General features: G+C 67.7%; 55 protein-coding genes and 3 pseudogenes (1 of these 58 cut by a window edge). 44 read left to right on the top strand and 14 right to left on the bottom strand.

Annotated elements, in window-relative coordinates; translation table 11 throughout:
• Nucleotides 1–1099: the 5' portion of a class I adenylate-forming enzyme family protein gene (locus ACIQ7D_RS30025; protein WP_403942905.1), read on the bottom strand. It extends 569 nt beyond the left edge of the window; only the first 1099 of its 1668 coding nucleotides appear in the window; its start codon is at nt 1097–1099; the stop codon falls past the left edge of the window.
• Between ACIQ7D_RS30025 and ACIQ7D_RS30020 the strand changes: the two genes are divergently transcribed.
• The 4 genes from ACIQ7D_RS30020 (at nt 1098) to ACIQ7D_RS30005 (ending at nt 4179) form a co-directional block, all read left to right on the top strand.
• Nucleotides 1098–1979 (top strand): enoyl-CoA hydratase/isomerase family protein, encoded by an 882-nt coding sequence (locus ACIQ7D_RS30020; RefSeq protein WP_403942903.1) that lies wholly within the window; start codon nt 1098–1100, stop codon nt 1977–1979. The genes ACIQ7D_RS30025 and ACIQ7D_RS30020 overlap by 2 nt on opposite strands.
• A 103-nt stretch (nt 1980–2082) precedes the next feature.
• A complete protein-coding gene (locus ACIQ7D_RS30015) occupies nt 2083–2412 on the top strand; it encodes a 2Fe-2S iron-sulfur cluster-binding protein (protein WP_403942899.1) in 330 nt (109 codons plus the stop codon).
• Between the two features lie 67 nt (nt 2413–2479).
• Complete coding sequence (locus ACIQ7D_RS30010) at nt 2480–2680, top strand: hypothetical protein (protein WP_403942897.1); 201 nt, start codon at nt 2480–2482, stop codon at nt 2678–2680.
• A gap of 44 nt (nt 2681–2724) precedes the next feature.
• Nucleotides 2725–4179, top strand: coding sequence for an SRPBCC family protein (locus tag ACIQ7D_RS30005; protein ID WP_403942894.1), 1455 nt, complete (start codon nt 2725–2727; stop codon nt 4177–4179).
• 167 nt (nt 4180–4346) lie between these two features.
• Here ACIQ7D_RS30005 and ACIQ7D_RS30000 read toward each other — a convergent pair whose 3' ends face one another.
• On the bottom strand, nt 4347–4640 hold the full coding sequence (locus ACIQ7D_RS30000; RefSeq protein ID WP_403943002.1) for a hypothetical protein: 294 nt from the start codon (nt 4638–4640) through the stop codon (nt 4347–4349).
• Nucleotides 4641–4874: 234 nt separating this feature from the next.
• On the opposite strand from ACIQ7D_RS30000, the pseudogene ACIQ7D_RS29995 reads away from it, so the two are divergent.
• From ACIQ7D_RS29995 to ACIQ7D_RS29960, 8 genes and pseudogenes are all read left to right on the top strand, one after another.
• Nucleotides 4875–5921: pseudogene (locus tag ACIQ7D_RS29995) on the top strand (MFS transporter); the annotation flags it as partial.
• A gap of 52 nt (nt 5922–5973) precedes the next feature.
• Nucleotides 5974–6387 carry a hypothetical protein gene (locus ACIQ7D_RS29990; protein WP_403942891.1) on the top strand — a complete coding sequence of 138 codons (414 nt, stop codon included), beginning with the start codon at nt 5974–5976 and terminating at the stop codon, nt 6385–6387.
• Between the two features lie 339 nt (nt 6388–6726).
• Nucleotides 6727–8154, top strand: a complete 1428-nt coding sequence (locus tag ACIQ7D_RS29985; protein WP_403942889.1) for an FAD-dependent oxidoreductase — start codon at nt 6727–6729, stop codon at nt 8152–8154.
• A gap of 88 nt (nt 8155–8242) precedes the next feature.
• Nucleotides 8243–8659, top strand: a complete 417-nt coding sequence (locus tag ACIQ7D_RS29980; RefSeq protein ID WP_403942887.1) for a nuclear transport factor 2 family protein — start codon at nt 8243–8245, stop codon at nt 8657–8659.
• A gap of 70 nt (nt 8660–8729) precedes the next feature.
• Nucleotides 8730–9719 carry an LLM class F420-dependent oxidoreductase gene (locus tag ACIQ7D_RS29975; RefSeq protein ID WP_403942885.1) on the top strand — a complete coding sequence of 330 codons (990 nt, stop codon included), beginning with the start codon at nt 8730–8732 and terminating at the stop codon, nt 9717–9719.
• 155 nt (nt 9720–9874) lie between these two features.
• Nucleotides 9875–10828, top strand: coding sequence for an SDR family oxidoreductase (locus ACIQ7D_RS29970; protein ID WP_403942882.1), 954 nt, complete (start codon nt 9875–9877; stop codon nt 10826–10828).
• 172 nt (nt 10829–11000) lie between these two features.
• Nucleotides 11001–11519: a cobalamin-dependent protein gene (locus ACIQ7D_RS29965; RefSeq protein ID WP_403942880.1), complete on the top strand. Its 519-nt coding sequence runs from the start codon at nt 11001–11003 to the stop codon at nt 11517–11519.
• 83 nt (nt 11520–11602) lie between these two features.
• Nucleotides 11603–13255 carry a methylmalonyl-CoA mutase family protein gene (locus ACIQ7D_RS29960; RefSeq protein ID WP_403942878.1) on the top strand — a complete coding sequence of 551 codons (1653 nt, stop codon included), beginning with the start codon at nt 11603–11605 and terminating at the stop codon, nt 13253–13255.
• A gap of 118 nt (nt 13256–13373) precedes the next feature.
• Here ACIQ7D_RS29960 and ACIQ7D_RS29955 read toward each other — a convergent pair whose 3' ends face one another.
• Both ACIQ7D_RS29955 and ACIQ7D_RS29950 read right to left on the bottom strand, forming a co-directional pair.
• The gene (locus tag ACIQ7D_RS29955) at nt 13374–14534 is read right to left on the bottom strand and encodes a Gfo/Idh/MocA family protein (RefSeq protein ID WP_403942875.1); all 1161 of its coding nucleotides are present in this window, start codon (nt 14532–14534) and stop codon (nt 13374–13376) included.
• A gap of 36 nt (nt 14535–14570) precedes the next feature.
• Nucleotides 14571–15275: a nitroreductase gene (locus ACIQ7D_RS29950; RefSeq protein ID WP_403942872.1), complete on the bottom strand. Its 705-nt coding sequence runs from the start codon at nt 15273–15275 to the stop codon at nt 14571–14573.
• A 352-nt stretch (nt 15276–15627) separates the two neighbouring features.
• Here ACIQ7D_RS29950 and ACIQ7D_RS29945 point away from each other — a divergent pair, with 352 nt between their 5' ends.
• From ACIQ7D_RS29945 to ACIQ7D_RS29905, 9 genes are all read left to right on the top strand, one after another.
• Complete coding sequence (locus ACIQ7D_RS29945) at nt 15628–17937, top strand: CoA transferase (RefSeq protein WP_403942870.1); 2310 nt, start codon at nt 15628–15630, stop codon at nt 17935–17937.
• A 7-nt stretch (nt 17938–17944) separates the two neighbouring features.
• Nucleotides 17945–18754 carry an enoyl-CoA hydratase/isomerase family protein gene (locus tag ACIQ7D_RS29940; RefSeq protein ID WP_403942867.1) on the top strand — a complete coding sequence of 270 codons (810 nt, stop codon included), beginning with the start codon at nt 17945–17947 and terminating at the stop codon, nt 18752–18754.
• Nucleotides 18754–19608, top strand: coding sequence for a MaoC/PaaZ C-terminal domain-containing protein (locus ACIQ7D_RS29935; protein ID WP_403942865.1), 855 nt, complete (start codon nt 18754–18756; stop codon nt 19606–19608). The genes ACIQ7D_RS29940 and ACIQ7D_RS29935 overlap by 1 nt, the downstream gene beginning before the upstream one ends.
• Nucleotides 19609–19654: 46 nt before the next feature.
• The gene (locus ACIQ7D_RS29930) at nt 19655–20416 is read left to right on the top strand and encodes an SDR family oxidoreductase (RefSeq protein WP_403942863.1); all 762 of its coding nucleotides are present in this window, start codon (nt 19655–19657) and stop codon (nt 20414–20416) included.
• Between the two features lie 61 nt (nt 20417–20477).
• On the top strand, nt 20478–21632 hold the full coding sequence (locus ACIQ7D_RS29925) for a thiolase domain-containing protein (RefSeq protein ID WP_403942861.1): 1155 nt from the start codon (nt 20478–20480) through the stop codon (nt 21630–21632).
• Nucleotides 21629–22060 (top strand): Zn-ribbon domain-containing OB-fold protein, encoded by a 432-nt coding sequence (locus ACIQ7D_RS29920; protein WP_403942859.1) that lies wholly within the window; start codon nt 21629–21631, stop codon nt 22058–22060. Before ACIQ7D_RS29925 ends, ACIQ7D_RS29920 begins: the two co-directional genes overlap by 4 nt.
• A 19-nt stretch (nt 22061–22079) precedes the next feature.
• On the top strand, nt 22080–23969 hold the full coding sequence (locus tag ACIQ7D_RS29915) for an AMP-binding protein (RefSeq protein WP_403942856.1): 1890 nt from the start codon (nt 22080–22082) through the stop codon (nt 23967–23969).
• 44 nt (nt 23970–24013) lie between these two features.
• Nucleotides 24014–25183, top strand: coding sequence for an acyl-CoA dehydrogenase family protein (locus ACIQ7D_RS29910; protein ID WP_403942854.1), 1170 nt, complete (start codon nt 24014–24016; stop codon nt 25181–25183).
• Complete coding sequence (locus ACIQ7D_RS29905; protein ID WP_403942852.1) at nt 25180–26019, top strand: LLM class F420-dependent oxidoreductase; 840 nt, start codon at nt 25180–25182, stop codon at nt 26017–26019. The genes ACIQ7D_RS29910 and ACIQ7D_RS29905 overlap by 4 nt, the downstream gene beginning before the upstream one ends.
• A 137-nt stretch (nt 26020–26156) precedes the next feature.
• Here the strand turns inward: ACIQ7D_RS29905 and ACIQ7D_RS29900 are convergent, their stop codons facing one another.
• From ACIQ7D_RS29900 to ACIQ7D_RS29880, 5 genes and pseudogenes are all read right to left on the bottom strand, one after another.
• The gene (locus ACIQ7D_RS29900; protein ID WP_403942850.1) at nt 26157–27488 is read right to left on the bottom strand and encodes an NtaA/DmoA family FMN-dependent monooxygenase; all 1332 of its coding nucleotides are present in this window, start codon (nt 27486–27488) and stop codon (nt 26157–26159) included.
• Nucleotides 27489–27523: 35 nt separating this feature from the next.
• Nucleotides 27524–28003 carry a flavin reductase family protein gene (locus ACIQ7D_RS29895; RefSeq protein ID WP_403942847.1) on the bottom strand — a complete coding sequence of 160 codons (480 nt, stop codon included), beginning with the start codon at nt 28001–28003 and terminating at the stop codon, nt 27524–27526.
• A gap of 442 nt (nt 28004–28445) precedes the next feature.
• Nucleotides 28446–28607, bottom strand: a pseudogene (locus ACIQ7D_RS29890) (transposase); the annotation flags it as partial.
• Between the two features lie 286 nt (nt 28608–28893).
• The gene (locus tag ACIQ7D_RS29885) at nt 28894–29505 is read right to left on the bottom strand and encodes a nuclear transport factor 2 family protein (RefSeq protein ID WP_403942845.1); all 612 of its coding nucleotides are present in this window, start codon (nt 29503–29505) and stop codon (nt 28894–28896) included.
• 115 nt (nt 29506–29620) lie between these two features.
• A complete protein-coding gene (locus tag ACIQ7D_RS29880) occupies nt 29621–30325 on the bottom strand; it encodes a GntR family transcriptional regulator (RefSeq protein ID WP_403942843.1) in 705 nt (234 codons plus the stop codon).
• A 259-nt stretch (nt 30326–30584) separates the two neighbouring features.
• Between ACIQ7D_RS29880 and ACIQ7D_RS29875 the strand changes: the two genes are divergently transcribed.
• The 3 genes from ACIQ7D_RS29875 (at nt 30585) to ACIQ7D_RS29865 (ending at nt 33075) form a co-directional block, all read left to right on the top strand.
• Nucleotides 30585–31712 (top strand): thiamine pyrophosphate-dependent dehydrogenase E1 component subunit alpha, encoded by a 1128-nt coding sequence (locus ACIQ7D_RS29875; protein WP_403942840.1) that lies wholly within the window; start codon nt 30585–30587, stop codon nt 31710–31712.
• A 29-nt stretch (nt 31713–31741) separates the two neighbouring features.
• A complete protein-coding gene (locus ACIQ7D_RS29870) occupies nt 31742–32707 on the top strand; it encodes an alpha-ketoacid dehydrogenase subunit beta (protein WP_403942838.1) in 966 nt (321 codons plus the stop codon).
• A 128-nt stretch (nt 32708–32835) separates the two neighbouring features.
• Complete coding sequence (locus tag ACIQ7D_RS29865; protein WP_403942835.1) at nt 32836–33075, top strand: hypothetical protein; 240 nt, start codon at nt 32836–32838, stop codon at nt 33073–33075.
• A gap of 10 nt (nt 33076–33085) precedes the next feature.
• On the opposite strand, the gene ACIQ7D_RS29860 is transcribed toward ACIQ7D_RS29865, so the two are convergent.
• A complete protein-coding gene (locus ACIQ7D_RS29860) occupies nt 33086–33679 on the bottom strand; it encodes a TetR/AcrR family transcriptional regulator (RefSeq protein ID WP_403942833.1) in 594 nt (197 codons plus the stop codon).
• Nucleotides 33680–34272: 593 nt separating this feature from the next.
• Nucleotides 34273–35199 carry a LysR family transcriptional regulator gene (locus tag ACIQ7D_RS29855; protein WP_403942830.1) on the bottom strand — a complete coding sequence of 309 codons (927 nt, stop codon included), beginning with the start codon at nt 35197–35199 and terminating at the stop codon, nt 34273–34275.
• A gap of 255 nt (nt 35200–35454) precedes the next feature.
• Here ACIQ7D_RS29855 and ACIQ7D_RS29850 point away from each other — a divergent pair, with 255 nt between their 5' ends.
• From ACIQ7D_RS29850 to ACIQ7D_RS29795, 12 genes are all read left to right on the top strand, one after another.
• Nucleotides 35455–36222, top strand: coding sequence for an HpcH/HpaI aldolase/citrate lyase family protein (locus ACIQ7D_RS29850; protein WP_403942828.1), 768 nt, complete (start codon nt 35455–35457; stop codon nt 36220–36222).
• Between the two features lie 173 nt (nt 36223–36395).
• The gene (locus ACIQ7D_RS29845) at nt 36396–37364 is read left to right on the top strand and encodes a cyclase family protein (RefSeq protein ID WP_403942825.1); all 969 of its coding nucleotides are present in this window, start codon (nt 36396–36398) and stop codon (nt 37362–37364) included.
• Between the two features lie 28 nt (nt 37365–37392).
• Nucleotides 37393–37956, top strand: coding sequence for a nuclear transport factor 2 family protein (locus ACIQ7D_RS29840; protein WP_403942822.1), 564 nt, complete (start codon nt 37393–37395; stop codon nt 37954–37956).
• 33 nt (nt 37957–37989) lie between these two features.
• Nucleotides 37990–39135 carry a zinc-binding dehydrogenase gene (locus ACIQ7D_RS29835; protein ID WP_403942819.1) on the top strand — a complete coding sequence of 382 codons (1146 nt, stop codon included), beginning with the start codon at nt 37990–37992 and terminating at the stop codon, nt 39133–39135.
• Between the two features lie 52 nt (nt 39136–39187).
• Nucleotides 39188–40468: a cytochrome P450 gene (locus ACIQ7D_RS29830; RefSeq protein WP_403942817.1), complete on the top strand. Its 1281-nt coding sequence runs from the start codon at nt 39188–39190 to the stop codon at nt 40466–40468.
• 17 nt (nt 40469–40485) lie between these two features.
• Nucleotides 40486–40800, top strand: a complete 315-nt coding sequence (locus ACIQ7D_RS29825; RefSeq protein ID WP_403942814.1) for a 2Fe-2S iron-sulfur cluster-binding protein — start codon at nt 40486–40488, stop codon at nt 40798–40800.
• 19 nt (nt 40801–40819) lie between these two features.
• Nucleotides 40820–42070 (top strand): NAD(P)/FAD-dependent oxidoreductase, encoded by a 1251-nt coding sequence (locus ACIQ7D_RS29820; protein ID WP_403942812.1) that lies wholly within the window; start codon nt 40820–40822, stop codon nt 42068–42070.
• Nucleotides 42060–42656, top strand: a complete 597-nt coding sequence (locus tag ACIQ7D_RS29815; protein WP_403942809.1) for an HtaA domain-containing protein — start codon at nt 42060–42062, stop codon at nt 42654–42656. The genes ACIQ7D_RS29820 and ACIQ7D_RS29815 overlap by 11 nt, the downstream gene beginning before the upstream one ends.
• 285 nt (nt 42657–42941) lie before the next feature.
• A complete protein-coding gene (locus ACIQ7D_RS29810) occupies nt 42942–43652 on the top strand; it encodes an NADPH-dependent F420 reductase (RefSeq protein ID WP_403942807.1) in 711 nt (236 codons plus the stop codon).
• Nucleotides 43653–43838: 186 nt separating this feature from the next.
• A complete protein-coding gene (locus ACIQ7D_RS29805; RefSeq protein WP_403942804.1) occupies nt 43839–44096 on the top strand; it encodes an alcohol dehydrogenase catalytic domain-containing protein in 258 nt (85 codons plus the stop codon).
• Nucleotides 44097–44513: 417 nt separating this feature from the next.
• On the top strand, nt 44514–44930 hold the full coding sequence (locus tag ACIQ7D_RS29800; RefSeq protein ID WP_403942802.1) for a zinc-binding dehydrogenase: 417 nt from the start codon (nt 44514–44516) through the stop codon (nt 44928–44930).
• A 131-nt stretch (nt 44931–45061) separates the two neighbouring features.
• Entirely contained in the window at nt 45062–46462 is a 1401-nt protein-coding gene (locus ACIQ7D_RS29795; RefSeq protein ID WP_403942799.1) for an aldehyde dehydrogenase family protein, read from the top strand.
• A gap of 291 nt (nt 46463–46753) precedes the next feature.
• Here ACIQ7D_RS29795 and ACIQ7D_RS29790 read toward each other — a convergent pair whose 3' ends face one another.
• Nucleotides 46754–47461: an AMP-binding protein gene (locus tag ACIQ7D_RS29790; protein ID WP_403942797.1), complete on the bottom strand. Its 708-nt coding sequence runs from the start codon at nt 47459–47461 to the stop codon at nt 46754–46756.
• Between the two features lie 32 nt (nt 47462–47493).
• Nucleotides 47494–47751, bottom strand: a pseudogene (locus tag ACIQ7D_RS29785) (AMP-binding protein); the annotation flags it as partial.
• A gap of 842 nt (nt 47752–48593) precedes the next feature.
• Here ACIQ7D_RS29785 and ACIQ7D_RS29780 point away from each other — a divergent pair.
• From ACIQ7D_RS29780 to ACIQ7D_RS29765, 4 genes are all read left to right on the top strand, one after another.
• A complete protein-coding gene (locus ACIQ7D_RS29780) occupies nt 48594–49340 on the top strand; it encodes an NADPH-dependent F420 reductase (protein WP_403942794.1) in 747 nt (248 codons plus the stop codon).
• A gap of 242 nt (nt 49341–49582) precedes the next feature.
• A complete protein-coding gene (locus ACIQ7D_RS29775) occupies nt 49583–50179 on the top strand; it encodes a TetR/AcrR family transcriptional regulator (RefSeq protein ID WP_403942792.1) in 597 nt (198 codons plus the stop codon).
• 124 nt (nt 50180–50303) lie between these two features.
• The gene (locus tag ACIQ7D_RS29770; RefSeq protein WP_403942790.1) at nt 50304–51038 is read left to right on the top strand and encodes an NADPH-dependent F420 reductase; all 735 of its coding nucleotides are present in this window, start codon (nt 50304–50306) and stop codon (nt 51036–51038) included.
• 50 nt (nt 51039–51088) lie between these two features.
• Nucleotides 51089–52162, top strand: coding sequence for a zinc-binding dehydrogenase (locus ACIQ7D_RS29765; RefSeq protein ID WP_403942788.1), 1074 nt, complete (start codon nt 51089–51091; stop codon nt 52160–52162).
• A gap of 73 nt (nt 52163–52235) precedes the next feature.
• On the opposite strand, the gene ACIQ7D_RS29760 is transcribed toward ACIQ7D_RS29765, so the two are convergent.
• Nucleotides 52236–52793, bottom strand: a complete 558-nt coding sequence (locus ACIQ7D_RS29760; RefSeq protein ID WP_403942785.1) for a TetR/AcrR family transcriptional regulator — start codon at nt 52791–52793, stop codon at nt 52236–52238.
• Nucleotides 52794–52898: 105 nt separating this feature from the next.
• Between ACIQ7D_RS29760 and ACIQ7D_RS29755 the strand changes: the two genes are divergently transcribed.
• The 4 genes from ACIQ7D_RS29755 (at nt 52899) to ACIQ7D_RS29740 (ending at nt 55966) form a co-directional block, all read left to right on the top strand.
• Nucleotides 52899–53804, top strand: coding sequence for an NmrA family NAD(P)-binding protein (locus tag ACIQ7D_RS29755; RefSeq protein ID WP_403942783.1), 906 nt, complete (start codon nt 52899–52901; stop codon nt 53802–53804).
• 171 nt (nt 53805–53975) lie between these two features.
• Nucleotides 53976–54695 (top strand): nitroreductase, encoded by a 720-nt coding sequence (locus tag ACIQ7D_RS29750; RefSeq protein WP_403942780.1) that lies wholly within the window; start codon nt 53976–53978, stop codon nt 54693–54695.
• Between the two features lie 36 nt (nt 54696–54731).
• The gene (locus ACIQ7D_RS29745; RefSeq protein WP_403942778.1) at nt 54732–55697 is read left to right on the top strand and encodes an NAD(P)-dependent alcohol dehydrogenase; all 966 of its coding nucleotides are present in this window, start codon (nt 54732–54734) and stop codon (nt 55695–55697) included.
• Nucleotides 55694–55966 carry a tyrosine-type recombinase/integrase gene (locus ACIQ7D_RS29740; protein ID WP_403943000.1) on the top strand — a complete coding sequence of 91 codons (273 nt, stop codon included), beginning with the start codon at nt 55694–55696 and terminating at the stop codon, nt 55964–55966. The genes ACIQ7D_RS29745 and ACIQ7D_RS29740 overlap by 4 nt, the downstream gene beginning before the upstream one ends.
• The last annotated feature ends 384 nt before the right edge of the window (nt 55967–56350 follow it).

Raw genomic sequence — 56350 nt, 5'->3', positions numbered from 1 at the left:
TGCGGACCGTGACGCCGGGGAGGGGGTAGCCGTTGCTCATCCGACCGCGCTCGGATCCCAGGGCCGGTTCGGTCAGGGTGACCATGTTGGCGGCCTCGCTCATCGCGTACATCATCACGACCGTGGCGCCCGCGTCCTCGAGCCGGTCGTGGACGGCCGTCCCCGGAGCGGCTCCGACTTTCCGGAAAGCGCAGGGCCAGTCGTGCTCGGCGAACTCGTCCAGCAGTCGGGACAGGACAAGGTCAAAGCCTGTGGTGGCGGTGATCGCCTGCTCATGGGCGGCGCGAGCCATCTCGGTGGGCCGGAACCCGTCGTACAGGTGGTGTGCAGCCCCGTACAAGGCGGGTCCGAGGAGCTGAACGAGTCCGCCGGCATGGAAGTACTGGCCGAGCCCGAGGAAGCGGTCGTCGGCGGTGAGCCCGAGGCGGCCCATGAAGTAGTGCGCCGATCCCAGTAGCGACTCCTGGCGGACGATCACGCCCTTGGGGCGTGAGGTCGAGCCCGAGGTGAACACGATGACCGAGTCCTGGACGGCGGCGGGTTCCGGGGGCACGCCCAGGTCCGTGTCCAGCCACCCCTGTACGTGCCAGTCGCTGTCAGCTGCGCCGCGGTCTTCGAGGATCACCGCCCGCAGCGCGGGGTAACGGGGCTCTGCGACAGCGCCGTGCTCCGGCAACCCGAGAGATGTGAGGCGGTGCGCCACCGGCTTGCCCGCCACGGCCGCGCTGGTGAAAAGGAATTCGGTGTCGGTGAACCTCAGCGCGTAGTCCAACTCGTCGGCCTCCCACGCGGTATTGAGGGTGATCACCACCGCGCCTGACCGCCAGAGCGCGTGCAGAAGGACGACGTGTTCCCAGCAGCGGCGCATATGCAGGGCGACGTGTGTGCCCTGAACGATGCCTCGCTCGGCGAGGACCGCGCTCAGCGCGTCGCGTCGCGCCGTGAGTTCGGTGAAGGTCATGGTCGTGTCGCCGTCGACCACTGCCGGGCGGTCGGGCCAGCGGGCAGCCGCGGTGTCGATGGCCTCGCCGATGAATCTGCCCTGCCACGGGTTACCGGCCCCGTTCTCAAGCGTGAGGTTGCTGTCGGGACCTGGCATGAACGCACCTCTTCCGGTTTCTCGCGCGATGCCGGGCAAGACGTCGGGCCTTGCCCGGGATCAATATGGCATGCAAGATTATCGACCAAGACGTCTGGCGTCCATGCTGCGCCAGAAGGGACTGGCCATGCCTCAGATCCAGACCCAGACACGTGGCACGGTCCACGTTCTGACCCTGAACCGTCCGGAGCGGCTGAATGCCGTGACCCCCGAGCTGTTCGATGAGCTCTCCGACGCACTCGTCCACGCCCGTGAGGAGGCGCGGGCGGTGGTCCTCACCGGTGCGGGTAAGGGCTTCTGTGCCGGGGGTGACATTCGTGCCCCGAAGTCGGACTACGCACCGGCGTCGCGTCGCATGCGGCGTTTCTATCACTCGGTGATGGCGCAGCTCGACGAGCTCGACATCCCGGTCATTGCGGCGGTCAACGGGCCGGCGCTCGGTGCCGGGCTCTCGCTCGCGGCTGCCGCGGACCTGCGCCTGGCGTCCGAACGTGCCTCGTTCGCCGCCGGGTTCGCGCCTGTCGGCCTCTCTCCCGACAACGGCGCCACGTACCACCTGGTGAGGGTGCTCGGTTACACGCGAGCCTTCGAGCTCCTTCTCGCCGGAGTGCGCCTCGATGCGGCTGCGGCCCGGGAGTGGGGCCTGGTCAACGACGTCGTACCGCACGCCGAGTTGTTGGACCGTGCCGTCGAACTCGCCGGGCGGCTCGCGGCCATGCCGGGCAGCAGCGTGCCGGTGACCAAGAGGCTGCTCAAAGAGGCGCATCGGCGCCACTTGGTCGAGCAGCTGGAGTCGGAGGCGCGCGCCTTCGACGAGACCTCGCAGGACCCCGCCCGCCGTGGGGCGCGGGAGGCCATGCGGCAGCGCATCACGTCCTGAGCTGCACGGTTCATTCCGAAGCGTCTTGACTCTGGACCAGTGGCGATTATTTTGCATACCATGACGTCTACCAAGATGGACGCCCTGGGGAGTAGGGAGCCCGATGCAGCAGCGTGACGCAGGCTCTGTGACGGTCACGGTCGAGCCCAAGGGCGTGGTGGTCGAAGTCCCCCCGGGGCTGAGCGTGTTCGAGGCCGCCGTCCGACATGGCGTGCGCTGGCCGACGACGTGCGAGGGCATGGGGACGTGCCACCTGTGCTTCATGTCGGTGGTCGACGGCGCGGAACACCTCGACGCGGCCGACGAGATGGAGAGCGAGGGCCTGGCCGGAATCGTCGACACGGCGAACAAGGGGCCCCTGCGCCTTGCTTGCCAGGTGCGCCCGGCTGGAGACCTCGTCGTCTTCAAACGCGGGGTACGCAAAGTGGCCTGACGCAGGACCCGGGCGGGCCGCACCCGTGACCGCCGCACAGCCCGGTCGAGAACACCAAGGAGCAGAGATGGTCAAGAAGCTGGTGCAACGGGAAACGAACATGCTCTTCAGCCTGCTTCCCGACGGCACGGTGGAGGTCGAGAAGCCGGACACCGGCCAGCGTGGTGTGTTCCGCCGGGACGGTACGTGGGTGTCGGGCGACCTGACCTATGCGGATCAGGTGATGCTCGACTACGTCGCCGGGGCCCACACCGCGTCCCAGGGCTGAGTTCCCACAGCGAAGTTCTCACAGCGAAAGGAGCAGCGACGAAGATGACGCAGCTTTCACAGCAGCCCGCAGAGCAGTCCGATGCCGAGGCCTTGATCGAGAAGAAGGTCGAGGGACGTTCCGGGAAGACATACCAGCAAGTCATCCGTGACGACGGCGACGAGATACCGGAGTTCATGCGCCCGTCGTGGACGGACCTGGGGGACGAGGACATCCCGGCCGAGCGGTACACCTCGCGGGAATTCCTGCAGCTCGAGGTCGAGCATGTGTGGCGCAAGACGTGGCAGATGGCCTGTCGGGAAGAGGAGATCCCGGAGCCCGGTGACCACATCGTCTACGAGATCGTGGACGACTCGTTCATCGTCGCCCGCATGCGGGACGGGCAGGTCAAGGCCTATCAGAACGCCTGCCTGCACCGAGGCCGCCGGCTGCGGACGACGGACGGAAGGGTGCCCGAGTTCCGCTGCCCGTTCCACGGCTGGACCTGGGACCTGGACGGAGGCATCAAGAAACTCCCTTGCGGAGACTGGGACTTCAAGCATGTGGACCAGGAGAAGTTCGCGCTCCCCGAGGTGAAGGTAGGCACCTGGGGCGGATTCGTGTTCATCAACATGGATCCCGGCTGCGAGCCTCTCGACGACTTCCTGGCGCCCGTTCCAGACCACTTCAAGCACGCGGGCTACCAGGACCGGTTCAAGTCGGTCCATGTGGCGCAGGTCGTGTCGGCCAACTGGAAGGTGGCGCTGGAAGCGTTCATCGAGGCCTACCACCTTCCGGCGACGCACCCGCAGACCGCGCCCAGCGTCCAGGACTACATGAGCCAGGTCGACCTCTTCGGCAAGAACGTCAACCGCGTCCTCTCGGCCCGTGGCGTGAGCAGCAGCACCCTGGGTGAGCTGGAAGAAGAGGACATCTACGAGAGCTATCTCGACGCGCGCACCTTCTACGAGGAGCGACTCGGTGGCGCCAGCTCACGGGACGTACCGCGCGAGATGCTCGAAGGCCTGCCCGAGGGAATGACCGCGCGCCAGCGCATCGTCAACACCATTCGCGAAGACCTCGCGCCCCGGCTCGGACTGGACCTGACCGACACCCCGGCCTACCAACTGATGGACGCCGTCCAGTACTTCGTGTTCCCGAACTTCTTCCCGTGGGACTCCGGGATGACGAACATCTACTACCGGTTCCGGCCCAACGGCGCCGACCCCGATTCATGCATCCTCGAGATCTTCTATCTCACCCCGGTACCGGAGGGACAGCCCCGCCCCAAACCGGCCAAGGTGCACTGGCTCGAGCGCGACGGCGACTGGCTCGACGCTCCGGAACTCGGCGGCCTGGGCGCGATCGTGAACCAGGACCGCATCAACATGCCGGAGGTTCAGCGCGGCCTGAAAACCCTGCAACGGACCAAACCGGGCATCACCCTGGCGTCCTACCAGGAGAGCCGGGTCCGGCACTTCCACACCCGGCTCATGGACTACATCAACGGCCGCATCTGACCACACGGAACTCCCCACCGGCATCGGCGACCTGACCGCCCAGTACCTGACCGCCGGCCGGGATGCCGCGCTCCAGGACCTGCCCGCCGCTTCCGGCACGGGCCGGGTTTCGATGTCGGATGCGATCCAGACCGATCCGCCTCCGGTGACCCGACTCCTGCGCCTGATCACCAACCACGACACCGCAGGGTTATGACTGGCGTCGCGCCGCCCGTTGACGGCGAGCCGTGCTCGCCTGAGAACGGCGGTGAGAGCTGAGCGCTCCAGAGCGACCAGGGCTCCCTCCTTGACCCGGCGGGCGACGATGCGCCGGTATTCGGGCGGCGAGGTAGGTGTCCTTGGTGCGCGCGGCAGAAACGGCGGGCCGACCAAGGGCCGTCTTGAGCCAGGGGTCGCCGTGCTGGGTCCTGCCGGTCGCCGGACTGGTGGTCGCCGGGGCAGACACCGGCCCACGAGGCCAGGTCGGCCGCACTGGGGCCAGGGCCATCCCGTCACCAATCTGCTCGACACCTGACAGGTCACTACCGAGGAACTCGCGCAGCCCCGCCGGGGCCGGCCCGAACTCCTCGTTCGGCAACACTCGTGCCCGTCTCATTCCCCGGCTTGCGCGGACGGCCGACGGAGGTCCGCAGCGCGTTGTCGGCCGCCGCAACCATGGCAGCTGAACAGCTACCTACTCCGGGAGGGTTCACACCATGACTACGCATTCCACCGTACCAACAAACGATTCGTCACCCCCAGGCAGCGGTGATGGATCGCCAGGAGAATCACTGGGTTTTCGAGGGGTCGCGGGGCTCCTGACCGTGGTTCTGATCAGTGAGCTGGCTGCCGCTTCATACGTACTGGTAGCGACTGCGCTTCCCGGGATCGCCTCGCATTACCGGGCAAGCCAGGCCGGATGGGTGATGACACTCCCCAGTCTCGCCGCCGTGGTGTTGCTCAGTCTGGCCGGAAAGCTGGCCGACATGCGAGGCAAGCGGCTGCTCCTGGTGGTTGCGGTGACGCTGGCTACGGTCGGCGCTGTCATGTCGGCGACGGCACCGAACTTCGGGGTGTTCCTCGCCGGTCGAGCCCTGCAAGGGCTGCTGTACGCTGCCCCGACGCTCGCATACTCGCTTATCCGAGATGTCTTCCCGAAGCGAATCGTCGCCTTCGCCTCCGCTGTCACATTTACCGGTGCGGGTATAGGGCTGGGTCTGTCTCTTTTCCTCGCCGGTAAGTTGATCGAGACTTTCAGCGTGTTGTCCCTGTTCTGGTTTATGGCGATCTATCAAGTAGTCTGCATCGTCGTCCTGCTCGTGACCATACCCGAATCGCATCTTCGTTTCCGGTCGAGGCTGGATTGGCCCGGCGTATTTCTGATCGGCCTCGGCAGTGGAGCCCTGCTGTACGGCCTCGGTCAGGGTTCGCAGTGGGGTTGGGGTTCCGCGGGCGTCATTGGCTCGTTCGTCGGCAGTCTGGCCTGCTTCGCGGCCTGGTTCTGGTGGGACAAGCGCTTCAGTCACCCGCTGATTGATCTGGGTCTCCTGCGCAGCAAGCCGATGTGGACCACCTTGCTGGCGACGTTCTTCGTCTATGGCGTTTTCGGTCCGGTGACTTTGATCGTGCTCACGATGCTGCAGACTCCGCGCGCGATCGGTGGGTCTTTCGGCTTCGGCATCAGCCCGTCTCATGTCGGGTATTTCATGGGACCGATGGGTCTGGGCTTGGTCATCGGCGGTCTGGTAGTAGGCGGCGGGGCGCGAAGGTTGGGGGGTCCGGACTCCGATACTCATCGCGCTCGTCTTTCTGGCGGTGAGTACCGCCGGCTTGGCGTACCTGCGCAGCACTCTCTGGGAAGTGCTGGTTTGGGTTGTGCTGTACGGGCTGGCCATGGGTGTGGCCTACGGTGGCACTCCGAACCTGGTGCTGCAGGCATCGCCGCCCGAAAGCCAAGGAATTGCCGCGACGACGGCGACGCTCTTCGGCAACATCGGCAACGGATTTATGATTCAGGTGGCATTCGTGGCTTTGGCCGCACACGCCATTCCCGGTAGCAACGGCACCTATTACGCATCGCCGGGTTACACCATCGTCTTCGCTGCAACCGCGATCTTTGCCGTGCTCGGATTGATCGTCACCTTCACCGTCCCACATGGCCGACGCCGCGACGTCCTCGAAATGCGCGCCGGTGAAGAAGTCGCAGTGGAAGTAGCCGCGACCCGTTGACGACCGCACAGACAAGTACCGGACGGCACGGTCTCCCGGCCCATCCTCTCGATGGTGGCGGAACGTTGGAGGGCTGCGGCGTCACCTGGACCTGAATTGGGCCCGGCGAGTCCCGGATTATTGTGACCGGCGGCCGCACATATCGGCCGCCTGTGACCCTGGACACGCGTCGACCATTCTGCATAAGATTTGAACTACTGCGACTGTCGGCTTAGTTCCGAAATGAGTTCGCTAAAGCGCCGTCAATTAGCTGCGGTGGCTCTGCACTCATCGGCAAGGCGGCTAGCAACTCACGAAGGGACGCGCGAGATGGGCAGTGTTATGCGTAGGGCGAACGACGTGGATGTGGTCGTTGTCGGTGGGGGGATGGCCGGGATGGCGGCGGCCCTGGAAGCCGCCGGCCAGGGGGCCCAGGTCCTGCTGGCCGAGACTGGGTCGTTCCTTGGGGGTTCGAGCCGGTTGTCCAACGGGATCATGATGGCGGCGGGTACGAGCCTGCAGCGGGCGAGTGGTCTCGAAGACAGTCCGGACGAGCTCTTCCATCACTACATGCTGGCCAACCAGTGGAATGTGGTGCCTTCGCTGGTTCGGAGGCTCGTGGACGAGCTGCCGGACACGTTCGAGTGGGTCCAGGGCTTGGGCGTGACGTTCGCGCGGGAGCTGATACCGGCCGGGGAGGAACGGGTGCCGCGCGGGCACGCCGTCGTCGGTCAGGGGCAGGGCATCGTCGATGTTTTCTCCCGCCATGTGACCAAGAGCCCGAACATCGACGTCGCGCTCGGCCAGCGCGTCGACCGGTTGGTGGTGGAGGACGGGACGGTGGTGGGCGTCGCTGTGGGGGATGATGTCGTCCGGGCCGGCGCGGTGGTGCTCACGACCGGCGGGTTCGGCGGCAATCCGGACCTTTGGGACCGGTATCTGCCGCTTATGGCGGCCAACGACGCGGCGTGCTACATCGGCGGAGAGACCCCGACCGCAGGGGACATCTTCGGGCTCATCGAGCCGGTCGGAGCTGTCATTGAAGGTGTCGACCGGGGTGCCTTTGTGCTGTGCGCCGACTTCAACGACGAGCCGCAGGCATACCTGCCCGGGTGGCTGGTGATCGTGAATCGCCAGGGGCGCCGTTTCATGGACGAGATGGCGCCCTACAGCGTCGTCGACCCCATCGTCCGGGCACAGGGGAACCGGGTGTTCGCCGTCTTCGACCACGTGGCCAAGTCCAGCGCCTCCGCCGAGAACATCAAGGCCGCGACCAAGGTCAACCTTGAGGGCGTGGTGCGCTCGCACTGGCTCGAGGAGGTTCTCGACGAACAGATCGACGCCGGAAAGGTCAAGGTCGGGGCGACCCTCGAGGAACTCGCCGAGCAGCTCGGTGTCGAACCGGGCAACCTCACCGGCACGATCCATCGCTACAACCAGGACGCGCGGCGAGGACACGACTCGCTGTTCCTCAAGGACGGCGCCCACATGGCGCCGGTCGAGCAGGGGCCGTTCTACGGCTGCGAGCTGCGGCTGTCGCAGTTCCCGCTGACAGCGTGCGGTCCCGTCATCGACCCCGACGCGCGCGTCCTCGACGACGGCCAAGAGCCTGTCCCCGGCCTGTTCGCGGCCGGTGAGTGCACGGGCGGCGTCATCGGGAGCCTCTATGTCGGCAGCGGGAACTCGATTTCCAACTGCCTCGTTTACGGCCGCATCGCCGGGCGCACTGCTGCCGCTACCGCTGCCTCTGAGGCGGATGGTTCACAGGCGTTCGCCGGACTCGTCTGAGACCGTCGCCGGTCGATGGCGCACAACCATCATCGGGCTCTTCGCCCGGCAGGACACAGGTTCCACACGATGCCCACCAGGAGATGCCATGAGCAATGAAGTCGACAAAGACATAGCTCGCACGTACATCAAGGCGTTGGGGCGCGGAGACGCCGAGCTGTGCCGGTCCCTGCTCACCGACGACTTCGTCGCGATCATCAGTGGGCGGAGCAGCATCTCCGGGCCGATGACCCGCGACCAGGTACTCGACTTCTTCGCGGAAGTTCCGAAGATCGCGAAGGACGGGATCCCTCTCGAGATCCTGAGTCTCACGGCCGAGGACGACCGGGTCGCGTGCGAGTCCGAGGGGCATGTGACGCTCAACGACGGTGCCGAGTACAACAACATGTACCTCCACCTCTTCCGGTTCCGGGACGGGAAGATCTGCCAGTTGAAGGAGTACATGGACACCGAACTCGCGTGTCAGGTGTACCTCCCCGTCTGGCTCGCCGCCCAGGAGAAATGAGCGCGGGAAGTCTGCCGCACCTGCAATGAGGGCGCCGCCCTCCAACGACCCCACGTGGAAAGAGATGAACATGGACCTGGCCACACCCGGTACGCCGGAGCAGTACGGCGACAGTGACGACTTGGTCCGCGCGCTCGGGCCGGCGGGCGTGTGGACGGAGGCGCTCGACCACCTTCCTGCCGCACAGGCCAGGGACGTGGTCCAGGAACTGGAGGACCTGGGCTACTTTTCGCTCTGGCTCTCCGAGGGCATGCGCCGTGAGGTCTTCGTGAACGCGTCCATGCTCCTGGGGGCGACCCGCCGGATGGTCGTCGCGACGGGGATCGCGAACATTTGGGCGCGGGACCCGGCGGCGATGACGGCGGCCCAGCTCACCCTCACGGAGGCCTACGACGGCCGGTTCCTGCTCGGACTGGGCGTCAGCCAGGCGTTCGTCGTCGAAGGCAAGCGGGGACATGTCTACAGCCGTCCGCTGGAGAAGATGGCCTCGTACCTGGACGAGATGGATGCGGTCCGCTACGAGTCGCCGGCGCCCGCCCGCAGGCCTCCCCGTGTCATGGCCGCTGTCGGGCCCAAGATGATCGAGCTGGCGGGCCGGCGGACCGCGGGAGCTCATCCCTACTTCGTCGTACCCGAGCACACGGCCGATGCCCGGGCCGCGCTGGGAGCGGGGCCCGCGCTGTGCCCGGAGCAGGCCGTCGTTCTTGAGACCGATCCCGACCGCGCCCGGGCGATCGCCCGCGGGTACGCCGAGTTCTTCCTCCGCCTTCCGGTCTACCGGAACGACCTGCTGAAGAAGCGTGGCTTTGTCGAGTCCGACTTCGAGAACGGCGGCACCGACCGCCTCATCGACGCCGTCGTCGCCTGGGGGGACGCGGACGCCGTGCAGTCCCGGGTCCAGGCGCACCTCGACGCCGGTGCCGATCACGTCGCCGTACAGGTCCTGTCACCGAACAGGGGCGAGGCGCCGCTCAAGGAGTGGCGCGAGCTCGCCCCTGCTCTGCAGGCCTGTTCCGGGCGCACCGCTGACCGGGCCGCCTCAGGGCACCCGGCAGCCTGACGAGAACAGCCCGACCGGGCCGGCCGACGGCGGGAGGCCCTGAAGCGTGCCGCACGCGGCAGTCTGCGTCCGGCACCGAGAGATGGCCCTTGCGGGCGCGGCATCATTTTGCGGACAGTGAGCCGGTCGGGGTGACCGGTACGAAGGGATGCTCCATGGGAAATGCCAGTACGGTCACGGTCTTCGGTGCCAGCGGGCGCATGGGGCAGGCGCAGGTGCGTGAACTGATCCGTGCCGGACATCGACCTCGTGCCGTGACGCGCAGCGCCGGGCTGTTCGAGCGTCTGGGGATGCCGGAGGTCGACGTCGTGGCGGCCGACTACTCCGATCCGGATTCGTTGCGGCGGGCCGTGTCGGGGGCGGACGCGATCTTCTACTCGCCGGCCTCCGTCGCCAGGGATGTCGCGCTCCGACAGAGCGAGCACGTGATCGCCGCGGCACAGGGCTCCGGGGCGAGTGTCGTCGTGCTCAACTCCAAGATGTGGGCACCGGATCAGCCATGCGGGCAGCCGCGTTACGATCTGGTGCTGGAGGTCGAGAACCTGTTCGCCGACTCCGGGCTGCCCGTCGTGACGTTCAGGCCCGTCCTCTTCATGGACAACCTGCTGACCCGATTCGCCAAGCCGGCGTTGGCACTGGAAGGCGTCTACCGGTACTGCCAGCGGCCGGACATGCGAGCTGACTGGATGTCGATGGACGACCTGGCGAAGTTCATGGTCGCCGCGCTCGACCGCCCCGATCTCCACACAAGGCGCATCCGGCTGGGCGGGCCGCGGACGCGCGGCATCGGCGACATCCTCACCGTCCTGTCGCGGGTCATGGGCAAGCCCGTGCGCTACGAGTACGTCGCCCCGTACGACTTCGGCCTCCTCGCGCACGCCGCCCTCGGGTACGACGAGCGCGACGTGCCGAAGGCCGACTACGCCGCGTTCTTCGACAGTTTCTACTCGTTCAACAACGACTCCCCGCACCAGCCGTTCAAGGCCGACATGACATCGGTGCTCCGGGAGATCCCGATCAGCATGGAGACCCTCGAGGAGTGGGCGGAGCGTCAGGACTGGACCTTCGACCCGGCCGCTGAACCGCTCGCAGGGTCCCAGGCCGGTTGATCCTCATCGCCCATGTCTCGGCTCGACGCCGCCAGGAAGGAAGGCGCATCCATGGACAACGGGATCTTCTGTGTCGAGACGTGGCCTTCGGCGCGGGATGCGAGGCCGAGTACAACCACTGGTACGACACCGCGCACCTCCGTGATCGACGTCAGCAATGAGATCCCGCACAGTGCGTATTGAACCCCGCCTGACCGGCGAGCTTCACGGAAAAATGATTGCACGCTATTCTGCATGCACAAGAATCGGCTGGGAGAAGGTGCTCGGGGTGAAGCCGCGGAACATTCGATGCGTGCTCGGCATGGTGGCATCTGACAAGCACAGCAAGGGCATCCGTACCCTCGCTCGGATCTTTCGGGACCACGGCCTGGAAGTCATCTATCTGGGAGAGCACAACACGGCTCGTCAGCTCGCCGAGGTAGCCGTGAGCGAGGACGTCGATTTCGTCGGGGTCAGCTTCAGCACGGGCGACTATGTGGCGCGGGCCGGCGAGGTGGTCGAGGCTCTGGTGGGGCTGGGGGCAGACGACATCGGTGTTCTTGTGGGCGGGCTGATCCACCCGGAAGATGTCCCCACGCTCGAAGGGCTGGGTGTCGCGGGCGTCTTCGGCCCTGACTCGACCCGCGCGTCGATCCTCGAGTTCATCGACCGCACTTTCGCGCCGGCGGTGTCGAACAAGCCGGGCGCCTGACACCGGGGAGTCCGCCGGGACGGCGGCGGCCGGGGAAAGCGTCGAGCACGGGCATCGAGCACGCGTACGCGGATGGAGTAATCGTGAGTTCTGAGGAGAACGGACGCGCCACCGAGGACGTTTCCGAGGTCTCGGTCAAGTTGTCGCGGACCAAGACGTGGTCGGGGATGCCTACCGAGGTGTTCTACCGACCGGACTCGCCGGACGACCAGTACGACGAAACCCTCGGCGATCCCGGCGTCTTCCCCTACACGCGTGGGGCGTTCCCCGAGATGTACCGCAGCCGCATGTGGACCCTGCGGAACATCGTCGGCTACGGGAGCCCCGAGGACACCGCCGAGGGGATTTCCAAGGCGCAAGAGGCGGGATCGGCTGCGGTGGACGTCGTCCTGGACACCGTTTCCACGCAGGGCCTGGACCCGGATCACCCCGTGCTGCGTGGCGACGTAGGGCTCGAGGGCGCGTCCGTGTCCACCGTCAACGATCTCGAACGCCTTCTGAAGAACATTGACATCACGAAGACCGATGTGGCCTGGCACGTCACCTTCAACATCTATCCCATGGTCATCGCCTACGCCCGCAAGCACGGCCTTGCGCTCAGCGACCTGCACGGCTCCCACATGCCGGACTACCTCAGACTGAACCTCGACGGTGGCGGGCAGAAGTTCGTCTCGCCCGCCTTTGGGCACCGACTCGCCATCGACACCCTGGAGTTCGCGGCCCGCAACACACCGAAATGGTCGTGCGGCTTCCCACAGTGCTACAACCTGCGGGAGCGCGGGACGACGCCCGTGGGTGAGATCGCTCTCGGGCTGGCGATCGTCCGGCAGACATTCACGGACCTGCTCGCGCGCGGGGTGAGCATCGATGAGATCGCCCCGCGGATGGCCTGGGTCTCGACCACCGACATCGACCTGTTCGAGGAAGTCGCGAAGTTCCGCGCGCTCCGCCGGATCTGGGCACGCATGGTGAAGGACGAGTTCGGAGCTACGAACCCGCGGAGTATGCGGCTGCGGATCGCCTGCCACACCTCGGGCCGCTCCCTGGTCCACAAGCAGCCCCTCAACAACCTGACGCGCGCCGCGGTCGAGACGCTCGCCGCGATCCTGGGAGGGGTGCAGTCCGTCGAAACGTGCACCTTCGACGAACCGATCGGTGTCCCCACCCACGAGGCCCGGGAGCTCGCCACCCGCACGCAACTGATCCTCGCTCACGAGGTCGGCGCCGCACGTACGGCAGACCCGCTGGGCGGGAGTTACTACGTGGAGGCACTCACCGACCGGGTGGAGGCCGAGGCGCTGGAACAGCTGGCGAAGATCGAGGAGCACGGCCTGCTGCGGGGCATCGAGGATGGCTCGCTCGAGGCCATGATGGACGACGAGAACTTCCGCCGCGAGGAGGAGACTGAGGCGGGGGAACGCATCGTGATCGGGGTCAATGCCTTCCCGCCCTCGCACGACGAGCGCCCGCCTCGCTTCAAGGTCGACCGGGCGGCCGTCGAGGCGCATGTCGAGCGCTTCGTGCGGGAGAAGGAGGCACGTGACCCGCGGCAGCTGGAGCTTGCCCTGAGGGGGGTGTACGACTCGGCGCGTGGGGACCGCAACACTCAGGACGCCATGGCGGACGCCTTCCTCGCCGGCGCGACGGTCGGCGAGGTGTCCGGTGTACAGCGCCTGGCTTGCGGCATGCGGTACGACCCCTTCGGAGCGGTCGAGGCGCCCTTCGCCTTCGGCTGACACTCGGTCGTCCCCGTCGACGCCCCCTGTGCACAGCGGTCTCGGAGGACGCCGCTCCCGATTCCAGTGGAACCGGGAGCGGCGCACTCTGAGTGGGCAGGCCGTGCATCGAGGGGTGTCAGCGACTGGTGTGGATACGCGTGCCGGTGGCTGCGGCGCGTTCGATGGTGTCGAGGAGGCGGTGGTGGCGGACCGCGTGCGGGAAATCGGGCGCGGTGTGGGTGTCGTGGATCAGGTCTTCGTGCACAGCGATGTAGGCGTGGGCGACAGCGTAGGAGGGTTCGTCGAATCGGCCGGTCAGGGCCGGAACCTTCTCGTAGGAGGCTGGGACGGTGTGTTCGCTGAGCCGGGTGTCGGTGCCGCGGGCGCCGCGCAGGGTGGCGGGCGCCAACTGCAGGTGTCCGCTGGGCGCGGTGACGACGAGGTCGCCGTCGGTGCCGTTGATCTCCCAGTGGAAGTTCGTGCCACGCGGGGACCCGCCGCGGTAGTGGAGGCTGGCGACGGCCCCGCTCTCCAGGATCCCGGTGACCGCCACCTGGTCGGCGGCGGTCATGGTTGCGCTCTCACCGGTAGCGGGGTTGGTGACGCGGGGCTGACGGACCGCCGTGGTGGCGGTGGTTTCGGTGAACTCGCCCAGCACCATGGACAGGGCGTCGACGGTGTGCCCGAAGGGGATCGTGAGCAGTGTGGCGCCGTTGTCCCGGTCGAGCACATACTCGCCACCGGAGTAGAACGTGGGCCCCCACGAGCCGCCGGAGGCGATCATGCTGGTGGACAGCACTTCACCGACGTAGCCCTCGGCGATGAGGTCCCGCAGATACTGCAGAGCCGGGTTGGCGCGGGCCTGCAGCCCGACGAACGCGCGCACACCGGAATCCGTAGCGAGCCCCACCAGCTGCTCAGCCTCAGCGAGGCCGCAGGCCAGTGGCCACTCGCACAGCACGTTCTTGCCCGCGCGCAGCGCCGCCTCGACGATCTCCCGATGATGGGGGACCTTGACGGTCACCACTACCAGGTCGACTTCGTCGCGGTGCACCAACTCTTCGGTGCTGCCGAAGGCGAGCGGGACGCCGTACTTCTCCCCGGCGGCTCCGGCGGACTCATTGCTGCTGGCGCTCAGCGCACGCAATTCGAAACGGTCCTTGAGCGCGTTCAGGGCTGGCACGTGGGCGCGCGCGGCCCATCCCCCCTGTGCGCTCAGACCGATGATGCCGACACCTACAGGGGGGCCGGGTGGTTCAGTGACGGGGACGGTCGGGGTGGGGAGAACAGATGACAAAGTGCTGGCCTTCTTTCAACGCGGGTGCAGCGATGGCTACTCGTCGAGCACTCCGGGGGTTTCGTGCAGGACGACGCTCTGCTCGAGCGGAACGCGCCCCATACGGAAACTGTTGGCCGGTGCGGGCTGGTCGGCCGTGCCGAAGGAGATGCCGAACAGCAGCTTGAGGTCCTCGGGCACTCCCAGGAATTCGCGGACGGTGTCGGCGTAGAAGCCGAGCATCGTCTGCGGAATGCCGTCGAATCCGCGGGAGGCCAGCGAGAGCAGGAAGTTCTGTGCGTACATTCCGATGTCCCCGGCGGCCCGGACCCCGTCGCCGAAGGCCGGCATGAACAGGAACGCGGCGTGCGGGGCACCGAAGAAGTCCAGGTTCTCGAGCGCCGACTCCTTCCTCGCGACACGGTCCGAGCGCGGTATCCCCAGGGCCTGGTAGAGCGTCGCGGCATGGTTGTGCGCCCGGTCGAGGTAGGCGCCCTCGCCGAAGTCGGCGTAGTCGAAGGTGAAGTCGGCGGAGAACCGTTCCTCCGCATCGGCCTGGCGCAGTTCCTTGCTCAGGGCTTCCTTCGCCGCGCCGGAGACGACATGCACCGTCCACGGTTGGGTGTTGCAGTTCGACGGGGCGGCCTGAGCGTCCTCCAGTACGCCGCGGATATCCGAAGGAGCCAGCGGGTCGGGCCGGAACTTCCGGACCGAGCGGCGGGACCGGACGACGTCGGTGAAAGGCAGGGCTGTGGGGGGCAAAACGATTCCTTTCCAGTGGGTGGGCGGGCACCATCGGCCGCCGGCGTCAGGACGCGACCTCTTCGACGCTCATCCGCGCTTCTGTCCTCATACGACTCTCAGGCGCAAAAGTGGAGGTCGTCTCCGCGTAGGCTCCACACTAAAACGGAGGCAGTGTCCGGTCAAGTTCGGAGCAGGGGTGTGGCGTCCGATTCGGCTTGCCGCGTCGACCTTGAGGCGATACCTCCGCTCCACAGGTGCGTCCTAAAGTCTCGTCAATATGGCATGCACTCTGGCATACTAACTGCGCGACAAGGAGATGATCGTGACTCAACTCAGTACGCGTGCTGCGGTTCGCGGGCTTTCTTCCAGTGTGCTTCTCGCAGGGATCAACGTGGTGGAGCTGTCGTCGCGTCCGTCCGGGGCGTACGCGGGCAGGCTGTTCGCCGCTCTTGGCGCGTCGGTCACGCGCTACGGGCCGCCGCTCGACATGGCAGCGGCCGGGGAGACGGCGGACCTGGCAGAGCGCTGGCTCCACCAGGACAAGGTGCTCCCTGATGGGACCTCGCTTCCCACCCCCCAGGCCTTGGTCCGTGATGCGGACCTCATCGTCATCGAAACCGATTCGGCGGACGCGGGCTGGCGTGAGCAGGCTTCGGAACTCGCGGCCGCCGCAGGCGAGTTGGCGGCTCCGCCGGTCGTTGTCCGCATCGCGGGTGCGATCGTCGACGGGCAGCCCATTGCCAGTGACAGCCTCACCATCGGGGCGTGGTCCGCGGTCAGTTGGTCCATCGGCAACGCGGACATGGCTCCCTTGAGCCTCCCCTTCGACCTCGCGGACTTCCAGGCGGCTCTTTACGCCGCGGCCGCCGGGCTCGCCGCGCTCCTGGCCGACCCGGACCGCCGCGACCTGCGCAGCGTCGAGGTGTCCGGTCGCGACGTGCTCGCCTACTACGTCGGGATGATCACCGCGAACTTCCTGCCGTACGAGCGGCCGTGGACCCGAGACGGCGCACGGCCCCCTGGATCAGCGGGGGTCTACCCGGCAAGCATCTTCCCGTGCCAGGACGGTCACGTCGTCCTCATGTGCCGCAACCAGCGCGAATGGCAGCTGCTGCTCGAAGCCATGGGCAACCCTGCCTGGAGTGGCGACGAGAAGTTCGCCGACCCGCGTGTGGTGGCCCGGCTTCATGCCGACGAGGCCGACTCCCATCTTGAGCCGTGGGTCCGCGCGCGTACGATCGACGAGCTGATGACGATCGGGCGCGAGAAGGGCCTGGCGGTTGCGCCGATCAGGTCGGTGCGGGAGGCGTTGGACGAGCCTCAGTTCGAGTCCCGGGGTTTTCTCACCGAACGAACCGAAGGCGTCCGCTTCGCCACAGTTCCCTGGCATCTCCAGGAACCGCTGGACGATGCGGCACCCTCGCGCACCTGGCCGGTCACGGGAGCCGCCGACGAGCCTGCCCAGCTGCTCGACGGACTGCGGGTCCTCGACCTCAGCTGGGTGTGGTCCGGCCCCCTGACCACGTCGGTGCTGGGCGACCTCGGCGCCGACGTGGTCAAGGTCGAGCACAGCGGGCACCTGGACACCGGGCGGCTGCGCGGGAAGGCCCGGCGTGGTGGCGTCGAGGTGGCGGGTCCCGAACACGAGGCGACGCCGTACTTCAACCAGATGAACCACGGCAAGCGCAGCATCACGGTCGACATGAAGGACGAGCAGGGGCGGGCCCTCCTGCTCGACCTGGTCGAACACTGCGATGTGATCGTCGAGAACATGCGTCCCGGCGTTCTGTCCCGCCTCGGCCTGACCTATGCGGACTTCGCCGAACGCAATCCCTCGGTCGTCATGATGTCGATGTCGATGGCGGGACAGGAGGGACCGCTGCGCACGATGAAGGGCTACGCCGGGATCATGGCGGCGATGTCGGGCCTGGAGTCGCTGATCGGCTACGACGAGCACAACATCGTCGGCAGCCTGTCTCCTGCGCTCGGCGATCCGAACGCCGCCGGACACGCCCTGACCGTCCTGTTGGCCGCCCTCGTACGCCGCCGGCGCAGGGGGCGCGGCGCCTGGATCGACCTGTCACAGATCGAGGCCCTGCTGTGCGTGCTGCCGGCACCGATCGCGCAGGGACAGCTCGACGCGCGTATCCCGGTACCGGCCAACACGCATCCGCAGTTCGCCCCCCACGGCCACTTTCCCTGCGAGGGCACTGACCGGTGGATCGCGTTCAGTGTGCGCGACGAGCAGTGGGAGACCTTCGTCGCGACGGCGTCGGGCGCAGAGTTCGCCACGGATCCGCGGTGGGCAAACGGCGGTGAACGGCTGGGTGGCCGCGCCGAGTTGGAGAACGCGATCGCCCGCTGGACCGTCGGCCATGACCGGGACGAGCTCGTCGAGACGTTGCTCGACGCCGGCATACCGGCGGCTCCCGTCGCCTCGTTCGAGGACATGTCGCTCTCGTCCTGGGCGAAACAGCGTGAGCTCACGGTTTGCGTCCCCCACAAGTACCTGGGAGACACCGACGTCTACGTGGTGCCGTGGAAGTTCGGCGGACGGTCCGCAGGAAGGGCGGCTCCGGCGCCGCTGCTCGGCGCGGACACCGAAGACGTACTCAAGGAACTCCTCGACATGGAACCCGAACAGATCGACCGACTGCGCGCCGAAGGCGTCCTGCGTTAGGAGTCCGATGAACACCTCCCCGACCTCGCCGCCCCCGCCGATCGTTGTGACGGCCCATGACAACGGACGCACGGAGATCATGTTGTCGCGGCCCGAGCTGCTGAACCGTGTCGACGACCGGCTCCGTGACGCGCTCATCGACGCACTGCACTCCGTGGCGAACGACGGCTCGACACGGTGCATCGTCCTCGGGGCCGAGGGCAAGGTGTTCTCCGCGGGCGGCGACATGGAAATGATGAAGGCCAAGCACGGTGACCTCGCGGCCATTCAGCGCGGCACCGACGCCGGCCGCCGACTGATCGACGCCCTGTTCGACGTACCCGTGCCCGTGGTGGCAGCGGTGCACGGACACGCCGTCGGCCTGGGCTCGACGATCGTCCTTGCGTGCGACGCCGTCGTCGCGGCACGGGGAGTACGCCTCGTCGACTCCCACGTCGCGATCGGGCTGGTCGCCGGGGACGGTGGCGCGGTGATGTGGCCGGCCGCGATGGGCATGGTGAAGGCGAAGCGACACCTGCTGACCGGCGACCCGCTGCTCGCCGAGGACGCCGCCGCGCTCGGCGTGGTGTCCGACCTCGTCGATACCGCCGCGGAAGTACTGCCCACCGCCCGGGCGCTCGCCGACCGGATCGCCGGGCTGCCACCCCTGGCGGTGCAGGGCACGAAGCGCTCGCTCAACCATGTGATGCGGCTGCGCGCCCAGGAGGTTCTCGAGCTGTCCTTCGCGTACGAGGCACAGACGATGAGCTCGCAGGATCTCCTCGAAGGCATCAGCGCGTTCCAGGAGAAGCGCACGCCGAAGTACGTGGGCCACTGATGACGGCCCTGAATCTCGATGCCGTCGGCTTCCGGGCCGAACCCTTCACGGTGAGCTGGACCGCGAAGGACGCGACGCTCTACGCACTGGGCGTCGGCGCCGGACAGGCTGACCCGCAAAGCGAGTTGAGCCTGACGACGGAGAACAGCGCCGGCATCGAGCAACAGGTGCTGCCGACCTTCGGGATCGTGCTCGGCCAGAGCGGGCTCCTGCGACGCATACCGATCGGCGAGTTCGACCGGGCCAAGGTCCTGCACGCGGACCAGCAGATCCACCTGTCCGGTGCGATATCACCCGAGGGAGCCGCCGTCATCCAGGCACAGCTCGAAGGGATCCAGGACAAGGGCACCGGTGCGCTCGTCGTCATCTCCGCGACCGCCACCGACCTCGATACCGGCAAGCAGCTGTGGGACAGCCGACTCGGCTACTTCATCAGAGGCGCGGGCGGGTTCGGCGGGCCGCCCGCCCCCGCGTCGAAGTGGCGTGAGCCCGAGGGCGAACCCGACACCGTCATCACCACCGCGACCCGACCCGATCAGGCGCTGCTGTACCGGCTCAGCGGCGACCACAACCCGCTGCACTCGGATCCGGTCTTCGCGGCCCGGGCGGGCTTCGACCGGCCGATCCTGCACGGCCTGTGCACGTACGGCGTGGTCCACCGAGCCCTGCTCGAAGTGCTGGGCAAGGGCGACGTATCCCGGTTCTGCCACATGTACGCGCGCTTCAGCCGCCCGGTACTCCCGGGTGAACACCTGCGTACCGCCCTCTGGAGCGACGGCGCCGGGGCGTGGTTCAGAACGTCGGACGAAGCAGGCCGGACCGTACTGGACCATGGCCGGTTCGTGGTGCGATGAGCACGGTCCGAGCGGTCCCCAACCACCCACAGAACGGGAGCAACTCATGGTGAACCTGACCGGACGCGTCGCGGTCGTCACGGGCGCCGCCCAGGGCATTGGCGCCGCCACCGCGCGGCGACTGGCCGCGGCGGGCGCGTCGGTCGCCGTCGTCGACCTCGTCGGGGGCAAGGCCGAAGCGGTGGCGTCGGGCATCTCCGCCGACGGAGGCAAGGCCATATCCATTGCCTGCGACGTGTCCGATCCCGATCAGGTGACCGCGGCCATCGAGCGTACGATCGCCGAGCTCGGACCGATCGGTGTGCTGGTCAACAACGCCGGGGTGACGCGGGACAACCTTCTGTTCAAGATGGACGTCGACGACTGGGCGACGGTCATCGACACCCACCTCAAGGGCACATTCCTCTTCACCCGCGCGGCACAGGCGTCCATGGTGGAGAACCGCTGGGGGCGCATCGTGAACCTCTCCAGTGTCGCCGCGCTGGGCAATCGCGGGCAGACCAACTACTCGGCGGCGAAGGCCGGTCTGCAGGGCATGACCAAGACGCACGCGCTGGAGCTCGGCCAGTTCAACATCACCGTTAACTCCGTTGCCCCGGGCTTCGTCGAAACCGACATGGTCCGCCAGACCGCCGAACGGCAGGGCATCGACTTCGACGCCTTCAAGGCCGCCGCCGAGAAGCGCAATCCCATGCGCAGGGTCGCACAGCCGATCGACATCGCCAACGCGATCGCGCTCCTGGCCAGCGAGGACGCCGGCTACATCAACGGCCAGGTGATCTACCTGGCCGGAGGACCGCGCGCGTGAACACTGCCGATCGCGCCCAGCCGGTCGGTCCCGCCGATCCCGATGGCCTGAGGAGCACACCATGACCCTTCGCGGTGCGGCCTTCATCGTGGGGGCCTACGAGCACCCGGGCCGCGTCCTGCCGAACACCTCCACCGCCCAGATCCATGTCGAGGCCGCGCTCGGCGCACTGTCCGACGCGGGTCTCCAACTCGCTGACGTGGACGGCTATTTCTGTTCCGGGGACGCCCCGGGCGGGCCGCTCGCGATGGCCGATCACCTGGGCCTGGCCGCGCACCACATCGACTCCACGGATCTGGGCGGCTCGACCTACGTGGCCGAGGTGAGTCACGCGGCACAGGCCATCGCCGCCGGGAAGTGCAGCGTGGCGCTGATCACGATGGGAGGACGCCCCCGGTCCGCCGGTCGGCGCACGCCCCCGTCCACCGGCCCCGCCTATCCCTTCGAGGCGCCCTATGGACACAGCAACCCCGCCTCCTATGCGCTCGCGGCCCGTCGCCACATGTACGAGTTCGGCACCACCCCGGCTCAGCTCGCCGAGGTCAAGGTAGCCGCAGCGGCACACGCGCAGCACAACCCGAGGGCGTTCCTCGCCAAGCCGGTCACGATCGAGGAAGTCCTTGAATCGCCGCTGGTCGCGGACCCGTTGCACCGCCTGGACTGCTGCGTCGTGACCGACGGGGGCGGAGCGCTGGTCGTGGTGTCACCGGACGTCGCGGCGAGCCTGCCTCGCACGGCCGTGAAGGTTCTCGGCGCAGGCGAGGCCGTGAAACATACGGAGCTGGGCCGCGTCGACCTGACCCACACCGGCGCGGTGTGGTCCGGGCCCCGCGCGCTGGCCGAGGCGGGCGTCGCGCACGGGGACATCGACTACGTCTCGATCTACGACTCCTTCACCATCACCGTCGTCATGACGCTGGAGGACCTCGGCTTCTGCGAGAAGGGGGAGGGCGGGCGCTTCGTCGCCGACGGAAACCTCCAAGTCGGCATCGGCGCACTGCCGTTCAACACCGACGGCGGGTCCCTGTGCAACAACCACCCCGCGAACCGCGGCGGGATGACACGCACCGTCGAAGCGGTCCGGCAGCTCCGCGGCGAAGCCGCTCAGGCCGTCCAGGTTCCGGACTGCGACATCGCCCTCGTGCACGGTACGGGTGGCTGGCTCGGCACGCGCATGGGCAGCGCGACCCTCATTCTCGGGCAGGAGGACGCGTGAACGACAACGGACCCTACGCATGGCCAGAGGTGGCGCTCACCGTCGAACCCGGCATTGAGCCGTACTGGGAGGGCGCCGCCGAGAACCGGCTGACTCTTTCGCGGTGCACGCAGGACGGGGCGTATCTCTGGCCCCCGCGGCCGTTTTGCCCGCGCCACCAGGGCCGTGACATCCGCTGGGAGCGCGTCAGCGGAGACGGCGTGGTGTACAGCTGCACTGTCGTGCACCGAGGAGAAGGCGCCTTCGCGAAGGCGTCGCCGTACGTGCTGGCGTACGTCGAACTCGACGCGGGCCCACGCGTGTTGACGAACCTGGTGACGCCCGACGGCGGCCCGGCCGAGGGCGCTGACATCGGACACCGCGTCACAGCCCGATTCGACCGTACGAGCAGTGGTACCCCAGTACTCCGCTTCGTGACCCAGCCCTGACCACAACTGAGGGGATCGTATGAGCACGTACGAAGACGTCTTCCGGTCGAGCATGGCGGACCAGGAGGGGTTCTGGCTGCGCGCGGCGGAAGGCCTCGACTGGCACAAGGCGCCGACGAAGGCGCTCGACGACGCGAATGCCCCCTTCTACCGCTGGTTCCCCGACGGCGAGCTGAACGTCGCGTTCAACGCCCTGGACCGGCATGTGGACCGCGGTCATGCCGAACGCGCCGCCCTGATCTACGAGTCCCCGGTCACCGGTACCACGCTGACCTATACCTACGGCGCGCTGCTGTACGAAGTGGCAAGGTTCGCAGGGGTATTGCGCGACCTCGGTGTCGGCACCGGCGACCGGGTGATCGTCTACATGCCGATGGTGCCCGAGGCGGTCATCGCGATGCTCGCCTGCGCCCGGCTCGGGGCCGTGCACTCGGTGGTGTTCGGCGGCTTTGCCGCGAAGGAACTCGCCGTCCGCATCGACGACGCGGAACCCGCTGTGATCGTCTCGGCGTCCTGCGGCATCGAGGGCAAGCGGGTCATCGCGTACAAGCCGCTCCTCGACCGTGCCGTCGAACTCGCCGCGCACTCCCCTGCCAAGCGGGTGATCCTGCAACGCTCTCAGGCCGAGGCGGAGATGGGACCCGACGACGTCGACTGGGCCGAGGCGATGACGTCGGCCGAGCCGGCGGACTGCGTACCGGTCGACAGCACGCACCCGCTCTACGTGCTCTACACCTCGGGCACCACCGGCAAGCCCAAGGGCGTGGTGCGCGACTCCGGGGGTTATGCCACAGCGCTGACCTGGTCGATGACGAACGTCTACGACGTGGGTCCCGGGCAGACCATCTTCACCGCCTCGGATGTCGGCTGGGTGGTCGGCCACTCGTACATCGTCTACGGGCCGCTGCTCGCCGGGGCGACGACGATCCTGTACGAGGGCAAACCCGTGGGCACACCGGATGCCGGACGGTTCTGGCGGGTGGCCGCCGACCACGGGGCGCGCACCATATTCACGGCTCCCACCGCCTTCCGGGCGATCAAGAAGGATGATCCGGACGGCGAGCACGCCCGTCGATACGACCTGTCGGGGTTGAAGTACCTGTTCCTGGCAGGCGAGCGGCTGGATCCCGAGACGTACCACTGGGCGTCGGACCTGCTCGGCATTCCGGTCGTCGATCACTGGTGGCAGACCGAGACCGGGTGGCCGATCGTCGCGAACCCGGCCGGGATCGAGCTGCTCGACATCAAGCCCGGTTCACCGACCCTTCCGTTGCCCGGCTGGGACGTCCGAGTCCTCGACACGGCGGGGAAGCCGGTGCCGGCAGGGGAGGAGGGGGCCCTCGCCGTAAAACTGCCCATGCCGCCCGGGGCGTTGCCGACCTTGTGGAACGACGACAAGGGGTTCGTCGCCTCGTACCTCTCCGCGTACGAGGGCTACTACCTGACCGGCGACGGCGGGCGGATCGATTCCGACGGCTACGTGTTCGTCATGGGCCGCACCGACGATGTCATCAACGTCGCGGGGCACCGCCTGTCGACGGGCGGGATGGAGGAGGTGCTCGCGGCGCACCCGGACGTGGCCGAGTGCGCCGTGATCGGCGTGAGCGACCAGCTCAAGGGTCAAGTGCCGCGCGGATTCGTGGTGTTGAAGGCCGGCGTCGACGCCGGGGCGGACCGCTATGCGGAGGAACTCCGCGGCGAGCTGGTACGGATGGTCCGGGACCAGGTGGGCGCTGTCGCCTCCCTCAAGGAGATCGCGATCGTGCCCGCCCTGCCCAAGACCCGCTCGGGCAAGATCCTGCGCAAGACGATGCGCGGGATCGCCGACGGCGCCGACGAGCCGGCGCCCTCCACCATCGACGACGCAAGCGTCCTCGACACACTCCGTCCCTTCCTCCGCAAGCCCTGAACGCCCCGAGACAGCTGCCGAGCCAACACCAGGAGGACGGACACATGTGGGACCTCACCGAAGAACAGCGGGATCTGAAGGCGCTGGCCGCGCAGGTGGCCGCAGAGCAGTACGCGCCGCGAGCGCGTGAATGGGACGCGGGACGCGAGCATCTGCCGGACACCGAGCGCAAGCGGCTCGCCGATCTGGGACTCCTTGCCCTGACGCTGCCCGAGGAGTACGGCGGCGGTGGCCGCCCTCTCATGGACGCGCTGATCGTTCTGGAGGAGCTGGCGAAGGCGAGCCCGGTCGCCGCCTGGCCCGTCTTCGAGGCCTCGACCGGGCCGGCCAGGGTGATCGAGCAGTTCGGCACCGAAGAACAGCGCAAGCGCATCCTGCCCGAGGTGGCGAGCGGCAGGACGACGATCGCCGTCTCCATCTCCGAACCCGACGCGGGCTCCGCGGCCACGGACGCCACGACCACCGCCCGGATCGACGGCCACGAAGTAGTGCTCAACGGCACCAAGCGCTGGTGCTCCGGGGCGGGCTTCTCCGAGAAATACCTCGTCTACGTCAACTTCGGCCCCGAGAAGGGCGCCGGCGGCATGGGGGCGGTGCTCGTGGACCGTGACGCCCCTGGCCTGACTTTCGGCCCCCAGGAGAACCTCATGGGCTTCCGGGGCATCGGCTCCGCCGACATGTTCCTCACGGACGTCCGGATCCCGGTCGAGGACGTCATCGTTCTCAAGGGCGGGTTCCGGAAGCTGTTCACCGCGTTCTCCATCGAGCGCCTCGGCAACGCGACCATGTCCCTCGCGATCGGCCAGACAGCACTGGACCGCACCGCCCGCTATGTCCAGGAACGCCGCCAGTTCGGCCGGGACATCGCCGAGTTCCAGCTGGTTCAGGCCGGGCTCGCCGACATGGTGGTCCAGGTCGAAGCCGCCCGCCTGCTCATCGCCCGTGCGGCGGCGAACGCGGGAACCGGAGTTCCGGCGACGCTCGAAGCCTCCACGGCGAAACTCTTCGCCAACCAGATGGCCAAGCAGGTCTCCGATCTCGCCATCCAACTGCACGGCGGCTATGGCTATTCCGAGGAGTACGAGGTGGAACGGATGCACCGCGACGCACACGGCTGGGCCCTGGCCGGCGGCACACCCGCGATGCAGCGCATCAGGATCGCGTCCGAATACCTGGGACGCCGCTTCTCTCAGCGAGAGCAGGCCGCCCGATGAAGCTGGGATTCTTCGGGGCGAACGTCGGCGGGATGGTCGCCCGCGAGGCGGGTGAAGTGGCCGCGTACGCGGAAGAGCTTGGTTACCACTCGCTGTGGACGGGGGAGCACCTCGTCCTGCCGAGCCCCCGGCAGCAGAAACCGCCCCTCGATCCGGACTGGCCGATGGCCGACCCGCTGGTCACGCTGGGATTTCTCGCCGCCCACACCGAGCGGATGCAACTGTGCACCGGGATCGTGGTGGCGACCCTGCGCCAGCCCGTCCAGCTCGCCAAGGAGGCCGCGACCGTCGATGTCCTTTCGGGCGGCCGCCTGGTCTTGGGCGCGGGGGTCGGATACCTCGACGTCGAGTACCGGGCGATGGGGGTTCCCAAAGAGCGCCGTCGGGCGCGGTTCAGGGAGCACCTTCAGGCGCTGAAGGCGCTGTGGACGATGAAGGAGCCCGCATTCCACGGGGACTTCGTGTCGTTCGACGGCATTGACGCCCACCCGCGTCCGGTGAGCCCCGACGGGATTCCACTCGTCCTCGGCGGCGCCTCGAACACCGCTCTGCAGGACGCGGCCGAACTCGGCTCAGGCTGGTACGGGTTCGGGCAGACCCCGGCACAGGTGGCGCAGGCCCGATCGATCATCGTCGAGCAAGCGGAGCAGTTCGGCCGGGACCTCACGGGCTTCGAGATCACCGTGACGCCGCGCGCACGGCTGACGCCGGAACTCGTCGAGGAGTACCGCACAGCCGGGGTGACGCAGCTCGTCGTCACGGTGGAGTCGGACACCTTGGAGGGCGTGCGGCGTCGACTAGATTTCAACGCGCCGGGACGCCTCGGGGCGAGCTGACCGTGGAGGACCGGGCTCACCCCTGTGAGCTGCGGCTCGCAGAGGTGAGCCGACGACCCGCCCAGGGGCTCGGCACCGAAAACCGACGTCTGTGGAGGGGACGCGGTCGGCTCACCAGCTGCCTTCACGGGCCCTTGTCAGCCCTGTTCCGGTGTGAGGCGGGGGTCAAGCCCGTACTGGGCCCGGGCGCCGAGGTGGTCGCGCAGAGTGCTTCCTTCGTAGTCGTGGTGGAACAGGCCACGCTCCTGCAGGATCGGTACCACTTCGTCCACGAAGGCATCGATGCCGTCCTCGGACACATCGGGGGAGAGCCAGAAGCCGTCGGCGGCTCCGGCCTCGAACCACTCCTGCATGTGATCGGCGACCTCGGAACCGGGACCCGTGATGACGGGGTGGTAGTCGATGACCCCGTGCGCGAGGATGTCACGGATCGTCCAGCCCTCGCGGGCCACCGCGAGGGCACGGTCGGAGCGAGGGTCGAACTGGCTGGGGCGAACCCGGGCCAGTTGGGCAGGCGTGAGTGGCTGGTCGAGTCGGTCGATCTCCAGGGGGATGCCGAGCATTGAGCCGAGGTAGCTCACGCGCTGGGGGAAGTCCTGCTCCATCAGAGCGGCGCGGCGGTCCAGGGCCTCGCGCCGAGTGGGGGCGATGGTGGTCATCACGCCAGGGAAGAACTTCACTTCGTCGGGGTCGCGCCCCGCGGCCGCTGCTGCCGCACGGATTGCCTCGCGCTGCGCCCGGGCGTCGTCGATCGTGAACGTCGCGCCGATGACGCCGCTGGCGTAGCGACCGGCCACGGCGAGTCCGTTCCCACCGCCGCCCGCCTGGAAGATGACGGGCTGCCCCTGCTCGGAGGGCGGAGTCGGTAGCGGCCCCCGAGAGCCGACATGCCTGCCCTGCAGGTTGATCGGCTGAACCTTCTTGGCATCAGCGAACCGGCCCGCGGCCACGTCACCGATGTAGGCGTCGCGCTCCCAACTACCCCACAGAGCTTGGACGAGCTGAACGGTCTCGTGGAGCCGCTCGTACTTCTCCTGCCTCGAAGGCATCTCGCGTCCGTAATTGGCAGCCACGGCCGGGTTGCTGCTCGGGACCGCGTTCCAACCGGCCCGGCCGTGGCTGATGACGTCCAGTGCCTTGAACTGGCGGGCCAGGTTGTAAGGCTCGTTGAAGGTGGTGGAGCCGGTGGCCACGAACCCGATGCGCTCGGTCTCCCTGGCCACGGCGACCAAGGTCAGCAGGGGGTCGAGGCCGAACTTGGGCGGCTCGTCCTCAACATCGACGTCGATGATCTGAAAGTCCGGCATGAACAGGAACTGGAACTTGCCGCGTTCGGCGGCGCGCGCGTGCCGCACCATGGCATCGACATTGGTGTAGCTGGCCGGATCCACCCCCGGGTGGCGCCATGCCCCCGGCTGCGAGCCATAGGGGTTGAAGTGCATGCCGATCAACATCTTCTTGTCGTTCATGAGGATTCCTTTGAAGTCGAGGGATTGGGGGTGGCTCACGCTGCGAGGTGGCGTATCTGGCTGCCGTGGAACACCAAGGGGTCGCCGGCCGGGGCGCGGTCCAGGTCCAGTACCCGGAGCAGGAGCAAGATGTGGTCACCGGCTTCGAGCTCGCTCTCGACGCTCACCCGGAACGTCGCATTGGCGCCCGGCAGCAGGACGCTGCCGTCGTCGCCGGCTTCCCAGTCGATCCCGTTGAAGCGCTCCGAAGCCGGCCGTGACAGCAGGGTGACCTGCGCCGCCTGGTGGTCACCGAGAACGCTGATCCCCCAATGTTCGGCTCGCCGCAAGAGGGGCCACGTGGTGGAGGTGCGCATGATGTTCACCGAAACCAGCGGCGGCTCAAGGGACACAGACGTGAACGAGTTCGCTGTCAGCCCGACCGGCTTGCCGTCGATCAGCGCCGATACGACTGTGATGCCGGTGGGAAATGCGCCCAGTGCCCAGCGCATGGAGTGAGGAGTGGGCTCGGCCATCGCTAGGTCCTCCGTAAGGATCAATAAAATCGGAGACAACCTCCGTTTCATCCCAAGGATACGGAGTTGCTCTCCGTTTTTCAACGCGAGGCGGTTATGGCACCAGCCACAGGCGCCGTCGGCCTGCACGCCGACGTCTGCAACCTGCGACAGACGGCCCGTCTGGGCTCCGGGGCCGGCCCTTGGGGGCCTCGGTGCAGCTGCGGAACGGGCGGTCGTCGCGAGGATGTGCGGGAACTCGCGGCGTACCTGGGTGGGGGAGACCCGGTGCGCCAGGCGTGGTCTCTCGTGGGGGTGGGTTTTGGGCCGGCGCCAACTCCGGGTTTCCCAGCATCACAGGCATGGTTGCCTTGCTGCTCATCGGTGCCCCCGCGTCGGCCGTACTCGTGGTGGCGGTCGGGTACGGCATCGGCAGCAACGTACTTCCCCTGCTGAACGCGGCCACGCGGCCGTACCTCGCCGTGCGCTTGTCCAGAACGGCCCGCATCTTCGGCTCGCTGTTCGACAGCGGCTTGTCGATGACCGGCCTGCCATCCGGCGTCAGGCCGGTTGCGTGGTGTTCGCCCTTGCCGACGTCCAGGCCGAGGAAGACCCGGCCGGCCAAGGTCGGGGCCGTCCAGAAAGTAACTCGGGGCGTGATCGCGCCCTTTCTCACCGGGGTGATCGTCGATGCTGCAGAGTCGCCGGCGAGCGGGTATGCCGCCGCTTTCCAGGTCTTCGGGGCGACTGTGTTGGTGACCGGATCGATTGCGCTGATCACGGTGAACCCTGAACGCGGCGCCCGTCGAATATCGGGAGCGCGGGTGTCCGCCGACGAGCGTAGCGGCCCCAGTCGACCCGCTGGACCCGCCGGCGCCTCACAGCCCGGCGTGTCCAAAGCCCCAGGGGGATCAAAGTTGAGGCGTTCCTCTTTCGAACGCCTCGGCCGCTTCTGTCAGTTGGTGGAACTCCTGCGGGACGTCGGCGTCGTCGAGTACCCACAGGTCGGAGTCGCCGCGGTTGCCGCTGAGGTGGAACTCTTCGCCGATGAGTTCGCCGGCCTCGTTGAACGGCCACAGAATGCAGTTGCGGTAACGCTTGAGATAGATCCTTGAGGGGTCGGCTTCCGGCACGCCGCGGTCCCTGATGTTCTGGCCGGGCAGGACAGCGGACATGTAGCCGTCGGTCACGACCGTCTCGTCGTCGACGACGATGGTCTCGATGTCGTACTGGAGGACAAGACCGCGCGCGAGCAGGTGACCGGCGTACCACTCCCGTACGGCCTCGCGGCCCTTCGGTCCGATGTCGGCGCCGTTGTGCCAGACCCGGTACTGCGGCTGAGGAACGGGATAGGCGTCCATCAACCTGTCGAGATTGAACTCCACCTCCCCTTCGAGGTGTTCCAGTACCTGTCCCAGCATCTGCTTGTGGCGTGGGTTCCGCAGGCTGTCGTACCGCTCCCGGACCCTCTTCACCATCAGGATCGGATCGAAAGCGAAGTCCTGGGCTTCAGGAATCGACATGTCCACCTCTCGCCGCACGGGATATTGCATGCTATTTTGCGCGCATTGGTGCGGTCAAGGGGTGGCGGACCCCAGGCCGAGGCGCCGGGAGGGCCGACAGGCCAGGCGGAGGTCCTCAGGACTTCTGACGCGTCCGTCGGCCCTCCTGAGGTAGGGAGACAATGGACGGGGGAAGCGTCGAACCGAGCATGTCCTGGAGCGTTGTTCGCGACCGCCCCCGGTGATCATCCATAAGCCGGACGAGCTTCTCGGCATCCTGGTCTTCGATGGCTGTGATCATCTTGTCGTGATCTGTGGCGACGCGGCGGCGCCGCTCGGGGTTGGAGAGGTGGAGCGTCCGATACGGCTCGGTGACCCGCCATACTCGCAGGATCTCCTGATACATGATCGTGAGGGGCGACCAGGAGAACATCATCAAGTGGAAGGCGCGGTTGCTGCATACGAGGCGGTCGATGGTGGCGTCCTCTGTGGCGGCGCGGCAAGCCTCGTTCGCTTCCTTCAGGGCGGCCATTTGTTCGGCGTTCGGCCAGTTCAAGGAGCGCAACACCTCCGTCTCCAGGAATGAGCGGATCGAGTAGTACTGCAGCAGATCTGCCCCGCTGAGTTTCGCGACCTCGTAGCCGGCATTGGGGGTGCGAACGAGGACTCCGTCGGTCGCCATCGCCCGCAACGCTTCGCGCAGTGGTGTGCGGCTGACTTGCAGGCGCTCGGAAATGGTGCGCTGATCGACGCGCTGACCGGGCGACAGCTCTCCCGTGCGGATGAGCGTGTAGAGGGCGTCGAGAAGTGGGTCCACGTCGGACCGCTTGCTCGTCGTCACAGTCGATCTCCGAATCGCTGAATGGTATGCAACAGTGTCGCCATTGTTGTGAGTCGCAAAGTGTACAACCATCGCGACTCCCCTCGGAGCCAGCTGGCCGTACCGAAACGTGTCCTCGGCTGGGAACTGGGACGCGAGACCGCCGACCCTTTGCCGCCCTTGCTTCACCTCTTCCCTTCGCTGGTTGGCATGCTAAAGTGCATGCACGAAGTTGAGTCAGGACGAGTTCCAAACCAGTCTGGTGTTGACGCGTCCTGGTGTGGCCGACTTCGCGGCGATCGCCTGCGACACGACGACCCTGGAGCCGCGCGAGCCCGACGACCCCGTCGTCAGGGCCTATGCGCCCCAGCATTCATGGGAGCAGATGGTGACCAACACGTTGTCCGAGACCGGCGCTGCACTGAATTCCTTGCCACGAACAGAATTGATCCGGCTCTACCGCTCGATGCGGCTCATCGCGGAGGTGGATTCGCGCATCAACGAGGAGGTCCGCTCGGGGCGGCTGAAAGCGGCGACGTACCCGGTGCGAGGACTCGAAGGGGCGTGCGCCGCGGTGGGCTTGAACCTGCGGTCGACAGACCAACTGGTCTCCACCTACCGGAACCTGGGTGATGCACTGGCCAAGGGCTCGTCCCTGGACGATCTCGTGGCCGAGATCTATGGGCGGCTGACTGGAGCATCAAAGGGCAAGGGCGGGGCTATGCACCTGCAGGACCAGTCGGTCGGATTCGTCACGAGTACCGGCATCGTCGGGTCCGGCATCCCCATCGCGGTCGGCCTTGGTGTCGCAGCGCAACTCGACCGCAGCGACCGAGTCGTCGTCACGACCTTCGGGGACGGTGCGACCTCCATAGGCGCGTTCCACGAGTCCATGAACATGGCGAGCTTGTGGAAACTCCCGGTGCTGTTCGTCTGTCAGAACAATCAGTGGGGGGAGCACACTCCGATCGCCGAGTATGCGGCATCCACCGACCTGGCCGGCCGCGCGGCCGCCTACGGCATGGCGTCAACGCGGGTCGACGGCTTCAATCCCGTCGCTACAGCTGTCGAGGTGCGCGAAGCCGTCGAGCGGGCTCGCCGGGGCGACGGCCCGACCTTCCTCGAGGTGGTCACCTACCGTCTCACCGGGCATTCCGGCGTATCCGACTACTCCTACGTTCCCAAGGAAGCGCTGGCCCGTGCGATGGAGCGCGATCCTGTCCCCACCTTCCGCCGGAGGCTGATCGGAGCGGAGGTGGTGCGGGAGGCCGAACTCGAAGCGATCGACAAGGAGATCGCCGCCGACGTCGACGCCTCGTTCACCAAAGCCCTTGACGAGCCCTTCCCGCCGCTCACCGAGCGGTTCACCGATGTTTTCGCCGACGAGAAGGTGGTGCAGGGACTGTGACGATTATGGCTGACCAGCAAGTCACTCGGATGACCATGGCCGTTGCGCTCAATTCCGCGCTGGACCTGGCCATGGCGGAGGACGACAAGGTGATGGTCATCGGGGAGGACGTAGCCGATCCCGCCGGTGGTGTCCTCAAGGTCACGAAGGGCCTCTCCACGAAGTACGGAGCGGACCGGGTCCGGGCCACCCCGATCTCGGAACAAGCCATTGTCGGTGCCGCGATCGGAGCCGCACTGGGCGGTTACCGGCCAGTGGCCGAGGTCATGTACATGGACTTTATCGCCGTGTGCATGGACCAGATCGTCAACCACGCGGCCAAGCTCCGCTACATGTCCGGGGGTGCCTCAACTGTCCCGCTCACGATCCGGACGTGCATCGGCATGCAACGGTTCGGGGCCCAGCACACCCAGTCGCTCGAGGCGTGGTTCATGCACATCCCGGGCATCAAGGTCGTCATGCCGTCGACGCCGATCGAGGCCAAGGGCCTGCTGGCTTCGTGCATCGCCGATGACGATCCGTGTCTTTTCGTCGAGAACTTCAGCATGGCCTTCAGCCAGAAGGAAGCTGTCCCGGTCGGGGCGTTCCGTATACCCCTCGGCGAAGCGGCGGTCAAGCGTGCCGGCAGCGACGCCACCGTGATCACGTATGGGGCTGCCGTCCATACGGCCCTCGAGGCCGCCGAGCAGGCCGCGGCGGCCGGTATTTCGCTCGAGGTCATCGACCTGCGCACGCTCGTGCCGCTCGACTGGGACACCGTTCTCCAGTCCGTTGGCCGGACCCGCCGAGCGATCGTGCTGCACGACGCCACGTCATTCAGCGGCCCAGGCGCGGAGATTGCCGCCAGGATCACGGAGGAATTGTTCGGGGACCTTCTGGCGCCGGTCAAGCGGCTGGGGGCGGCGTATGCACCGGCCCCGTACGCCCCGTCCGGGCTGCCCTTCCTGCCTACGTCCGCAGACGTAGTCGAAGCGGCGACGCGGTTGGTGGGCTGACCTGCCACTGGCGATCTGTTCACGAGGGAGCGGTGGTCGCCAGGCCCTCTGTCAGCCTTGGGTGAGGCGTCCCGTTCTGCGGGGCTGGGCCACTGAGGCTGACAGTAATGCCTGTCTGAACAGTCATCGTGCCGACGAAGGACACCCGCGCCAAATGGGAGGCAGTTCGATGGAACACCGAAGAAGCGCCGACAGCTCGCCATCGAGAAAGCCGAACAACGTGCGCCGGGTGCTGGTCAGGTGCGACCGCGCCGAGGACGCCCGAGCCCATCTCGCTGCCCGGCGTGGGGCGGATCGACCTCAACGGCGCGATCCGCGCCGTCATCGCCTACGTGTGCGACACCGATCCCGAGGCCAACCATGCTTGAGGCCGACGGACTACTCCTCGTCGTCCCAGTCGCGGTAGCCGTTTTCGATCAGTGCGCGCAGACGGTCGACGGACTCGCCGGTGGCGCCCGTGCCCTTGATCCAGGCCACGGAACAAGCGGCGAGGAACAGGTCGTACCCCAGGACCGATGGGTGAACGTGTCCAGCGCGCTGAGCGGCGCGCACGTGCTCGCTCGTGGTGGCGATGAGGATGTCGCAGGGAACGGTGAGCGGGTTGTCCGGTGCCTCGGCTCGGGCCGCCGCCATAAGCGGTTCGGGTAGTCCGCTGAAGGCGCTGAAGTAGTCCTCCATGGCCCGCAGCCACTGTCGCAGCGCCTCGGCGGCGTCGCCGAGCTGCGCGATATCCGCCTGGCGGGCCACGAGTTCCTCGGAGCGTGTCTGTAGTACTGCCGCCAGCAGCGCTTCCCGGGTGGGGAAGTGCCGATACAGCGTGCCCGGGCCCACGCCCGCCTCCTTGGCTACGGCCTCCAGAGACGCGTTGACCCCGGATTCCAGGAAGTGATGCTGTGCTGCCGTCAATAGGGCGGCCCGGTTACGTTGCACGTCCGCGCGAGGCTTACGCCCCTGTCGTTCGCCGACACTCATGCGCCCTCTCCTCGCCCGAATCTGTGCCCGTACTGAAACGGAGCCTTGGTCTGTACCTCGCCGAGGATAAAACGGAGGCTGCGTCCGGTCAACCGGGTATCCGTCTCGGTGGCGTCTCCCCTTGCCGGCGACGGGCCCCTCGGAGTGGCCCGATCGGTTCGCGCTGAAGCGGCCTGTTGGGTGTTGTCCTCGCCGACGTCCCCCGCATGAGCAATGCGGAGTGCGCCCCCGAGTCGTTCGACAGGTGAACGGAAGTGCCGTCCGTTTTTCCTTTGCTTCGCTTGGAGGAGTGGTGATGTGCCGCCCGCAGACGCTTCTGGGCATTCAGTTCACCAGTGGCTACTGAAGCGCTCCGGGATCGGTGGAGGAGCCTCCATCAGACGTGGAGAGCGATTCATACATAGCGCGGGACTCGCCAACGATGTACGGCTCATCGTGGTGGCCGAACAGCCCGCCGCGCTCGACCCTTGATCCAGATCAGGCTGCCGTGATCGTCGGTGAGTGCGAGGAGCGACAGGGCCGTGGCTCCTTGAAATCACACTCTGGTCGGTTCTCGCCCTGGCGGCATGTCGGCGGAGTCGGTGCGTACCTCCTCACCCCTGGGGCGTCGGATGACTCCTTTCGTCGGAGACCACCTCGATCATCAGAGCGTGGATCGTATCCGCGATGTGCCTCGCAGTGTCCGACATCTGCAGCTTGGAGGACCAGATGAGCCCCCAGTCGAGGGGTAGGTTGCGAAATTCGGAATTCGGAACTGCGACGAGTCCGAGGTCGCGCCGGATCGCCGGGAGCGCCATGCTGCTGATCAGGACGAAATCTGTAACGAGAGCGAGTCGGGCAAGAAGGTCGTAATTGTCCATCTCGATCACGGGGCCGTGCACCGCAAGCCCTGAGAAAAGGCGTTCGGTGTCGAACTCGCGGATGAATGTGCCCGCAGCGAGCGGGAATGAGGGCGGCGGTTCATCGATGGGGCCCCTCGTGAGCGGATGCCCTTCGCGGACGAGTAGGCCGAGTGTGCCTCCCGGGACCCTGGATGTCTCGAATTCGTGGGCCGCGGCGAAGTGATCGGACCCGCCGGGGATGCCCCCCGTGAAGAATTCGATCTGTCCGCTGCGCAGGAGGCGCCGGAGTTCGCTGTCCGTTTCGACCGTGATCTGGTAGCGAAATCCGAGGATCTGGAGCGCCGGGAGGAGGCGCGGCAGGAAGAGTGCAGCCGCCACCGAGCCCATTCCGAAGCGCACATGACGATCTCCGCTCCCTGCGAGCAATTTGAGCGCCTCGGCGTCCGCTGCGTTGCGGCTCAGCACTCCCTCGGCCATCCGTACGAATTCCACGCCTTTCTCGGTCAGGCGAGCACCGAACCTGCCCCGCTCGAAGATCTGGATCCCGAAGTCCCGTTCAACGGCCTGCACGCTCCGCGTGAGTGCGGACTGTGAAAGCGGGATGGCGGTGGCGGCGGCGTTGTAGCTGCCCTCGCGAGCCACCGCCACCACGTGGCTGAGCCGGTCCAGATCGATCACGGTCGCTCTCCTTCGCCATCTGGCACCGAAGTCAATCATGCGTCACACGCATGAAACACGTCAACACTTGCATTGGACACAACGACGTGAGGCCCTGTCTCATCGAAGTCACGGAAATACCGGACCGACCTCACTCGGACGATCTAGGTGATGCGGCGGGCTGACCCTGCGCTCGCGCCGCACAGTCGGCACCGCCGCCCCGAGCGGTAAGTGGCGCAATTAGGCGCCGGACCGACGTAGGAAGGACTTACCAGCATGACGAAGCGGGCCAGAGCGACGTTCGAAGAGATCATCAGCGCCGGTCGCGCGCCGGTCGGCGCCTTTGTGATGTCGACGGATCCCAACACGACGATGATCTACGGCCGCGCCGGATACGACTGGATACTCATCGACCGCGAGCACGGGATCATGGACGAGGTCGCCATGCGTGCGCATCTGCTCGCCGCCGACGCGACGGGCCTCGTCCCCATCGTGCGGGTGCTCCACAACAGCCCTCCGCTGATCCAGCAGGCGCTCGACGCGGGCGCCCAGGGCATTCTGGTCCCGAAGATCGGGTCGGCCGAAGACGCGGCGCGAGCCGTCGCGGCGACCCGCTACGAGTCGGGCGGCCGGGGGATGTGCCCGGTGGTCCCTCCCGCGGGCTTTTCGGGGAACGGCTGGAACGAGTACGCCTCGGACCTGAACAGCAACGTCATCCTGATGCCGCTGATCGAGACGCGGGCCGGTGTGGACAACATCGACGAGATCTGCTCCGTCGAAGGCGTCGACCACATCTTCTTCGGACTCGCCGACCTCTCCCAGGACATGGGCATCGACATGCTGGACGACGCGGACACGCTCATCAGTGTGTGGGAGAAGGTCGCGGCCGCGGCGCACCGGCACGGGGTACGCGCGGGCGCGCCCCTGGGATACGGGTTCGACGACCTGGCCGACTTCGGGAGCCTCGACAGCGACCTGGGGTCGCTGCGCTCCGCAGCGGATCTGGCGTTGACGCGCTGGCGGGAGCGTCCCCAGCGCGACTGATCGGTCACCTACGACCCGATGGCCCCGATCACCCGATGGCCCCCGAGCTCCCTTTCCCCGGGGGCGCGGGAAACGGCGGCCGGCGAGATCGATGCCGTCCCGGACACCGCAGGCCGACGCAGCACAGAACCAAGGCGATCGATCGACCCCGACGAAACGAAGAAGGAAAGAACATGAACGACCGCGACGGCGCCGAGCAGATCGAGGGGTATTTCAAGTCCCTCTCCAACTGGGGACGTTGGGGAGACGACGACCGTCTGGGCACGCTGAACCTCATCACCCCGGCCGTGCGCCGCGAAGCCGCCGCGTCCGTGCGACGCGGTGAGGCGGTGTCGCTGGCCCGGGACCTGGACCCCCAGAACCCGGATCCGCTCCACTCCAGCGTCACGCATCTGAAGCGGCGATCGATGGTCGGCGAGGTGGAGCACATGCTCGGGCGTCGCGCGCGATGGGACGCGGTGGCCGAGAGCATCGAGATCAGTCCGCACGGCGGAAACGCGCACCTCGACGGCCTGGGGCATTACAGCTGGGACGGAAAGCAGTACAACGGCTTCTCCATCGCGGATTCGAACGGTGAGGTGGGTTCGAAGTACCTCGACGTCCGGCACGCGGGTGACGGGATCGTGACGCGGGGCGTGCTCCTCGACATCGCGGGACTGTTCGGCGTCGAGTTCGTCGAGCGGGGCTACGCCATCACCCCGGACGACCTTCTCGCCGCGGAGAAGAGGCAGGGAGTGCGTGTGCGCTCGGGGGACGCCCTGCTGATCCACAGTGGCAATGCCGCAGCGATCGTGAAGCACGGCCCGCTCTATTCGACCGAGGAAAAGGGTGTGCTCGACGGCGTCCAGGCCGGACTCGACGCCGCATGCCTGCCGTTCCTCCATGAGCGGGACATATCGGTGATGGGCGCGGACGGTACGCACGACGTGCAGCCGCCCCGACTCGAGGATTTCGATTTCGCGCGGCCGATCCACTCGGTGTCCCTCGTGGGAATGGGGCTTTGGCTGATGGACAACCTGAATCTCACCGGACTCGCCGAGGCGTGCACGAAGACGCAGCAGTGGGACTTCCTGTTCACGGCGCTTCCGTGGCGATTCGCCGGTTCCACCTCGAGCCCGCTCAACCCCGTCGCCGTCCTCTAGTCGCAGTCCTCCAGAAAGAAGCAGCACGATGTCTGATTCGGATCAGTTCTCCGTTGCGCGTGACACGGATCGCGCGGAGATCCAGCATCGTATTCATCAGTTCTGCCGGGCAGTCGACCGAATGGAGCTCGGCGAACTGAACGAGGTGTTCCATCCGGACGCCTATGACGATCACGGCGTGTTCAAAGGCACCCCCGCCGGCTTCATCGAGTGGGCGCGGAAGCGACACGTCACGATCGCGTTCTCGAGTCATCACGTGAGCAACATCTACATCGAGTTCGCGTCGGAGAACGAGGCGTTCGCCGAGACGTACCTGATGATCTGGCAGAGCGTGACCCCGAGTTCCAGCATCATGGCGAATTCCTCGGACGACGAATCCTCGTTCGAGATGATCTCGAGCAACCGGTACGTCGACCGTTTCACCCGCCGGGACGGCCGCTGGCGGATCCAGACGCGGACGGTCGTTCCCGGTTCCGCGATGCGGGTGAGCGACGACGCGGCCCCCAAGCTCGCCGACGGCTTCGTCCGCTACACGAGGGATGAGCACGACGTGGCCGAACAGCTCCGCCTCGAACTCGGAGTGAAGAAATGACCGGAGCCGAAAAGATCGAAGCGAGGCACTGACATGGGATCTTCTGCGACCGCACTGGTGCAGACCGGCCCCTCGGCCGTCGAGTTCCAGGAGTTCCCGCTGCCCACTCTCGAAGCCGGCGCGGCACTGCTGCGCATCGAGGCGAACGGGATCTGCGCGAGCGACATCGACGCGTACGAGGGCCATGGCGGGGGCATGGACCCGTCGGACATGAAGCAGTATCCCCGGATCAACGGGCACGAGATCGTGGGCGTCATCGAAGACCTCGGCCCGCTGACTCCGGACCGTGCGGGACTCAAGGTCGGAGACAGGATCGCGGTGAACCCGTGGCTGGCGTGCGGGTCGTGTCCGGGGTGCCGCCGCGGCGATCCGCAGTTCTGCGTCGGGATGGAATTCAGCCCCAGCTGCTACGGATTCATACCGACCTATGTCTCCTCGGGCCTGTGGGGCGGGTACTCCACCCACGCCTACATTCACCCGCGCACCATCCTGTATCCGTTCCCCGAGGAAATCGATCCCCTGGACGCCGCCCTCTGGAACCCACTCGCCAACGGTATCCAGTGGGCCGTGCGGGACGCCGGCGTCGGGCTCGGCAGCCGGGTCGCGATCCTGGGCTCCGGCCAGCGCGGCCTGGCCTGCGTCGCCGCCGCGAAGGCCGCCGGCGCGGGTCTGGTCGTGACGACGGGGCTGAGCCGCGACCGCCACAAGCTGGACATGGCCCTTCGGCTGGGCGCCGATGCCGCCTTCGACGTCGAGACGAGCGACTTCGTGCCGGAGGCCCGCGCACTCACCGGCGGAGAGGGGTTCGACGTCGTGGTCGACACCTCGCCCGGTGCGGAGCAGCCGGTGATCGACGGCCTCAACATCCTTCGTACCGGTGGCACGTTCGCCTCAGCGGGGATCAAGCACCACGACCTCGAGTGCTTCCCGCTGGACCTGGTCACGACGCGCGGGATCCGGATCATCGGGGTGCTCGGCGCGAGCCATGAGGCGTTGAAGATGGCGGCGGACCTCATCATCTCCAAGTCCCTCCCGGTCGGGGAGCTGCGGACCCACGTGTTCGGCTTCGACCAGTTCGCCCACGCACTCGAGGTGCTGAAGGGGAACGTCCCGGGAGAGAAGTCCATCAACGTGGTGGTCACCCCCACCTTCACCGACGCGACGTCGAGCATCGACTAGCACCCGTACCCCCTGAGACGGACGGGATACATCACCTAGGAAGGCCGTAACCATGACGACGGACTGGACGACCGTTGACAACAACCTGCTCAACCCGGCCTGGTACCAGAGCCGCGAGTACCACGCTGTCTTCAAGGCCCTGCGCGACGAGGACCCGGTCCACCTGGCCAAGGACGAGCGCTTCGGCCGCGACTACTGGGTGCTGAGCCGTTACGACGACGTCAAGGACTACCTGCTCGACCACGGCCGGTTCAGCAGCCGCTGGCAGACCCGGCCGCCGCGCACCCCGAAGAGGTTCACGCCGGAGGAGCGTCACGCGATGGGTCTGGACGTCGGCGTCGCCTTCAACGACCCGCCGATCCACACCATGTACCGCCGGCCGATCAACAAGCACTTCAGCGTGCCGGCGATCAAGCGGATGGGTGAGGACATCGACGGCATCGTCGACGGCATCATCGCCAACGTGGCCTCCCGGGGGGAAGCCGACCTGGTGGAGGACATCTGCGCCGAGCTGCCCGTGCGGGTGATCCTCAACATGCTCGGTGTGCCCGAGGAGGACTGGCCGGAGCTGCGCGAGGCGTCCTGGCAGTGGCTGGCAGGGGCGGATCCGCGATGGGTCATCGACAACGACCCGGTCAAGACCTCGAACCACGGCTTCACGCGCCTCGTGGACTACTGTACGGACCTGGCCATCGAGCGCCGTAAGAACCCCACCGACGACTTCGCCACCATCATCGGCAACCTCGAGGTCGACGGCGACAAGCTCAGCATCCACGAGATGAAGCACTGGTTCGTCACGATCATCGGCGGCGGTCTGGAGACGACCCGCAACGCCGCGGCGGTCGCGATCTGGCAGTTCATGGAGAACCCCGACCAGCGTCAACTGCTGCTCGGCGACCCGACTCTGACCGCGAGCGCCGTGGAGGAGTCCCTGCGGTGGGCGAGCCCCACGAAGAACCGTCTGCGCATCGCCACCGAGGACATGGACCTGGGCGGCAAGCGGATCCGCACCGGCGACTGGGTCATCGGCCTCCTCGCCTCGGCGAACAAGGACGAGCGGGTCTTCGCCGATCCGCATCGCTTCGACATCACCCGCACTCCCAACGAACATCTCGGGTTGGGCATGGGCATCCACATGTGCCTGGGCCGGAGCCTGGCCCGCCTGGAGCTGGCGACCCTGTTCCCCAAGCTGCTGCGGGCCTTCCCCGATCTGCAGCGGACCGAGCAGGGCGAGCCGGTCTGGATCGCCGACGGGACCGTGACGGGCTTCACGCGGATGCCCGTGCGGTTCACGCCCGTACACGACCTGGACCTGGTGCCGGCGCACACCTGACCGGAAGGAACATCGCGATGCCCAAGATTCAGTTCAAGACCAGCAGCGGCGACCTGCACACCGTCGATGCCAACGAGGGCGAATCCCTCATGCAGGCCGCCGTGCGAGGCGGGGTGCCGGGAATTCTCGGGGAGTGCGGTGGCGAGCTGTCGTGCGCCACATGTCACGTGTACATCGCCGACGACCTGGCGACGCGTTTCCCCCCAGCCTCGGCCGACGAGCAGGACCTGCTCGAGATGGCCGACGACTGCCGCCCCGAGAGCCGCCTCGGCTGCCAGCTGAGGGTGTCGGAGTCGGTCGACGGACTCGTGGCGGAAGTCGCCCGGTCCTGATGTGTGAAGGAGTTGTTCCATGTCTCAGCACCATGACGTCCTGATCGTCGGTGCGGGTCAGGCCGGCGCGCAGGTCGCCGGGGAGTTGCTCGACGAGGGCTTCCCCGGCACGGTCGGGATCGTCGGTGCCGAGGACGTCCCGCCGTACGAGCGGCCGCCGTTGTCCAAGGCATTCCTCTCCGGGGAGACCTCCGCGGGGAGCCTGCTGTTCCGTCCTGCGGACCGCTGGGCCGCGGAGGGTGCCGAGTTGCTGCTGGGCACCGAGGTGGTCGCGGTCGACCCGGCTGAGCACGTGGTCACCACCGCCGGGGGAGCACGCCTCGGGTACGGGCACCTGGTGTGGGCGGCCGGCGGCCGTGCGCGGACCCTGCCGGTGCCGGGCGCGAACCTTACCGGTGTCCACTACGTGCGCACCCTCGAGGACGCGGAGCGCCTGAAGGCCCAACTGGCCACCGCGAGGCGGGCCGTGGTGATCGGCGGCGGGTTCATCGGCCTGGAGGCCGCCGCCGCCTTCGCCAAGGCCGGCCTCCAGGTCACCGTGGTCGAGGCCATGGACCGGCTCCTTGGTCGTGTCACTTCGCCGGTGGTCTCGGAGTTCTTCGCCCAGGCCCACCGCGAGCACAAGGTCGATGTGATCTTCGGACACGGCGTCGCGGAGATCACCGGCAGTGACGGCGCTGTGCAGGGCGTCGCCCTGTCCAACGGGCAGGAGATACCGGCGGACATCGTCGTCGTCGGCGTCGGTCTGGTGCCCAACGTCGAGCCGATCGTCCGAGCCGGTGCCGCCGGCCCCAACGGGGTGGACGTCGACGTGTCCGGCCGCACCACGCTCCCCGACGTCTTCGCGGCCGGGGACTGCGCGAACTTCGCCAACGCCTACACCGGACATGCCCGGATGCGGCTCGAATCCGTGCAGAACGCCGTCGAGCAGGGACGCACCGTCGCCCGGACGATCCTGGGCACGGCCCAGCCCGCACCGGCCGTCCCGTGGTTCTGGTCGAACCAGTACGACATCAAGTTCAAGACCATGGGGATCCTCACCGGTCACGACACCTCCATCGTGCGAGGCGACCCGTCGGCCGGCCGGTTCAGCGTCGTCTACCTGCACGAGGGCGTGGTGATCGCGGTGGACACGCTGAACAACATCCGTGACTACGCGCAGGCGAAGGCGCTGATCCAGAGCCGAACTCCGGTCGACCCTGCCGCGGTGGCCGATCCCGCCGTGCAACTCAAGGACCTCGCGGCGAGGAGGACGGCGGATGTCGCGTGAACAGGAACTGTGGGGGCAGCTCGTCTGGGGCGTGAAGTCAGGCTTCCGCGCATACGTCGCCGGCGTGACCGACGGCACCGAGTCGGTGGCCGACGGGGTACGAACGGACGAAAGCGGGGCATTCGTCTTCAGCCTCGACGACGCGACGGACTTCGACAGCGTCTCGGGGCACGGCACGCTGAAGTTCCGCGGGAGTGTCGTCTTCAGCGCCTATCGCGGCATCCTGCTGGTGCGCGTTCGGGATCTGTGGATCACACTGGACGGGGACGGGGACGGTGGAACGGTATCGATCATGCATCCCGCCTTCCGGGAGGCCACATCGCAACGCCGTGAGATCGGCAGGTTCGACGCCGTCCGACGCGAGGCGACGCCAGGCGCCGTCACCTGGAGCATCGACGTGCCCCGCATGACCTATGACGGGACACGGGCCTTCGGCGACGTGTACCCGGTCGATGCCCCGTTCGACCCCATCGTCATCACCCTCGCAGAGCCCGCGGTACCTGCTCCCACCACGTCCGCACGTGGGCTTCGGCCTGACGTCGTCATGCGCGGATCACCCGATCCGCGGCCCCGGCCCGCTCTGTAGAGGTGTGGAACAGACACGGTCCTCCGGCGTGATCATGCGGGTGTCTGCAGCTCAGTACTCCAGACGTTCTTCGTGACCTCGGCGTGGCCGACATCCGCCACTACGTCCGTGCGGCGGAAGCGGGCGGGGAGATCCCGATGGAGCGAGGGCCTGCGGGGCCCCGCGTATCGACCGTGCCGAAGACGCGGAGCGCGCGGGTCGCGGCGACCCGGTTCGCTCCGACCGGACATCAGCGGATAAAGCAGTGGAAGCCGAAATTAAAATGATAGGTAAAGATTGGATGCCATGGAAATCGGAATCGTAGGGGCGGGACATATCGGGGGGACGCTCGCAAGGAAGCTTGCTTCCGTCGGTCATCGGGTACGGATCGCGAACTCGAAGGCGCCGTCGACACTCAAAGAGTTCGAGGGTGCGGACGGTATTGCGCGAATGTGGGCGGCGGACGCCGTCGACGGGGTGGATGTCGCGATCCTCAGCGTGCCGCAGACGGCGATCAGCAAGTTCTCGGACGATCTCTTGTCCGCCCTCTCGTCTGTGCCGATCGTGATCGACACAGGCAACTACTACCCGGCTCGAGACGGACACATCGACGCCATTGACCAGGGCATGGCTGAAAGTGAGTGGGTTGCGTCTCATCTTGGGCGGGACGTGTTCAAGGTATTCAACAATATCGCCGCCCCCAGCTTGAAGTACAGGGGAGCGACCAGCGGTGATCGACGTCTGGGACTCACGGTCGCCGGGCCCGGAACGGAGGACAAACAGAAAGTCTTCTCGCTGGTCGAACAACTCGGATTCGACCCCGTCGACGGGGGTGATTTGGAACAGTCCTGGCGTCTGCAGCCCGGAACCCCCACCTACTGCAAAAACATGGACGCTGAACAGTTTCGGGCAGGATTGACCGAGACCACTCAGGCGGACATCGGAAAGTATCGCGAAATTCGGGATCAGATGGATTACGAGGACGCGGTGAAGAAAATGGGCGAGAGAATGCGGTGAAGAAGATGAGCGAGAGAACGCAATTCGCGCACCCGCTTCAGACGTAGCTCCTCTTTGGGCGTAGCTCCTCTACGTGGGTGACCCGCCCACGGCGACGCGGCCGGCACCCGAGGCCCGGGGTCCGCGGCCGCGTCGCGCCCACCACCCGACATCACACCGAACAGGTGAGAATGAAGGCTGATCAATATGAAGGCATCCGTCGTCAACGGCTTCGGCCAGGGCTTCCACTTGGAAGACGTCGACATCGCCGACCCTGTCGGCCGTGAGGTCCTGATTGACGTCAAGGCTTCCGGTCTGTGCCTCACGGATCACAGTGTCGCCACCTTCCTCGACCTTCAGCCCTTCCCCGCGGTGCTCGGACACGAGGTGGCCGGCGTCGTCACCGCGGCCGGCCCCGACGTGACGGAGATCGCTGTCGGGGACCACGCGTGGCCGCCAGCCTGATCCAGTTCTGCGGCCGGTGCGCCAAGTGCCTGTCCGGCAGGACGTACCAGTGCCTCCACCCGGAGGCGACCCAGCGGGACGCCTCGCAGCCGCCTCGTCTCACCCGTAACGGGGAACCGATGGGCCAGTTCACCGGACTCGGCGGCTTCGCGCAGCAGGCCCTGATCCACGAGAACCAACTCGCGGTCATACCGGACGAGATGCCCTGGGCGCAGGCCTCGCTGCTCGGCTGCGGCGTGCTGACCGGCGCCGGCGCGGTGCTCAGCACCGCCGCGGTCCAGGCCGGTGACACCGTGGTCGTCATGGGCGCCGGCGGTGTCGGCCTCAGCGGGGTGAACGGCGCCAGGATCGCCGGCGCGTCGACGATCATCGTCACCGACATCGCGGAGAGCAAGCTGGAGCTCGCCCGCCGCTTCGGTGCCACCCACGATCAATTCGGCGTCCACCGACCCGGTCGAGGAGGTGCTCCGGATCATCGGCGGTGGCGTCGACCACGTCTTCGACTTCGTCGGCGTCCGGTCGGTCACCGAGCAGGGCTTGCGGATGCTCGGCAGGGGCGGCGGCCTCTACCTGGTCGGGATCGGCGGCATGGACGCCGGCGTCGAGATGGCCACCATGCCCGCCGTGCTGAACCAGCATCGCGTGCAGGCCGTGAGCATGGGCTCGTCGAACCTCAAGCGCGACCTCCCGATGTACGCCGCGTTCTACCTCCAGGGCCGGATGAACCTGGACGACCCGGTGTCCAAGGAGATCGGGCTGGACGAGATCAACGAAGGCTACGAGTCCCTCAAGGACGGCAACCTGGCCCGCGTGGTCATCACGAACCTCTCCTGACCGGTGTTACGCCCGTGCCACGGCTCCCGCGCCCTCCACACCCGGGAGGCGGTGCGCGCCCGCAGACCCGCTGCTCTCCACCCCCTCGTTCGTGCTAGCCGGCAGACCAGACAATGACAATGGGGTCAATCATGACAACGAACACCGTGGCCGCCCCGTCGGCCCCGAAGTACCGGACCGTCAACCCGGCGAACGACAAGGTCGAGCGGGAGTTCGCCACCGCTACGGACACAGAGGCCGAGGCTCTCCTCGCCCGCGCGCACGCCGCCTACGACGGCTGGCGCCAGACCCCCGTGGACGAACGCGTCCGCCTCTTCCGCCGTTTTGCCGACCTGGTCGATGCCAACGGCGACGAGCTCGCCCGGCTCACCACCCTGGAGATGGGCAAGCCCATCGGCCAGGCCCGCTACGAGGCCACCCTGGTCAGCTCCATCTTCCGCTACTTCGCCGACCACGGTCCTGACCTCCTGGCCGACAAGGAGGTGACGGTTCCGGGCGTGAGCAAGACCGTCATGCGCCGCGAACCGATCGGCGTGGTCGTGGGCATCGAGCCCTGGAACGCCCCGCTCTACCAGTCGATGCGGGCGACCGCGCCCAACCTCATGCTCGGCAACACCATCCTGGTCAAGCCGTCCGAGGTGTCCGCCGGATCCACCCTGTTCTTCGACTCTCTCTTCCGGGAAGCGGGCTTCCCCGCCGACGTCTACCAGACCGCCCTGCTCACCCGCGCACACGTCTCCTCCTACATAGCCGACGACCGCGTGCGCGCCGTCACCCTCACCGGCTCCGACCAGGCCGGCGCGGCCATCGGAGAGCAGGCCGGACGCCACGTCAAGCCCGTGGTCCTCGAACTCGGCGGTTCCGACGCCTTCGTCGTCCTCGACTCCGCCGACGTCGAGAAGGCTGCGGCGATCGCGGCCGCCTGCCGTCTCGCCATCGGCGGGCAGATCTGCGTCTCCCCGAAGCGTCTCATCGCGACCGAGGCCGTCGTCGAGAAGTTCACCGAGGTGTTCACCGCCGCCTTCACCGGCCAGAAGATCGGCGACCCGTTCGACCCCGAGACCACCGTCGGCCCGCTCTCCAGCAGCAGGGCCGCCGAGGTCCTCCAGGAGCAGTACCAGGACGCGGTGGACAAGGGCGCCACCGTCCTCGTGCCAGGCGGCCGCATCGACGGGCCGGGCGCCTTCTTCCAGCCCGCGGTGCTCACCGACATCACCCCGGACATGCGCCTGTACAGCGAGGAGGCCTTCGGCCCGATTGCCGTGATCTACACCGTGCCCGACGCGGACGCCGCGGTGGAGCTGGCCAACAGCTCCGTCTACGGCCTCGGCGGCACCGTCTTCGGCGAGGACCTCGACGAGGCGCGCCGGGTGGCCGGGCTCCTCGACACCGGCGCCGTCGGCATCAACACCTATCTCGGCGCCCCCATAGAGATCTCGTTCGGCGGCACCAAGCGCTCCGGCGTAGGCCGCGAACTGGGCCCCGCCGGCATGGACGCATTCTCCAACCTGAAGACGTACGGCATCGCGTAGAGGGACGAACACTGGGCCGACGTGTTCCGCGGACACCGTGCTCACCAGTACCCCGATGAAGCCGGGCGGCCGAGCCTGCGCCAGTGTTCAACAGGCCGGCCGCTGTGGCACGCCTCGACTGCGATGAAGTGCTCCGCTCCGTCGGGAGAACCGCGTCGACACCCTGGTACGGCGATCGCCGACCGAGAAGGTCTGCTCGGTCTGTTCGCCCACCGGCTCGTCGGCACCCAGACACTCCTCAGGGATGCCGCCCCAGAGCCCGGCCCACCTGCCAGGTCTCGGGCGGGTAGGTCAGGGCAAGGGATCCAGACGGCCTTCGGTGGTCTCTTCCAGGAGCTTGAAGCGCCGCACTTTGCCGGACGGTGTGACGGGCAGGTCCGTGACGTGGAACCAGTGCTGGGGGACCTTGAACGGGGTCAGGGCCGCGCGGCAGTGGGCCTTGAGGTGTGCCCGGCCGCCGGGCTCCGGTGCCTGACGCAGACAGACGGCCACGCCGACCGTCTCGCCCCATTTCTCGTCCGGTACGCCCACGACGGCGGCCTCGATCACCGCCCGCGGCACACTGTCTGCGCCGCCCATCACGGTGCGCAGAGCGGGCGTCGGCCGGTCCGAGGCGCGAACTGTCTCCAGCAGTGCGCCGACGATGGTGGGCACGTAGAACAGGACGGTGGCGTGTTCGCGCCGGATCAGGTCGAGCACTGCCACCGGTTCGAACCGCTCCACCATCGCGACGCAGCCTCCCAGCCAGAGCGGGCCGAGCGTGGAGAGCCCGCAGCCGGCGGTGCGGAACATCGGCAGCGGGTTCACACACACCGGGCGTGGCTCCGTCTGCGCGGTCTCCATGGTCAGCTTCGCGACGTTGACCAGCGAACGGTGCCTGAGCAGAACCCCCTTGGGGACGCCGGTGGTGCCCGAGGTGTACTGCAGCATGACCGGCGCGTCGGGATCGACCGGCGGAAGCGGCCGGGAGCCGTCCACGCCGTGCAACCAGACTCCCACTCGGACAGGCTTACGATCCGCCTCAGTCCGGGACAGTCGGCGCGCACCGCGGCCACGACGGCCGTCAGGTCGTAGGCATGGTTGCGCTCGGCATGGATCAGAACGGTCGAACCGGAGTGGTTGAGGGCGTACGCAAGGTCTTTTGGCCGCAGCACGGGGTTGAGGGCCACGAGCGTCACGCAGGCGAGTGCTGCGCCGTACTGGGCGATCGGCCACTCGACGACGTTCGGTGCCCAGATCGCCACGCGGTCGCCGGGGCTCGCCTCGCGCAGCAGGGCGTGGGTACTCATCCGCACGGCGCAGTCCCTGGTACGCGCCGGACTCTTCAACTCCCGCCCGGAGGAATCGCGAGCGCGACCGCAACCATCGGGAGACTGGCCGGACCCGTCCTGTTAGCAGGTGCTGACGCCTCGTGGCGTGGGCGAACCCTCACGCACAGCGCGAGACCGGTTCCGGAGGCTGCGGATGCTGCCTGCACGGGCCACGAGCGCGTTGACACCAGTTCTCGGCCGGTTCACCCAGCGCACCCTGATCCAGGCGGCGGGCGCCATGGGCACGCCGCCGCTCTCGCCGGACCTGCTCAGACTGACGTGGGAGTTCGTCCCGGGGTGGCTGAGGGTGCCGGCGACACGGCGGGGCTTCAGCGTTTTCGGCGACGTCGTGAGCTGGGTTCGGGGCACCCCGGGCATCCAAGGAGCTGCGACGGGACGACCGTCGAGCTGCCATGAGTGAGAGTTGGCAGCCCCGACCCGGCCCGGGCAGGCCGGGTGCGGGCCGCCATGCCCCTCAACCCAGAACACGCACCAACTCGTTAGCCGCGACTCGTACTGATCCGCACTTTCCCCGGACGGAGCCCCTGAGGGGGCTGCGCTCTTCGGCACTCCAGAGGCCGACGCCGTCCAGTTTCGCGCCGCACAGACGGTACGGCGCCGGACCCGCCGACTTGACCGGACGCTGCCTCCGTTTTACGCTGAATCTCATTCGGAGGGTATCTCCGCTTTTTTGCCTGGATCCTGCGTACTCCGGAGGTCAGGCCCCTGTGCTCTGCGGGTACCCGCGGAGCCTATTGCTCCGCCGCGCGGAAGCGTGGGGCAGCCGCAGGTCACCGAGATCGCTATGAGGGAAGTTTGACATGAACATCGGCATTCTTGGCACAGGACACATCGGAAAGACCTTGATCCAACGGCTGAGTGCGGCCGGACACGAGGTCAAGGTGGCCAATTCGCGTGGTCCGGAGACAATCGGGCCCGACATACTGTCATCAGGCGGACGTGCGGTCACGGTGGCGGATGCGCTGATCGGCGTCGACGCCGCGATCCTGTCCATCCCCTTTGACAACATTCCGAAGGTCGCGCCCTTGGTCGCCGACGTACCGGCGGACACGGTTGTCATCGACACGTCCAACTATTACCCGCTTCGGGACAGCCGGCTTACCACTGACGACGTCGGCCTGGTCGAGAGTCTGTGGGTTGCCGAACGGCTGGGCCGACCGGTCGTCAAGGCTTGGAACGCGATTGGTTCCGACTCGTTCGCGCACAGAAATAGGCCGGCGGGCAGCGCGGACCGTATCGCTATTCCCGTCGCGGCCGACAGCCCGCGAGAGCGCAGGCTGGGAATGGCGCTCGTCGAGGACACGGGGTTCGACGGGTTCGATGCGGGGCCGCTCGCGGAGTCCTGGCGGCTGCAGCCCGGCACACCGTCCTACTGCACCGACCTCACCCGTGAGGAGATGTCGGGTGCGCTGGCAGCGGCCGACGCCACGCGATCACCGAAGCGGCGTGACCTGGCGGTAGCCGCGGTCCAGGAACGGTTTGGGGCCGACGGTACGAACCCGGACGCGGAATACCTCGTCGGTCTGCATCGCGCACTGTTCATGTGACCTTGACCGAACAGGCAGAAGCACCCCCGGCGAACGGTCGTACGCCGGGGGCTCGTGGCCGAACATCTCGGAGAGGCGGCGTTGCCCGTGCGCTGCACCCGTGACGGCGATCGTCGGCCGAGCCCTCGGGCTGGCGATAAGGATGAAGGGGGCCGTTTGACCCGGATGGTGCCTCCGCTTTACTGTGGAACCAGTGCGGAGATAGTCTCCGTTTTGATGTGTCCCAAGAGGCGGGAGGGCGCATGAGCCCCAGCGGGCAGCAGGGTCGCAAGCCCCGTGCGGACGTTCAGCGTAACCGTGCCGCCCTCTTGGAAGCGGCACAGCGTCACTTTCTGAAGTTCGGAGTCGGTACGTCCCTGGAGGCGGTGGCCAAAGATGCGGGCGTCGGGCCTGGCACCTTGTACCGGCACTTCCCCACCCGGGAAGCGCTGCTGGCGGCCGTGCTGCAGACGCGCTCCGAGGAACTGGTGGCGCGTCAGGAGGAGATCGCGCGACTCGGCGACGCCGACGAGGCGCTGGAGCAGTGGCTGCGCGCACTGGAGGAGTACTTCAGCGCGTTCAGCGGACTGCCGGAGCCGCTCATGGCCGCGGCGCAGGCGCAGGATCCGGATAACCCGCTTAGGCTCCCCTGCGACACAGTCATCACCGCTACCGAGGAGTACGTGCGAGCCGCCCAGCGGGCGGGGTACGTGCGCGCGTCGGTGAAGGGGTACGACCTTTTCCTCGCAGCCCTCTCCGTCGCCTGGCTCAAGGGTGCCGGTGCCGCCGATGCGGAGTCACTGGACCGTGTTCGCCAGCTCATCGCCACCGGCTACCGCGAGCGGGACATTCAGGAGTAAGCCCCGCCTGGCGATCACCGGAACTCCCAGAGGCTTCTGGGGTTCGGGCCATGTCCGGCGCCCCCATCCCACAGTGACCACCACGCACCGTCCCAGGGTGGTGCGACTTCCGAAAGGACAAATCATGAAAATTTCTGTTATCGGTGCCGGAGCGATCGGTGGCAACCTCGCTCGCAAGCTCAGCGGAGCCGGTCACGATGTCGAGGTGGCGGACGCCCGCGGCCGCGAGGCTGTCGCGCCCGAAGTGCTGGAGACCGGCGCCCGCGCCGTGGCACTGGATGACGCTGTCAAGGACAAGGACGCCGTCATCCTGGCCATCCCCTTCGGAGTGGCGGGGCAGCTCGCCGACCTGTTCGCCTCCGTCCCCGCCGAGACGGTGGTCATGGACACCTCCAACTACTACCCACACCTCAACGGGCGGATCGAGGCAGTGGAGGACGGTGTGGTGGAGAGCGTGTACACCTCCGAGCTCCTTGGGCGCCCCGTGGTCAAGGCGTGGAACGCCGCCCTGTCCGAAACCCAGCGGACGAAGGGTGTCCCAGCGGGCACCCCGGGCCGCATCGCCATCCCGGTCGCCGGCGATTCCGAGGAGACCAAGCGCGTGGCCATGCGCCTGGTGGATGACACCGGATTCGACGCCTACGACGCCGGCGCACTGGCCGACTCCTGGCGTCAGCAGCCGATGGGCCCCGCCTACTGCACCGAGCTGACCCTGGACGAGTTGCCGGCGGCCCTGGCCGCGGCCGATCGCGTCAAGGACGCGGCCGTCCGCGACAGCATGCCCGAGCGCTTCGCCGCCCTCGGGGCCAATCCCACCCCGGAGGACGTCGTCGAGATGAACCGCGCCGCCCACCGGTGACACCCCGATCGCCTTGCCTCCGGGCCCTGCCCGGGCCCGGGAGCAGGGCGATGCGCAACCCGGCTCCAAAGGACCGGTGTGCGAGACCTGTCAGGCAGCGGATCAGCAGCGGGCCGCCGTCGGCAGGTCCGCGCCGCCGTCGACAAGACAAGGAAGAAGTGATCCCCATGCAGTCGTGGCGATTCCACGGAACCCATAAGCCGCTGACCCTGGAGGAGGTCGAGGCCCCGCACGCAGGTCCGGGCGAGGTCGTCGTCGACGTCAAGGCCGCCGGCCTGTGCCACTCCGATGTCGGCGCGCTGACCGACCCGAAGTGGATGGTGTCGTTCCCGCGCCTCCCGATGACGCTCGGGCACGAGAATGCCGGTGTGATCAGCGAGGTCGGCTCGGGAATGGACCACTGGAAGGTGGGGGACCGGGTCGGCCTGGCACCGGCGATGTCAGACGGGGATGCCATCGGCTACGGCGCCTGGGACGGCGGCTACGGGCCCAAGGTGCGCGCCACCGAGGTGAACCTGGTACGACTGCCGGAGGCGATCTCCTTCGAGATGGGGGCAATGGCCACCGATGCAGGCCTCACCTCGTACCACGCCATGATCACGCGCGGCGGCGCTAAGCCGGGGATGCGGGTCGGCGTACTCGGCCTCGGCGGACTCGGCTACATCGGCGCGCGGATCGCCGTGCTCAAGGGAGCCGAGGTCTACGCCGCTGAGCTCAACCCGGCCACCCGGGACCTGGCCGCCGAGATCGGGCTGGCCGACGTGGCGGAGTCCATCACCGAGTTCGCGGACAAGGACTTGGAACTGATCGTGGACTACGCGGGGTTCGGGGCCACGTCCGCCCAGGCGGTGGAGACGCTTCGCAGCTCCGGAACCCTGGTACAGGTCGGCCTCGGCCGCCTGGAGACCACGCTCAACACGCAGGCGATTGTCTTCAAGCAGCTGCAGATCCTCGGCTCCCTCTCGGGCACGCAACACGACCTGACCGAACTGTACGAGCTCATGCGCGGCGGCGAACTCACCCCGCCGATCAACCGCATCACACCGGACCGCATCCCTGAGGGGCTGGAACGCCTCCGCAAGGGAGGGGTCGTCGGCCGCATCATCGCCGTCTACGAAGACTGATAACTCCCCGCCCGAGTCCACCGGGCCGGTCGCGCCGCGAGTCCCACGGGTCTGCGGCGCGGCCGCACGGGCCCTACGGCCGCGGCCGCGGGCTGATGCCCCGCACCGCCAGTGCCAGCAGCCGCTCTGCGGACGCGGCCGGGTCCTGGTGGTGCTCTGTCGCCAGGACGATGCCGGTGACCAGCGTGAGCAGGTCTGCCGAGGACACCCCGGCCGGCACCGCGCCGACATCGTCGGCCCGCCGCAGCAGCGGCGCACCGGCGTCCGTGACGCGGTCGCACGGCTGCTCCTGGCCCACGCCGACCTCGTCCCGCATCAGCGCCACGGCCATGCCCCGCGCGCCGGCGGCGTACTCCGTGAGCGCGGTGAGCCAGTCCAGCAGCGCGGCCCGCGCATCCTCGGCGTCGGCCAGTTCGCCGGCGCGGGCGACCAGCGCCTCGACGCGTTCTTCGAAGACCGCGTCCAGCAGGGCGCGCCGAGTGGGGAAGTGCCGGCGCGCGGTGGCGGCCCCGACCCCGGCGATGCGGGCGATCTGCTCCAGCGGCACCTCCGCGCCGTGCGCGGCGACCTCCCGCTCGGCGACGGCGAGGATCCGCGCGTGGTTGCGCTGGGCGTCGGAGCGCTGAGCCATCGTGTGCCACCTCCCGAACCACGAAGTGGCGCCACCCGCCAATTCGTGGTTATGGTAGCGGATGGAAATGGCGGAACCCGCCACTTAGCCGTCGGAGGAGTTGCCATGCCCCCCGGTCCCATCCTCGTCACGGGCGCCACCGGCCAACAGGGCGGCGCCACCGCCCGCGCCCTGCTCGCCGCGGGCATCCCCGTCCGCGCGCTCGTCCGCGATCCCGGCGCCGACCGCGCGGCGGCGATCCGGGCGCTCGGCGCCGACCTGGTCGCCGGCGACCTGGACGACCCCGCCTCGCTCGGCCCGGCCCTCAACGGCGTGCGGGGTGTGTTCTCCGTGCAGGCCCCCGACATGGCCGACCCCGAGGGCGACTCCGAGTGGGCGCGCGGCCGCACTCTGGTCGACGCCGCCCGCACCGCGGGCGTGGAACAGTTCGTGCACACCTCCGTCAGCGGGGCTGGGCAGCACCGTACAGTTCCGGGCTGGGCGGAGGGTCGCTGGAAGTCCATGGAGTACTACTTCGAGATGAAGGCCGCGACGGTGGAGTACGTCCGTGAGGCGGGATTCACGCACTGGACCGTACTCAAGCCAGCCGGCTTTATGGAGCTTTTCGAAGCGCAGTCGATCATGTTCCCCAAGGGCGTCCGCGGCGGGCTGGTGACGCGGGTCAAGCCGGACACCTGGCTCCCCCTCGTCGCTGTGGACGACATCGGCGCCGCGGCCGCGGCGGCCTTCGCCGACCCGGCGCGCCTCAACGGCGTCGAGGTGGAGCTCGCCGGCGACTTCCTGCCGATGACCCGGATCGCCGAGATCCTCTCACGCGTGTACGAGGTCGAGCTCACCCCACCCGACATGACCCTGGAAGAGGCCATGACCGCCGGCGCGCCCGAATACGCCCTGCAGAACGACTGGCACAACGAGCAGGGCTACCCCGCCCGCCCCGAGCATGCCCGCGCCCTCGGCCTCCAACTGACGTCCTTCGAGAACTGGGCGCAGACCCACCTGACGCCGGCCTGACGGCGCCTTACGCCGCCATGCGTACCCGGGGCGAGGCCGGCGGACTGTCCCGCACTGCCCGCTGACCCACCCGGCGCCGCCGACGCCTCGGCGGCGTCCCGCACCCATGCCCCCGTCCCGTGAGGCAGGGCCGCCATCACGGGCACCGGGCACCTGTTGGAAGGAATCGATTTGCCTACCGCCACCGCCGCAATGACCCTGCCCTTCGCCGAGGCCGTTCGGGCCCGTCGCTCCGTGCGCAGCTTCCAGCCCACCCCGCTGTCGCCGTCGGACATCCGCGCCGTCCTGGAAGACGCCCAGGCCGCCCCCTCGAACTGCAACACCCAGCCGTGGAATGTGCACGTCGTCTCCGGCCCGACGCGGGATGGCCTGAGCAAGGAGCTCATCAAGGCCGATGTGGAGGGCCGCTACTCTCTCGACTTCACCTTCGACTACGCCGACTTCGGCGAGGGCATCTACCGCGAACGGCTGCACGACTTCGGCGCGACCCTCGCCCAGTACACCGGCCTGAAGCGGGAGGACCGCCAGGCTCGAACGGAGGCGGCGCGCTTCGGCCTGGAATTCTTCGGGGCGCCGCACGCGGCCTTCCTGTTCATGCCGACCTTCGGCGACAACGTGCGGGCCGGCGGCGACATGGGCATGTACGGGCAGAACTTCCTGCTCTCCCTGGCCGCCCGCGGATTCGCCGGCGTGCCGCAGACCCACCTCGGCTTCTTCGCCGACACCGTCCGCGCGTTCCTGGACGTCCCCGAGGACTTCAAGCTGATGTACGGCATCTCCTTCGGCTACGCCGACGAGACCGCACCGGTCAATACCGCGCGCACCCGGCGCGCCCCGCTCGAGCAGAGCGTGACCCTGCACGACACTCCCGACGTCCTCGACGCGCCGTAGCGCCAGAGAAGGGAAATACCAATGCGCTTGTATCGGATGTCCGAATCCGGCCGGCAGGAACTCATCGAGGAGCCGACACCGACGCCCGGCACCGGCCAGGTGCTGGTGCGGGTGCACGCCAGCTCCCTCAACGCCCGCGACCTGTTCATGCTCGACGGCCGCTACCCGGTGCCGCCCGGCCGGGTGCCGATCTCCGACGCCGCGGGCGTCGTCGAGGCCGTCGGCCCCGGCGTGAGCCGGTTCGCGGTCGGCGACCGGGTGGTCAACTCCTTCCAGCCGCTGTGGTTCGGCGGACCGCAGCGCAAGCCCGGCCGGCTCTACCACACCGACATCGACGGATGGCTGGCCGAGTACGTCGCCATCGACGAGCAGCGCCTGGTGCCCATGCCCGAGCACCTGGACTTCACCGAGGCGGCGACCCTACCCTGCGCCGCCGTCACCGCCTGGTCGGCGCTGGCCGGGGTCGGCCCCGGCGACACCGTGCTGGTTCAAGGCTCGGGCGGCGTCTCGCTGTTCGCCCTGCAGCTCGCCCGCGCCGCGGGAGCCCGCGTGATCGCCACCACCTCCAGCGAGAAGAAGGCGGCACGGCTTCGCGAACTCGGCGCCGGCGACGTGATCAACTACGTCGACACCTCGGAATGGGGCGCCGAGGCGCGCAAACTCACCGACGGCCAGGGCGCCGACGTGATCGTGGAGGTCGGCGGAGCGGGAACCATCGCGCAGTCGATCGCGGCGGTCGCCTACCGCGGGACCATCTCCCTGGTCGGCCATGTCGCGCACGACACCACCGGCATGAACCTGCTGGACTTCACCTACAGCGGAGCCACGCTGCGCGCGATCGGAGGCGGCAGCCGCAGCGACCTGGAGGACATGAACCGGGTCATCACCGCGCACCGGCTGCGACCGGTCATCGACCGCGTCTTCCCCTTCAAGGAGGCGCTCGACGCGGCCGCGTACATGGAGAGCGGCTCCCACTTCGGAAAAGTCGTCATCAGCCACTGAACCCGGCACCGGGGCTGGCAGCGCGCTGCGTTCGCGACACCCCGCACACCCTGCGGCACAGCGCCGCAATGGCGCTCCTCCACGCGGGAGTTGACGTCTCCGTGATCGCCCTCTGGCTCGGCCACGAATCAACTGAAACCACACAAATCTATCTGCACGCCGACATGAGCATCAAAGAACGTGCGCTCGCGCGCACGGCTCCCGTCGGCAGCACTCCCGGACGTTTCACCGCTCCGGACAACCTGCTGGCGTTCCTCCAGACGCTTTGAGACGGAGGCTCCGGGTATGCCGACCGTTCTGAGGCAGGCGCAAGCGTCGTCATGCTGTCGGCGCCGCAGTCGGCATAACCCGGCACACGGCATAAGCGGACGACTTTCTCGTGCTCGTCGCCGGGACTCGCGAGGATGCGATAGCCATCCGTGCCTGGGTAGCTGAGGTCCTCTCCCCGATGGGCCTGCGTCTGTCACCGGAGAAGACGAAGATCACGCACATCGACGAGAACCTGGACTTCCTCGGCTGGCGCCTCCAGCGCCACCGGAAGAAGGGTACCAACCGGCACTAGTACTGCAACCGTGCTTGTAGTGACGGTGTGACGTCGTGGTCGTTGTGCTTGTCATGGGTGGGGACCTCGGGATCAGTGACGTGCGGCGGTG

The organism is Streptomyces sp. NPDC096310, assembly GCF_044763125.1.
Lineage (GTDB): Bacteria > Actinomycetota > Actinomycetes > Streptomycetales > Streptomycetaceae > Streptomyces.
Note: the sequence above shows the minus strand (reverse complement) of the source record. Positions and strands in the feature narration are given on the sequence as shown.

What these genes read in the sequence shown, in the direction of transcription:
- ACIQ7D_RS29850 (WP_403942828.1), top strand. Translation starts at nt 35,455, where the DNA reads ATGACGAAGCGGGCCAGAGCGACGTTCGAAGAGATCATCAGCGCCGGT.
- ACIQ7D_RS29795 (WP_403942799.1), top strand. Translation starts at nt 45,062, where the DNA reads ATGACAACGAACACCGTGGCCGCCCCGTCGGCCCCGAAGTACCGGACC.
- ACIQ7D_RS29835 (WP_403942819.1), top strand. Translation starts at nt 37,990, where the DNA reads ATGGGATCTTCTGCGACCGCACTGGTGCAGACCGGCCCCTCGGCCGTC.
- ACIQ7D_RS30015 (WP_403942899.1), top strand. Translation starts at nt 2,083, where the DNA reads ATGCAGCAGCGTGACGCAGGCTCTGTGACGGTCACGGTCGAGCCCAAG.
- ACIQ7D_RS29970 (WP_403942882.1), top strand. Translation starts at nt 9,875, where the DNA reads ATGGGAAATGCCAGTACGGTCACGGTCTTCGGTGCCAGCGGGCGCATG.
- ACIQ7D_RS29930 (WP_403942863.1), top strand. Translation starts at nt 19,655, where the DNA reads ATGGTGAACCTGACCGGACGCGTCGCGGTCGTCACGGGCGCCGCCCAG.
- ACIQ7D_RS30020 (WP_403942903.1), top strand. Translation starts at nt 1,098, where the DNA reads ATGAACGCACCTCTTCCGGTTTCTCGCGCGATGCCGGGCAAGACGTCG.
- ACIQ7D_RS29845 (WP_403942825.1), top strand. Translation starts at nt 36,396, where the DNA reads ATGAACGACCGCGACGGCGCCGAGCAGATCGAGGGGTATTTCAAGTCC.
- ACIQ7D_RS29860 (WP_403942833.1), bottom strand. Translation starts at nt 33,679, where the DNA reads ATGAGTGTCGGCGAACGACAGGGGCGTAAGCCTCGCGCGGACGTGCAA.
- ACIQ7D_RS29980 (WP_403942887.1), top strand. Translation starts at nt 8,243, where the DNA reads ATGAGCAATGAAGTCGACAAAGACATAGCTCGCACGTACATCAAGGCG.
- ACIQ7D_RS29905 (WP_403942852.1), top strand. Translation starts at nt 25,180, where the DNA reads ATGAAGCTGGGATTCTTCGGGGCGAACGTCGGCGGGATGGTCGCCCGC.
- ACIQ7D_RS29870 (WP_403942838.1), top strand. Translation starts at nt 31,742, where the DNA reads ATGACCATGGCCGTTGCGCTCAATTCCGCGCTGGACCTGGCCATGGCG.
- ACIQ7D_RS29900 (WP_403942850.1), bottom strand. Translation starts at nt 27,488, where the DNA reads ATGAACGACAAGAAGATGTTGATCGGCATGCACTTCAACCCCTATGGC.
- ACIQ7D_RS29825 (WP_403942814.1), top strand. Translation starts at nt 40,486, where the DNA reads ATGCCCAAGATTCAGTTCAAGACCAGCAGCGGCGACCTGCACACCGTC.
- ACIQ7D_RS29805 (WP_403942804.1), top strand. Translation starts at nt 43,839, where the DNA reads ATGAAGGCATCCGTCGTCAACGGCTTCGGCCAGGGCTTCCACTTGGAA.
- ACIQ7D_RS29975 (WP_403942885.1), top strand. Translation starts at nt 8,730, where the DNA reads ATGGACCTGGCCACACCCGGTACGCCGGAGCAGTACGGCGACAGTGAC.
- ACIQ7D_RS29830 (WP_403942817.1), top strand. Translation starts at nt 39,188, where the DNA reads ATGACGACGGACTGGACGACCGTTGACAACAACCTGCTCAACCCGGCC.
- ACIQ7D_RS29810 (WP_403942807.1), top strand. Translation starts at nt 42,942, where the DNA reads ATGGAAATCGGAATCGTAGGGGCGGGACATATCGGGGGGACGCTCGCA.
- ACIQ7D_RS30005 (WP_403942894.1), top strand. Translation starts at nt 2,725, where the DNA reads ATGACGCAGCTTTCACAGCAGCCCGCAGAGCAGTCCGATGCCGAGGCC.
- ACIQ7D_RS29770 (WP_403942790.1), top strand. Translation starts at nt 50,304, where the DNA reads ATGAAAATTTCTGTTATCGGTGCCGGAGCGATCGGTGGCAACCTCGCT.
- ACIQ7D_RS29840 (WP_403942822.1), top strand. Translation starts at nt 37,393, where the DNA reads ATGTCTGATTCGGATCAGTTCTCCGTTGCGCGTGACACGGATCGCGCG.
- ACIQ7D_RS29765 (WP_403942788.1), top strand. Translation starts at nt 51,089, where the DNA reads ATGCGCAACCCGGCTCCAAAGGACCGGTGTGCGAGACCTGTCAGGCAG.
- ACIQ7D_RS29910 (WP_403942854.1), top strand. Translation starts at nt 24,014, where the DNA reads ATGTGGGACCTCACCGAAGAACAGCGGGATCTGAAGGCGCTGGCCGCG.
- ACIQ7D_RS29760 (WP_403942785.1), bottom strand. Translation starts at nt 52,793, where the DNA reads ATGGCTCAGCGCTCCGACGCCCAGCGCAACCACGCGCGGATCCTCGCC.
- ACIQ7D_RS29925 (WP_403942861.1), top strand. Translation starts at nt 20,478, where the DNA reads ATGACCCTTCGCGGTGCGGCCTTCATCGTGGGGGCCTACGAGCACCCG.
- ACIQ7D_RS29940 (WP_403942867.1), top strand. Translation starts at nt 17,945, where the DNA reads ATGAACACCTCCCCGACCTCGCCGCCCCCGCCGATCGTTGTGACGGCC.
- ACIQ7D_RS29885 (WP_403942845.1), bottom strand. Translation starts at nt 29,505, where the DNA reads ATGTCGATTCCTGAAGCCCAGGACTTCGCTTTCGATCCGATCCTGATG.
- ACIQ7D_RS29820 (WP_403942812.1), top strand. Translation starts at nt 40,820, where the DNA reads ATGTCTCAGCACCATGACGTCCTGATCGTCGGTGCGGGTCAGGCCGGC.
- ACIQ7D_RS29915 (WP_403942856.1), top strand. Translation starts at nt 22,080, where the DNA reads ATGAGCACGTACGAAGACGTCTTCCGGTCGAGCATGGCGGACCAGGAG.
- ACIQ7D_RS29815 (WP_403942809.1), top strand. Translation starts at nt 42,060, where the DNA reads ATGTCGCGTGAACAGGAACTGTGGGGGCAGCTCGTCTGGGGCGTGAAG.
- ACIQ7D_RS29895 (WP_403942847.1), bottom strand. Translation starts at nt 28,003, where the DNA reads ATGGCCGAGCCCACTCCTCACTCCATGCGCTGGGCACTGGGCGCATTT.
- ACIQ7D_RS29745 (WP_403942778.1), top strand. Translation starts at nt 54,732, where the DNA reads ATGTCCGAATCCGGCCGGCAGGAACTCATCGAGGAGCCGACACCGACG.
- ACIQ7D_RS29935 (WP_403942865.1), top strand. Translation starts at nt 18,754, where the DNA reads ATGACGGCCCTGAATCTCGATGCCGTCGGCTTCCGGGCCGAACCCTTC.
- ACIQ7D_RS29755 (WP_403942783.1), top strand. Translation starts at nt 52,899, where the DNA reads ATGCCCCCCGGTCCCATCCTCGTCACGGGCGCCACCGGCCAACAGGGC.
- ACIQ7D_RS29775 (WP_403942792.1), top strand. Translation starts at nt 49,583, where the DNA reads ATGAGCCCCAGCGGGCAGCAGGGTCGCAAGCCCCGTGCGGACGTTCAG.
- ACIQ7D_RS29780 (WP_403942794.1), top strand. Translation starts at nt 48,594, where the DNA reads ATGAACATCGGCATTCTTGGCACAGGACACATCGGAAAGACCTTGATC.
- ACIQ7D_RS30010 (WP_403942897.1), top strand. Translation starts at nt 2,480, where the DNA reads ATGGTCAAGAAGCTGGTGCAACGGGAAACGAACATGCTCTTCAGCCTG.